Source organism: Alkalibacterium sp. 20 (genome assembly GCF_001885615.1).
In the GTDB taxonomy this organism is placed as follows: Bacteria; Bacillota; Bacilli; order Lactobacillales; family Carnobacteriaceae_A; genus Alkalibacterium.
This window is the reverse complement of record NZ_LSRN01000018.1, coordinates 1-53,581: the sequence shown is the minus strand read 5'-3', so window position 1 is coordinate 53,581 and position 53,581 is coordinate 1. Positions and strand designations below refer to the sequence as shown.

At 40.0% G+C, this 53,581-nt stretch carries 41 protein-coding genes, 1 pseudogene and 1 other annotated feature; of the genes and pseudogenes, 37 read left to right on the top strand and 5 right to left on the bottom strand.

What is annotated here, in order from left to right; genetic code table 11:
- Positions 1-178, top strand: a 178-nt coding sequence (locus AX762_RS03095; protein WP_143139271.1) for an integrase core domain-containing protein, incomplete at its 5' end; no start/stop codon positions are given.
- 358 nt (positions 179-536) lie between these two features.
- Here the strand turns inward: AX762_RS03095 and tyrS are convergent.
- Positions 537-1,802, bottom strand: a complete 1,266-nt coding sequence (gene tyrS / locus AX762_RS03090) for a tyrosine--tRNA ligase (RefSeq protein WP_071847701.1) — start codon at positions 1,800-1,802, stop codon at positions 537-539.
- Between the two features lie 18 nt (positions 1,803-1,820).
- On the bottom strand, positions 1,821-2,312 hold the full coding sequence (locus AX762_RS03085) for an NUDIX hydrolase (RefSeq protein ID WP_083432763.1): 492 nt from the start codon (positions 2,310-2,312) through the stop codon (positions 1,821-1,823).
- Positions 2,313-2,373: 61 nt separating this feature from the next.
- Positions 2,374-2,576: a binding site (T-box leader), on the bottom strand.
- Between the two features lie 188 nt (positions 2,577-2,764).
- On the opposite strand from AX762_RS03085, the gene AX762_RS03080 reads away from it, so the two are divergent.
- The 16 genes from AX762_RS03080 to purR all read left to right on the top strand — a co-directional run bounded on the left by AX762_RS03080 (position 2,765) and on the right by purR (position 23,125).
- Entirely contained in the window at positions 2,765-5,176 is a 2,412-nt protein-coding gene (locus AX762_RS03080) for a glycoside hydrolase family 31 protein (protein WP_071847699.1), read from the top strand.
- 150 nt (positions 5,177-5,326) lie between these two features.
- The gene (locus AX762_RS03075) at positions 5,327-6,151 is read left to right on the top strand and encodes a Cof-type HAD-IIB family hydrolase (RefSeq protein WP_071847698.1); all 825 of its coding nucleotides are present in this window, start codon (positions 5,327-5,329) and stop codon (positions 6,149-6,151) included.
- A 116-nt stretch (positions 6,152-6,267) separates the two neighbouring features.
- Entirely contained in the window at positions 6,268-8,310 is a 2,043-nt protein-coding gene (metG, locus tag AX762_RS03070) for a methionine--tRNA ligase (protein ID WP_071847697.1), read from the top strand.
- Between the two features lie 124 nt (positions 8,311-8,434).
- Positions 8,435-9,205, top strand: coding sequence for a TatD family hydrolase (locus tag AX762_RS03065; RefSeq protein ID WP_071847696.1), 771 nt, complete (start codon positions 8,435-8,437; stop codon positions 9,203-9,205).
- A 12-nt stretch (positions 9,206-9,217) separates the two neighbouring features.
- Positions 9,218-9,793 (top strand): ribonuclease M5, encoded by a 576-nt coding sequence (rnmV, locus tag AX762_RS03060; RefSeq protein ID WP_071847695.1) that lies wholly within the window; start codon positions 9,218-9,220, stop codon positions 9,791-9,793.
- Positions 9,783-10,679, top strand: coding sequence for a 16S rRNA (adenine(1518)-N(6)/adenine(1519)-N(6))-dimethyltransferase RsmA (rsmA, locus tag AX762_RS03055; protein WP_071847694.1), 897 nt, complete (start codon positions 9,783-9,785; stop codon positions 10,677-10,679). The genes rnmV and rsmA overlap by 11 nt, the downstream gene beginning before the upstream one ends.
- A gap of 230 nt (positions 10,680-10,909) precedes the next feature.
- Positions 10,910-11,167 carry a Veg family protein gene (locus AX762_RS03050; protein WP_071847693.1) on the top strand — a complete coding sequence of 86 codons (258 nt, stop codon included), beginning with the start codon at positions 10,910-10,912 and terminating at the stop codon, positions 11,165-11,167.
- A gap of 159 nt (positions 11,168-11,326) precedes the next feature.
- On the top strand, positions 11,327-12,172 hold the full coding sequence (gene ispE, locus AX762_RS03045) for a 4-(cytidine 5'-diphospho)-2-C-methyl-D-erythritol kinase (protein WP_071847692.1): 846 nt from the start codon (positions 11,327-11,329) through the stop codon (positions 12,170-12,172).
- A gap of 90 nt (positions 12,173-12,262) precedes the next feature.
- Positions 12,263-13,279: a metal ABC transporter solute-binding protein, Zn/Mn family gene (locus AX762_RS03040; protein WP_071847691.1), complete on the top strand. Its 1,017-nt coding sequence runs from the start codon at positions 12,263-12,265 to the stop codon at positions 13,277-13,279.
- A 568-nt stretch (positions 13,280-13,847) separates the two neighbouring features.
- A complete protein-coding gene (locus tag AX762_RS03035; RefSeq protein ID WP_071847690.1) occupies positions 13,848-14,378 on the top strand; it encodes a hypothetical protein in 531 nt (176 codons plus the stop codon).
- A gap of 120 nt (positions 14,379-14,498) precedes the next feature.
- Positions 14,499-15,725 (top strand): metal ABC transporter solute-binding protein, Zn/Mn family, encoded by a 1,227-nt coding sequence (locus tag AX762_RS03030; protein ID WP_071847689.1) that lies wholly within the window; start codon positions 14,499-14,501, stop codon positions 15,723-15,725.
- Between the two features lie 157 nt (positions 15,726-15,882).
- The gene (locus AX762_RS03025) at positions 15,883-16,599 is read left to right on the top strand and encodes a metal ABC transporter ATP-binding protein (protein WP_071847705.1); all 717 of its coding nucleotides are present in this window, start codon (positions 15,883-15,885) and stop codon (positions 16,597-16,599) included.
- Positions 16,536-17,336 (top strand): metal ABC transporter permease, encoded by an 801-nt coding sequence (locus AX762_RS03020; RefSeq protein ID WP_071847688.1) that lies wholly within the window; start codon positions 16,536-16,538, stop codon positions 17,334-17,336. The genes AX762_RS03025 and AX762_RS03020 overlap by 64 nt, the downstream gene beginning before the upstream one ends.
- A 213-nt stretch (positions 17,337-17,549) precedes the next feature.
- Positions 17,550-18,539 (top strand): diguanylate cyclase, encoded by a 990-nt coding sequence (locus AX762_RS03015; protein ID WP_071847687.1) that lies wholly within the window; start codon positions 17,550-17,552, stop codon positions 18,537-18,539.
- Positions 18,540-18,712: 173 nt separating this feature from the next.
- Positions 18,713-22,144 (top strand): pyruvate carboxylase, encoded by a 3,432-nt coding sequence (locus AX762_RS03010; RefSeq protein ID WP_071847686.1) that lies wholly within the window; start codon positions 18,713-18,715, stop codon positions 22,142-22,144.
- Positions 22,145-22,297: 153 nt separating this feature from the next.
- Positions 22,298-23,125, top strand: coding sequence for a pur operon repressor (gene purR, locus AX762_RS03005; RefSeq protein WP_071847685.1), 828 nt, complete (start codon positions 22,298-22,300; stop codon positions 23,123-23,125).
- Positions 23,126-23,537: 412 nt separating this feature from the next.
- Here purR and AX762_RS03000 read toward each other — a convergent pair whose 3' ends face one another.
- Positions 23,538-24,158, bottom strand: coding sequence for a general stress protein (locus tag AX762_RS03000; RefSeq protein ID WP_071847684.1), 621 nt, complete (start codon positions 24,156-24,158; stop codon positions 23,538-23,540).
- A gap of 241 nt (positions 24,159-24,399) precedes the next feature.
- Between AX762_RS03000 and glmU the strand changes: the two genes are divergently transcribed.
- The 3 genes from glmU to AX762_RS02985 all read left to right on the top strand — a co-directional run bounded on the left by glmU (position 24,400) and on the right by AX762_RS02985 (position 27,432).
- The gene (gene glmU / locus AX762_RS02995) at positions 24,400-25,773 is read left to right on the top strand and encodes a bifunctional UDP-N-acetylglucosamine diphosphorylase/glucosamine-1-phosphate N-acetyltransferase GlmU (protein ID WP_071847683.1); all 1,374 of its coding nucleotides are present in this window, start codon (positions 24,400-24,402) and stop codon (positions 25,771-25,773) included.
- 109 nt (positions 25,774-25,882) lie between these two features.
- Entirely contained in the window at positions 25,883-26,875 is a 993-nt protein-coding gene (locus AX762_RS02990; protein WP_071847682.1) for a ribose-phosphate diphosphokinase, read from the top strand.
- A gap of 113 nt (positions 26,876-26,988) precedes the next feature.
- Entirely contained in the window at positions 26,989-27,432 is a 444-nt protein-coding gene (locus AX762_RS02985) for a NusG domain II-containing protein (protein ID WP_071847681.1), read from the top strand.
- A gap of 93 nt (positions 27,433-27,525) precedes the next feature.
- Here the strand turns inward: AX762_RS02985 and AX762_RS02980 are convergent, their stop codons facing one another.
- Positions 27,526-28,506 (bottom strand): L-lactate dehydrogenase, encoded by a 981-nt coding sequence (locus AX762_RS02980; RefSeq protein ID WP_143139270.1) that lies wholly within the window; start codon positions 28,504-28,506, stop codon positions 27,526-27,528.
- Between the two features lie 180 nt (positions 28,507-28,686).
- On the opposite strand from AX762_RS02980, the gene AX762_RS02975 reads away from it, so the two are divergent.
- Both AX762_RS02975 and aspD read left to right on the top strand, forming a co-directional pair.
- Positions 28,687-30,657: a S9 family peptidase gene (locus AX762_RS02975; protein ID WP_071847680.1), complete on the top strand. Its 1,971-nt coding sequence runs from the start codon at positions 28,687-28,689 to the stop codon at positions 30,655-30,657.
- Positions 30,658-30,912: 255 nt separating this feature from the next.
- Positions 30,913-32,493 (top strand): aspartate 4-decarboxylase, encoded by a 1,581-nt coding sequence (gene aspD, locus AX762_RS02970; RefSeq protein ID WP_071847679.1) that lies wholly within the window; start codon positions 30,913-30,915, stop codon positions 32,491-32,493.
- A gap of 181 nt (positions 32,494-32,674) precedes the next feature.
- Here aspD and glmS read toward each other — a convergent pair whose 3' ends face one another.
- Positions 32,675-34,483 (bottom strand): glutamine--fructose-6-phosphate transaminase (isomerizing), encoded by a 1,809-nt coding sequence (gene glmS / locus AX762_RS02965; RefSeq protein ID WP_071847678.1) that lies wholly within the window; start codon positions 34,481-34,483, stop codon positions 32,675-32,677.
- Between the two features lie 427 nt (positions 34,484-34,910).
- Between glmS and AX762_RS02960 the strand changes: the two genes are divergently transcribed.
- The 15 genes and pseudogenes from AX762_RS02960 (at position 34,911) to AX762_RS02895 (ending at position 53,012) form a co-directional block, all read left to right on the top strand.
- Entirely contained in the window at positions 34,911-35,471 is a 561-nt protein-coding gene (locus AX762_RS02960; RefSeq protein ID WP_071847677.1) for a hypothetical protein, read from the top strand.
- 135 nt (positions 35,472-35,606) lie between these two features.
- Positions 35,607-36,017: a hypothetical protein gene (locus AX762_RS02955; protein WP_143139269.1), complete on the top strand. Its 411-nt coding sequence runs from the start codon at positions 35,607-35,609 to the stop codon at positions 36,015-36,017.
- 185 nt (positions 36,018-36,202) lie between these two features.
- A complete protein-coding gene (pth, locus tag AX762_RS02950) occupies positions 36,203-36,763 on the top strand; it encodes an aminoacyl-tRNA hydrolase (protein ID WP_071847676.1) in 561 nt (186 codons plus the stop codon).
- Between the two features lie 20 nt (positions 36,764-36,783).
- Positions 36,784-40,341, top strand: a complete 3,558-nt coding sequence (mfd, locus tag AX762_RS02945; protein WP_071847675.1) for a transcription-repair coupling factor — start codon at positions 36,784-36,786, stop codon at positions 40,339-40,341.
- Positions 40,325-41,884 carry a polysaccharide biosynthesis protein gene (locus AX762_RS02940; RefSeq protein WP_177244025.1) on the top strand — a complete coding sequence of 520 codons (1,560 nt, stop codon included), beginning with the start codon at positions 40,325-40,327 and terminating at the stop codon, positions 41,882-41,884. Before mfd ends, AX762_RS02940 begins: the two co-directional genes overlap by 17 nt.
- 19 nt (positions 41,885-41,903) lie before the next feature.
- Complete coding sequence (locus tag AX762_RS02935) at positions 41,904-42,965, top strand: MazG nucleotide pyrophosphohydrolase domain-containing protein (protein WP_071847673.1); 1,062 nt, start codon at positions 41,904-41,906, stop codon at positions 42,963-42,965.
- The gene (locus AX762_RS02930) at positions 42,955-43,221 is read left to right on the top strand and encodes an RNA-binding S4 domain-containing protein (RefSeq protein ID WP_071847672.1); all 267 of its coding nucleotides are present in this window, start codon (positions 42,955-42,957) and stop codon (positions 43,219-43,221) included. The genes AX762_RS02935 and AX762_RS02930 overlap by 11 nt, the downstream gene beginning before the upstream one ends.
- A 220-nt stretch (positions 43,222-43,441) precedes the next feature.
- On the top strand, positions 43,442-43,894 hold the full coding sequence (locus AX762_RS02925) for a septum formation initiator family protein (protein ID WP_071847671.1): 453 nt from the start codon (positions 43,442-43,444) through the stop codon (positions 43,892-43,894).
- A gap of 110 nt (positions 43,895-44,004) precedes the next feature.
- A complete protein-coding gene (locus AX762_RS02920; RefSeq protein ID WP_071847670.1) occupies positions 44,005-44,433 on the top strand; it encodes a S1 domain-containing RNA-binding protein in 429 nt (142 codons plus the stop codon).
- Positions 44,434-44,533: 100 nt separating this feature from the next.
- Positions 44,534-45,853 (top strand): annotated as a pseudogene (tilS, locus tag AX762_RS13070) (tRNA lysidine(34) synthetase TilS); the annotation flags it as partial.
- 126 nt (positions 45,854-45,979) lie between these two features.
- Positions 45,980-46,516, top strand: coding sequence for a hypoxanthine phosphoribosyltransferase (gene hpt / locus AX762_RS13065; protein ID WP_256244365.1), 537 nt, complete (start codon positions 45,980-45,982; stop codon positions 46,514-46,516).
- 165 nt (positions 46,517-46,681) lie between these two features.
- Positions 46,682-48,820, top strand: coding sequence for an ATP-dependent zinc metalloprotease FtsH (gene ftsH, locus AX762_RS02910; RefSeq protein WP_071847668.1), 2,139 nt, complete (start codon positions 46,682-46,684; stop codon positions 48,818-48,820).
- Between the two features lie 93 nt (positions 48,821-48,913).
- Positions 48,914-49,798 (top strand): Hsp33 family molecular chaperone HslO, encoded by an 885-nt coding sequence (gene hslO / locus AX762_RS02905; protein WP_071847702.1) that lies wholly within the window; start codon positions 48,914-48,916, stop codon positions 49,796-49,798.
- Between the two features lie 240 nt (positions 49,799-50,038).
- A complete protein-coding gene (gene lysS / locus AX762_RS02900) occupies positions 50,039-51,547 on the top strand; it encodes a lysine--tRNA ligase (RefSeq protein WP_071847667.1) in 1,509 nt (502 codons plus the stop codon).
- 166 nt (positions 51,548-51,713) lie between these two features.
- Positions 51,714-53,012 (top strand): AI-2E family transporter, encoded by a 1,299-nt coding sequence (locus tag AX762_RS02895; RefSeq protein ID WP_071847666.1) that lies wholly within the window; start codon positions 51,714-51,716, stop codon positions 53,010-53,012.
- The last annotated feature ends 569 nt before the right edge of the window (positions 53,013-53,581 follow it).

Genomic DNA, 53,581 nt, shown 5'->3' with positions numbered 1-53,581 from the left:
TTTCTTTGGCCACTTGAAAGATGAAATCTACTATGAAACTTGCACGTCAGTGCAAGAATTAAGATTAGTTATTGATGATTATATGGACTATTACAACAACGAACGAGGACAATGGAAACTAAAAAAATTGACTCCGGTATCATACCGAAGCCAGCTTCTTTTACAACCCGCAGCATAGGGTGTTTTTTATACTCTCCTTGACATAGGGTCCGGTTTAAAAATGTGGTTCTGTCTTTTTTTTCACATTATTTTGAATCGCACAGAGAAGAAAAGTCTTCTAGTAACCTGAATAATAAAAACTGTTGAGTTAATAAAACAAGACCGTTCTTTTGATGACTCGAGAGACAAAAACGGTTGAGTTCATAAAAAGAAGACGATTCTTCCATTAACTCGAGAGATAAAATCGAGGGAGTTAATAAAACAGGATCATGTTATTACTAACTCATAAGCTGAAGAAATCAGTTAGTAGAAAAAAGACTGTTTTGCCAGAATGCTTATCAGCATAAGGCGAAACAGTCTTTTTTTCATCAATCTTATTAAACCAGGTGAACAAGGAAGTATTTCTTTTTACCTTTTCTAACGATCACGTAGCGACCTTCGAAACTGTCGTCTTCAGTTACGACGTGATCGACGTCTTTGACCTGAACACCTTTGATGCGAATCGCACCGTTTTTGATGTCTTCACGGGCCTGACGGCGGGACGGTTCGATTTTTGTGATATCAACTAAAAACTCGACTAAATTATGTTCACCAGCAGGTGCTTCTGATGAGGGGACATCTTTAAAGGTGGACGCGATTTGGGCAGCAGTCAATTCCTGAATGTCACCGGAAAATAGAGCCTGGGTAATTTTAAGCGCTTCGTTTAGCGCGTCTTGACCATGAACGAAACGAGTCATCTCCTCGGCTAAAGCTTTTTGAGCGGCACGTTTATGTGGTTCTGTTTCCACTTGTTTCGCTAATTCTTCAACCTCATCTTTCGATAAAAAGGTGAAGTACTTCATGTATTTAACGACATCGCGGTCATCCTGGTTGAACCAGAACTGGTAGAATTCGTAAGGTGTTGTCTTTTCAGGATCCAGCCAGATCGCGCCGTCTGCCGATTTGCCGAATTTCGTGCCATCTGCTTTAAGTAACAAGGGAATCGTTAAACCGAATGCCTTAGATTCAGATCCTTCTTTTTTACGGATCAAGTCTAAACCGGCTGTGATGTTGCCCCATTGATCCGAACCGCCAATTTGAAGCTGAACGTCTTCGTTCTGGAACAAGTGCAGAAAATCAACAGACTGAATGATCTGGTAACTGAATTCAGTGAAAGAGATACCGGTATCTAAACGGCTGGACACAACCTCTTTCGCCAGCATGGTGTTGATGTTGAATTCTTTACCAAAGTCACGCAGGAAGTCTAAAAAGGACAGGCCACTTAACCAATCATAGTTGTTCACTAATTTAATACCAGATTGATCCGAACCGGCTTTGAAGAGCTGACGCATTTGTGCGCTTAGCTTTTCTGCGTTTTGTTCGATCTTATCCATCGTTTGCAAGACACGCTCAGAGTTTCTCCCACTGGGATCGCCAATCGAACCTGTTCCGCCGCCTATCAAAATAACCGGTTTATGACCAGCTAATTGGAATCTTTTCAAGATCATAAAAGGGATCAAGTGTCCAACGTGCATGCTGTCTCCCGATGGATCGATACCGCAGTAAAGAGCGATTTCTTTTTCAGTTGTCAACTTGCGTAAACCCTCTTCATCGGTTTGTTGATTGATGGCTCCGCGCCATTCTAGTTCATCTAAGATATTCATTTTTGTCTCCTTAAGTAATTAGTTATTTAATATTTCCCAATCCTCAAACACATTCTTGTCCAATAAATCAGTTTTTTTTGATTCTTCATCGATGACTTTCAAAATAAGAGGTGAGGCATTGGACGGATTTAAATCATCAAGAGCTAACCACAGGACACCATCCGAATCATTTTTTCCATCCACTACTTCATCAGGAATACTATCGGCTTTACCATTCACGGTAATGGAATAGAGTGAAAAAACGTGATGGGTGATCACCTGATAGTTTTTAATTTTCAGAAAAGAATCATAAATCCTTGGATGCTTATAATCAAGAACTGTGAATCCCGTTTCTTCAAAAACTTCTCTCACTAAAGTGTCCGTCAGGCCTTCACCCCGTTCTTGACTCCCGCCGGGAAGGTCATACCGGTTTTTATAAGGGCCGGAATTTTTAGATATGCACAGCAGTTTATCATCCTTAAAGGCTACTCCATAAACACCAAAGTGTAATTTATAGTCCGTATCTTCCAAAAGATTACCTCCTCTTAAAATCGTAGGTATAAAAAAAACCCCACAAAAAGCCTATGCTTTTCGTCGGGACGAACAGTGCCGTGGTACCACCCTGATTAAAATAAGTTGAGAACTTACTTCACTCGTTCCCATAACGCCGGGTTGCGTCTCGTGAGAGAATAGCTCCAAGGTGTACTTCGGTTTGTTTGAACCTGCGAATTTTCACCAACCACTCGCTCTCTAAAATAATTCAAACAATCTACTTCGCCTATTCATAGCTTTAACTATTTATATCCGTCAGTATAAGGGATTATGGTGTTTAAGTCAACCTTTTAACTGACACATTCCAGATTTCAAAAAAGTGATTATAGGAAATTATTTATTTATATTTTGGATATAACAACAAATGGGTGGTGATATATTTGGTGTATGCTAAAATATAATTAAGAGTTAGTGAGAAAGGATGATGACACTTGGTAAAGAACAGAAAAGAAGTGTTTAATTTAAATAGAGAGCCAATTGCTCCAATTGAATCGCAAGTTATCTGGAAGAACTACCGCTTCACAGTTTTAACGACTGCACTCATTCGGATAGAACACGATTCGAACCGTGTATTTGAAGATCATGCGACACAAACCGTATTGAATCGTAATTTCACCACCCCCGAATTTACTAAAAAAGAAAATGATGAGTATTTAGAAATCATTACGTCAAAAGCCCATCTTATTTTTCTTAAAGAAGAGGGAGGCTTTACAAAACATAATTTCCGTATCGAAGCGATCGGTAATTATAGTCTCTACCACAGTACCTGGTATTTTGGAGAAACCCCTGAAACGTTAAAAGGTACAGCACGTACGCTTGATTTTTCAGATGGACCGATTGATTTAGAAGAGGGTTTAATGAACAAAGATGGCTATTCCGTATTCGATGACAGCACGTCCATGAGATTAATGGATGATTCGTGGGTAGAAAAAAGACCTAAAGGAGTAACGGATATTTATTTCTTTGGTTATGGTCGTGATTATTTAGGTACGCTGAAAGATTATCATCATTTGACTGGCAAAACACCAGTACTGCCTCGTTTTGCATTAGGAAACTGGTGGAGTCGATATTACCCGTATTCTCAAGATGGATATAAACGCTTAATTAATGAATTTGAAGCAAGAAACCTACCATTTTCAGTAGCTGTGATGGATATGGACTGGCACATATGCGATGTACCAGCTAAGTTTGGTTCTGGCTGGACAGGCTACACATGGGATAGAGAATTATTTCCAGACCCTGAAGAGTTTTTAAGCTGGTTAGACAACCATGGATTACGCACAACGCTTAATTTACATCCGGCCAATGGTGTACAACCTTTTGAGGAAATGTATGAACCGATGGCGAAGGAATTGGGAGTGGACTTTGAGGATGAAAAACCAATCAACTTCGACATTGCCAACCCGGATTTTTTAGGTGCTTACTTTAGATATTTGCATCATCCACATGAAGAACTGGGTGTTGATTTCTGGTGGATAGACTGGCAACAAGGGAGCGTCACAAAAGTAGAAGGATTGGATCCACTGTGGATGCTCAATCACTATCATTTCATGGATAACGGCAGGGGTGGCAAACGGCCGCTTATATTCTCCAGATATGCCGGTCTCGGATCGCATCGGTACCCTATCGGATTTTCCGGAGATACAGCGGCGACATGGAACACACTCGATTTCCAACCTTACTTCACTGCAACTTCATCCAATGTCGGTTATGGCTGGTGGAGTCACGACATAGGTGGTCATTTTGGCGGAATAAAAGATAATGAACTCTTTGTCCGCTGGGTTCAGTTTGGCGTCTTTTCTCCAATCAACCGACTCCACAGTCAAGATGGTGAATTTAGCGGAAAAGAGCCTTGGCGTTACGGACGAATAGCAGAAAATATCGTTTCAAGATTTATGCGTCTGAGACACCGGATGGTTCCGTATCTTTATACGATGAATGTCCTCAATCACTACGATGACTTTCCGCTCATACGGCCGATGTACTACCATCACCCATGGAAAGACGAAGCGTATGATGTACCCAATCAGTACTATTTTGGAACACAGATGATCGTAGCACCTATAACTAATCCAATGAAAAATGATCTGCGTCTAGGTAAAGTAAAAGTGTGGTTGCCGGAAGGCAGATGGTATGACTTCTTTATTCACCGTTCTTACGAAGGTGACCGAGTCATCGATATGTACAGGTCTTTATCAGCGTATCCCGTATTTGTCAAAGCAGGTGGTATCGTGCCGCTGGATCAAAGTTTTAGTAACCACACCGAGATTCCAAAAAATATGGAAGTGATGATTTACGCGGGAGATAATGGGAGTTTTTCACTGTATGAAGATGATGGAACAGGTAAAAGAATAGAGGAAGTCACTACGAAAATGTCACTCAAATGGAAAGACGAGGGCGAAGATTGGGCGGTTTTCCAAATAAACAAACCTGAGGGAAATCAGGACGTTTTACCAAAAGAGCGTCAGTTCAATTTATCTCTAGTTGGTTTCGTCTGTCAGAAGATGCCGCAAGTGTATGTCAATGATGTGTTAGTTGATATTGAAGTCAAGCGAAAGGGTAAGATTATTGAAGTTTTGATACCCAAACAACCCATTGATTCATCTTACATTGTTTATTTCAAAGAAGTTCAATTAAAGAAAAATGATATGCACGTTGAGCTGTTCCGTTTTCTGGACCGCGCGCAGCTACCAGCCAGCCTGAAAGAAAAAATTCACAGCACAATTATCAGAGGAAAAACAAGTGCACGTGTGATTAGCGCACTGCTGGCATTAGACCTTGGTGAAGAATTGATGGATGCCATAAGTGAAATAGTATGGGCCAATCCAGATGATGTCGATTAAATAAATCGATAATTAGCAGTAATTGAAGAGGAGGAAGGTCAGAAGTTTAAAGACTTGGAAACCTTCCTTCTTTTTTAGCGTTTTTGTGGGCCCACTTTCATATACATGCTACAATAGAAAAGAATTCATTAAAGAAAGTGAGCGTCTCATATGAAAAAAATAGTCTTTTTCGATATTGATGGAACATTAGTATCGAAACACAACAGTATTCCGAAATCTACGAAACGAGCGATCAAAGAATTGAAGGCGAATGGGATTGTTCCTGTCATAGCAACTGGGCGCGCTCCCTTATTAATAGAAGAAGTGCGTCGTGAGCTAGAGATTGATAGTTATATAGCCATGAATGGTCAACTCGTTGTTCACGAGGGGGAGGTCGTTTTCGATAATCCTATCGATAAAACAACCGTTGATCGGTTGATCGACCGAGCCGTTGATAAAAATGATGGCATCATCTTATGCGGAGCAAAGGATATTTTCAGTAATGCCATCGTATCTTTAGCCAAGAGAAGTTCCATACTGACATTGTTAAAAGGTTTAGTGAAACTGATCCCCGGCTCCATTCAAGTTTCATTCTTCAGCCGGTTGATCAAGAAGCCACCCAAACCAAAAGATTATGCTGGCAAACCGATTTATCAAGTGATTATTGAAACCTCCATGGATGAAGAAAAACAATATAAAGAAGATTTTGAAACCCTGCATTTTGCACGGTCGAATCATTATACAGTGGATATTATCAGTGAGGGCATTTCAAAAGCCACAGGTATCGAAAAATACTTGAAGCATGTGGGTATGGATAAAAAAGACACCTATGCTTTTGGCGACAGCCCTAATGACCTGGAGATGCTTGATTTCGTGCATACAAGCGTGGCGATGGGGAATGGATGGGATAACGTTAAAGCTATCTCAGATTACGTGACGGACGATGTCGATAAAGGTGGCATCGAAAAAGCCCTGAAGCATTTCAAACTTATCTGACTCTAAATTATTCCTGTCTTTTTCAGTTGGCATTCCTATGCTATACTAGTTAGGAAACGTTTGTCAGAGCTTTGACCGAGCGATTAAATTCAAGCAAATTAAAGGAGGACATTAAGTTGTCTGATAGAAAGTCATTTTATATAACAACACCCATCTATTACCCAAGCGGGAAATTACACATCGGCAATGCGTATACAACCATTGCCTGTGATGTTTTGGCACGCTATAAACGATTGAAAGGGTTCGATACCTTTTATCTGACGGGAACAGATGAGCATGGTCAAAAAATCGAAACAAAGGCGAAAGAATTAAATCAGACGCCACAGGAATATGTCGATGCAATGGCTGAAAGCATTCAGTCCCTCTGGAAAACACTAGAGATTTCCAATGATGACTTTATCCGCACGACACGACCGCAACATAAAGAAGTGGTCGCGAAAATCTTTGAAAAACTCCTTCAACAGGGAGACATTTATTTAGGCGATTATGCCGGATGGTACTCCGTTTCTGATGAAGAATTTTTCACCGAGACACAATTAGATAAAGTCTATAAAGATGACCAGGGCAACGTTACCGGTGGTGTGGCACCAAGTGGCCATGAAGTCGAATGGGTGAAAGAGGAATCTTATTTCTTCAAAATGAGCAAGTATGCCGATCGTTTACTTCAGCACTATGAGTCGTATCCAGAGTTTATTCAACCGGAATCCCGTAAAAAAGAGATGGTCAATAATTTCATCAAACCCGGACTGGAAGATTTAGCTGTGTCGCGGACGACGTTTGACTGGGGTGTAGAAGTCCCTTCCAATCCCAAACACGTGGTCTACGTCTGGATCGATGCCTTGGCAAATTATATAACGGCTTTGGGTTACGATCCGGATTTGGGCGGGTTCGATGATCAGCCAGAAACCTTTAAAAAATATTGGCCGGCCGACGTCCATATGGTCGGTAAAGAAATTGTCCGTTTTCATACCATTTACTGGCCGATCCTACTTATGGCACTCGACTTACCCTTACCAAAACAAGTTTTCGGACATGGGTGGTTACTCATGAAAGATGGTAAGATGTCTAAATCCAAGGGCAATGTCGTGTATCCTGAAAAACTTGTCGAACGTTACGGCGTCGATGCCGTGCGTTATTACCTGATGCGCGAAGTGACCTTTGGCAGTGACGGTGTCTTTACACCTGAAGATTTCATCTCACGCATAAACTATGATTTAGCCAACGATTTAGGGAATTTAGTGAACCGTACTGTTGCAATGATCAATAAATATTTTGACGGTCAAATGCCTAATTACCAGGGAGACGTGACGTCATTTGATGAGGCCTTGCGTCTGCAGGCTATAGAAACAGTCGATGAGTATGAACTGAATATGTCAGACATGCAGTTCAGTTCGGCCCTTCAATCTGTCTGGAAACTGATCTCTCGTACCAATAAATATATCGATGAAACAGCCCCATGGATGTTAGCGAAAGATGAAACAAAAAGAGAAGCATTGGAAAGTGTCATGGCGCACCTGGCTGAAAGCCTGCGTGTGACCGCAGTATTGCTGCAGCCTATCTTACTGCATACTTCAGAAGCCATTACTGAACAGTTAGGTTTTTCAGACGATGATGTTCGCTTCGATAAGGTCGAGTTCACGTCGCATGAAAAGGAAAAACAGGTCGTTGAAAAAGGCACGCCTATTTTCCCTCGTCTGGATGTGGAAGAAGAAGCTGAAGTTATTCAGAGTTGGATGAATCAAGAGAGTGAATCTGAAGGAGAATCAGAAGACATGGAAGAAGTATTTGATCCAGAAGAAACGACGCTGACATCGGTTAAGGACAAAGAAATCAAGTATGATGTCTTTGACCGTATGGAACTTAAAGTAGCTGAAGTGATCGCCGTTGATAAAGTGGAAGATGCGGATAAACTGCTTAACTTCAGACTCGATGCCGGTGATAAAGGTGGACATCGTCAGATCTTGTCAGGTATTGCTGAATTTTACCCTAACCCGCAAGAATTGATCGGGAAAAAAGTCGTCATCGTTGCTAATTTAAAACCGCGTAAAATGCGTGGAGAAATTAGTCAGGGCATGATCCTTTCGGCCGAAGATACAGAAGGTAATCTGGCAGTGATCGAAGCGCCTGGTCAAATGCCGAATGGCTCGATCGTAGCGTAATATGAAAATATGCTAAACGGAAATTCCAACAAAGAGAGAAGCTGTGTCTTTCAACTTTGTTGGAATTTTTCTGCTTATGGTGTATTCTAAATGAGACAAGTAGGACATTAAAAGGAGAGAAACTATGCTTTTCGACACACATACACATATCAATGTAAAAGAGTTTAAAGGTGAAGAAGCAGAAGCTATACAGCGCGCGCGGGACAATCAAGTCAGTCGCATGGCGGTCGTTGGTTTCGATACGGACACAATTAAAAAATCACTTGAACTGAGTCGCGACTATGAAAGGGTCTATTCGATTATTGGATGGCACCCAACAGAATCAGCAACCTACACGGATGCAATCGAGAATCAGTTGATCGAACAATTAAAAGGAGATAAAATCGTAGCGATGGGCGAAATGGGTCTTGATTACTATTGGGATACTGCACCTAAACTCGTTCAACAGGATGCCTTCAGACGTCAGATTCGTGTGGCAAAAGAATTGAACCTGCCCGTCAGCATCCATAACCGTGAGGCTACTGAAGATGCGTACAAAATACTCAAAGAAGAACACGCTGGCGATACAGGCGGTATCATGCACAGTTTTAACCTGGATACCTACTGGATGGAAAAGTTTTTAGATATTGGCATGCATATCTCATTAAACGGTATTGTGACGTTTAAGAATGCACCTGAAGTAAAAGAAGTGGCACAGAAGGTCCCTTTTGATAAACTGCTGGTTGAAACAGATGCCCCTTATCTGTCACCGATGCCTCATAGAGGAAAGCGCAATGAACCGAGCTATGTTAAATTCGTAGCTGAAGAAGTGGCCAAACAAAGAGGTTTGCCATTTGAAGAAGTTGCCCGTCAGACCACGCAGAATGCTGTACGACTTTTTAGACTGGAAGAGTAAAGGTGAGACATCATGGATAAAATCAAAGAGATCATAGTGGTCGAAGGCAAAGACGATACCAAACGTCTGGCTTTGGCAGTTGAGGCGGATACGATAGAAACAAATGGTTCGGCGATCAATAAAGAAACGCTTGAACGCATCGCATTGGCACAAGAAACAAGAGGCGTGATCGTGTTTACAGATCCAGATGGACCGGGTGAAAAGATCCGCAAAATCATTTCCCAATATATACCCGGTGTGAAGCATGCCTTTATAACCAAGGATCAGGCACGCCGCAAAAGCGAAACCAAAGAAAGCATTGGTATCGAACACGCATCGGTCGCTACAATAAGAGAAGCACTGAACCAGGTCGTTGAAGAACGCATCGATGCGAAAGAAACGGTGAGCAAAGTGTTCCTGATGCAGACCGGTCTGATTGGATCAGATAAAGCACGGGCATTGAGAGAAGCCCTGGGCGAAGAGTTGCGTATTGGTTACACCAACGGTAAACAATTAAAGAAACGCCTGACGATGTTTGGTATAACAGAAGCTGAAGTTACAGAAGCTCTAGAGAAGATACGAAAGGAACAATTAAACGATGAATCTTAAAGATATAGCAACACCTAACCGTACAAAAGAAATTCTACAGAAGTATGGCTTTTCAGTGAAAAAAAGTTTGGGACAAAATTTTATCATTGATACAAACATACTCAAAAAAATTGTAGAAGCTGGCGAAATTTCCAAACGGACCACTGTGATCGAAGTGGGTCCGGGTATCGGTGCGTTAACTGAACAATTGGCCAGGCAAGCAGGTAAAGTGATTGCTGTTGAAATCGATGAGCGGTTACTGCCAGTTTTAGCAGACACACTTTCTCCGTATCCGAATATCGAGATCATTCATGCAGACATACTTGATGTAGACTTAAGCGATTTCTACTCATCGCATTTAGAGGATGCTGAAGAGATCGTTGTTGTCGCCAACTTGCCTTATTACATCACGACACCCATTATTTTGAGGTTTTTAGAGTCTCGTTTACCAATCGACCGGATGGTACTCATGATGCAGAAAGAAGTGGCCAGTCGGCTGTCAGCTCATCCAAGTACCAAGGCATACGGCTCACTATCGATTGCTGTGCAGTATTACATGGATGCCGAAGTGGCATTCACTGTTCCAAAAACAGTCTTTATGCCTCAGCCGAATGTTGATTCTGCTATTATCAAGTTGAGTAAAAAAGAGAAAGGTATAATAGATGTTGAGGACGAGCAGTTGTTTTTCACACTGACTCGCTCTGCCTTTGTTCAACGACGCAAGACGTTATGGAATAACCTGCAGGTCGTTTTTGGGAAAGATAAAGAAGTGAAAGAGCAGATGACAGAAGCGCTGGAAACAGCTCAAATCGATCCAGGCAGACGAGGAGAAACCTTATCGATCGAAGAATTCGCCAAATTGTCCAATGCATTTTCATGCGTTGATTTATCTAAATCGGAAAATTGACCTTGTTCAAAAGTCGAAAAATCAGTGAAACACGAACGATATCAAATAGGTAATTAAGAGTTATAATAAAAAAATCAATCTCAGCTGTCTATATCTTTATTTTATAGGCTTTTAAACGCTCATGGTAATTTAGTCTTCACAAAGAAACCTATCATTATTCACGAATAAGCTTTTAATTTTCGGCTTTTAGTGGTATAATGAAATTACTACTTTGTGAGGTGAGTCGAAATATGCCAACTACATTAGCGAGTATTAAGAAATCTTTGGATAGTCAAATTGGTAAAGAAATCAAATTGATTGCCCAAGCTGGAAGAAAAAAGACGATAGAGCGCAAAGGTATTTTAGCAGAAACATATCCTTCTGTTTTTGTTGTAAAACTTGATCAGGAAGAAAACGCAGTAGAAAGAGTATCCTATAGCTACACAGATGTTTTAACGCACTCTGTCGAAGTTGAATTTTTTGAAGAAGCAGGGCTTATTTTAAATTAAACAGAAGAATATTGGTAAGTAGTATAATTTTTAAAATTATACTACTTTTTTTATGTCTAAAATTATAAAAAGTTGGATTCGTAGTCTTTTCTTTTCCAAAAAAGGACCAACTGATTTACAATAAGAATAAATGAGTCTGCTAGGAGAGGAGGAAGTCAATTGTCTCTATATGAAAAAGCCCCAGCCAAAATTAATTTATGTTTGAATGTATTACGAAAAAGAGAAGACGGGTTTCATGAAATGGAAATGATCATGACCCCGATTGATTTGTCGGATCGACTGACCTTTAATCTGCAACCTAATGAAATCAGTCTTGATTCAAACAGTTCCTTTATGCCACTTGACGAACGTAATATTGTCTATCAGACAGCTCGTCTACTTAAAGATACATATCAAGTGAATCAAGGTGTGGATATTTTTATTGAAAAAAACATTCCTATTGCGGCCGGATTAGGTGGAGGGAGCAGCGATGCAGCGGCAACGCTAAGAGGCTTGAATCGATTGTGGAATTTAAATCTAACAACTGAGCAACTCGCACACTTAGGCTTGAAAATCGGTTCAGACGTACCTTTTTGCGTATATGACCGAACGGCTTTTGTTTCTGGCAGAGGAGATATAGTTGAACCGATCGTAAGATTCCCAAAAGCTTGGGTCATTCTAGTGAAACCGCCAAAAGGTATTTCGAGTTGGACGGTTTTCAAGGACTTGGAGATAAACACTTTGCCCACCTATGATATTCAGTCCATGCGGAAAAAAATAGAAAACAGGTCATTTCAAGAAGCTGTTCGATTTGCCGGTAACGCTTTGGAAGTGCAGGCGACCAAACAAAACCCTCTGATCATCGAGGTGAAAGAAAAAATGCTTCAGTTTGGTGCGGATACCGCTTTGATGAGTGGAACTGGACCGACCGTCTATGGTTTGACTCAGAATATAAATAAGGCAAAGCGCATTGTTAACGGGTTGAAAGGGTTTTGTCGAGAAGTGTATTTAGTGCGAACATTATAATCTATTAAATTATAGCTTGACAGTGGGTAGTGAAAAGTGATATCCTTTAAATCGTAACTATTACGATTTAAGAAATGGAGGGCTTTAACAATGAAGAACATAAACAAAATACTTATTTCACTTCTTTCGCTCTCGACTCTGGCTGCATGTTCAGCTGATACACCCGGAAATGGTGAAGCAGCGGGTACAAAGGAAACGACAGATGTAACAGAAACTGGAGATTTGAATTCTAATGAAGAAGAAAAATTGTCCGTGGTAACGACCTTCTATCCGGTATATGAATTTACGAAGCGCGTAGCCGGAGACAGTGCTGAGGTTGAACTGATGATCTCTGGCGGCACAGATGTGCATCATTATGAGCCAAGCGCTCAGGACATCGCCTTGATCAACGATGCGGATATGTTCGTTTTCAGCAGTCATGAGATGGAAACGTGGGTAGAAAGCATGCTGGCTTCTCTTGATAATGAAGATATCATTGTTGTTGAACAAACAGAGGCTATCGATTTGATGGAATCGTTAGCAGCGGATACTCATGAAGATGAAGAAGATGATCACGGTCACGAAGAAGATGAAACGGATGTTCATAACCTGGATCCTCATGTCTGGCTAGACCCTGTGTTGGTTAAGGACCAAGTGGAAACAATGCGAGAAGCATTCAGCGCAGTTGATCCGGAAGGTTCGGATGACTATACTCAAAGAGCTGAAGAATTTCAGTCTGAATTACAAGAATTAAATGAGAGGTATGAAGCAGCTTTCAGCAATGCGACGCAAAGACGTTTTGTCACTCAGCATGAAGCCTTTGGTTACTTAGCTCGACGCTATGATTTAATTCAAATGGCAGTTGGAGGTATTTCGACCGAGGTAGAAGTCAGTCCTTCACGCATCGCCGAAATCAATCATCTCGTTGAAGATTATGATATTCCTGTGATCTATTATCAGGAAGGTGCGAACTCAGCGATTGCTGAAACTGTCGCAAATGAAACGGGAACTGAAATAGCAGAGTTATATAGCTTGGAATTGCTGCCCGAAGATTTACAGGATAATGAGCAAGGTTATATTGAAGCGATGACAAGGAATCTAGAAGCGTTAGAGAAAAGTATTCAGTAAATAAGAAACATTGATGGCGATGGTCTAAGTAAAGCAAGAGGTACTATGCAATATATATAGTTTATAGATTCAAATTTCCATTATGGATCAATAAAAAAGCTGAATTCATATTCAGTGGATTGAAAAAAATTTATGAAGAAGCATAACATGTAAGATACTCATAAATAAGAAACTTCTGAAAAGTTCTATTCATTTTCAGAAGTTTTTTTATTTTTCATTAATGTAATAGTAGGGAAAATAAAATCTGTTTAAGAGGTTGACAAAGCAAACTGATTCCTTTAAAGTTATAAAACGTAATGATTACGATTTATAAAAAGGATAAGAAGTGAAATGATTTAAATAAATTGATTAAATGGTCAAGTAGGCTTTCAAGACGTTTGTTGCTGTCAGCGTGTCAACAAGTATCAGGTGGAGAAACTGGCCGATATATTATCCTTCCAGCTTGTATGCTGAAGGAGTGGTAAGAGACATGCTGGCTCATTAAGAAAAGGCATTGACAGAAGAAACAGGGAATGGTATTCTCTAAAACGTAACGTTTACGATTTAAATTTATTGGAGGAGAGATATTATGAATAAAAAATGGATCAAGCTTTCAAGCGTGGCTTTGCTGAGTTTGTACTTAGCTGCTTGTGATACAACTGAGGAAGCAGTAGTAGAAGAAGATGTAAGTGAAATAGCAGAAGAAGATACAACTGAAGTAGTTGAAGAAGATACAAGTGAAATAGCAGAAGAAGGCGAAGATGAAACAGAAGAAGATTTAAAAGCAGACGATCACGGTCATGACGATGAGGATCACGCTCATTCAGAAGCAGATTCTGGAGAGTCAATTGAAATTGAAGGGATGGACCATCACTATCATACTGGAGCATTAGTTGAATTGACTGCAGTGATGGCAGAAGACAGCGAATACGAGGACTGGCACTGGTACATGAGAGCTGATGAAGAGTCTGAATGGGAAGTGTTCCCAGGTCAAAATTCTAATGAGTTTTTTATTGAAGCACCCGAAGACAACGTTGAAATTCGCGCGGTACTTTATGATAATGAAAACAACCCGTATGCAGAATCCACACCAATTGAATTAGCAGTAGATAATCATTGATTTTCAAAAGCGGCAAGTTTATTTGCCGCTTTTTTTGTTAACCAAAGCTTGACGTATGACCATGAAATGTGTTGATTTATAGTCCGTAATGATTACGATTTAAAAAATAAGGAGCAACTAATGATTAATAAAAAACGTTTTTTACTGCTGCCGATTTTACTTGTCGGAGGTATAGTAAGTGCCTGTACAGCTGGTAATAGTGGGGAAACATCCGATGCAGAGCTTTCAATCGTTACCTCCTTTTATCCCGTTTACGAATTTACCCAGCAAGTGGCAGGTGATAAAGCAGACATTACATTGATGGTTGGAAGTGGCGCAGATCCGCATAGTTATGAGCCGAGTGCGCAAAATATAGCAGAAATAAATAATGCTGATATGTTTGTATATAGTAGTGAGGAAATGGAATTTTGGATTACGAGTTTACTCAATTCGATCGACAACAAAGAACTGAAAATTGTTCGCACATCAGAAGGATTAGATACTGAAGAACATTTTGATGCTCCGAGTTCAAAAGAAACGTCAAATGAAGATTCAGTTGAATCAGTGAGTACTGCTCCTTATGATGTTACTGTTCTTGGAGTAGCAGGTCATTACCACAGTGGGGATACTTTGACTTTACGTGCCCAATTTGAAGAAACAGCAGAATGGCGATGGTATACCAAAAAGATGAGCGGAGATTGGACTCAAATTGACGGAGTGACCGAGGATCGCTTTGAATACACGACTGATGATGAAGACATCTTTGTGCAGGCTGTTGCTGTCGATGCACAAGGGAATGAAACCGCCCAGTCTGAAGTTGCTCGCATCCATATTGACGATCACAATGAAGAAGATCCGCACATCTGGTTAGATCCCGTATTGGCTCAGGACCAAGTTCGTATGATTGAAGAAGCACTAATAGAAATTGATCCTGATAATGAATCATATTATGCAGAAAATGCGCAGCAATTTATAGAAGAACTGGAAGAATTGCATAAAGAATATGAAGAAGCATTCATGGATGCAAAGAACCGTTCATTTGTTGTACAACATCAAGCATTTGGATATATAGCTAGTCGATATAATCTAACTCAGATTGCCATTGGAGGGTTATCGACAGAGATTGAACCGAGCCCATCACGAATTGCTGAAATTGGAAAGCTCGTAGAAGAGAATAATGTCCCCGTTATTTACTATCAACAAGGTGGAAATTCTGCTGTCGCACAAACAGTCGCGAATGAAACCAACACAGAAACAGCCGTCTTACATGACTTGGAAATTTTATCTGAAGAATTACGAGAAAAAGATTTAGGTTATTTAGACGCCATGCGTGAAAACTTAGAAGCTTTAAAATTAAGTATCAACTAATATGATGTTGCAAAGGAGTGAATTCTTTTTTAAGAAATTTCACTCCTTTCTTTATGTTATCAAACGTTGCTAAAAGGGTCAATATGGCATACAATTGTTTAAGAGAAAATAGATGATATCTAAAAGAAGGAAATCTTTATCGAGAGGCGGTATGAAATTGCAATATATAGAAGTGAACGATCTCTCTTTTCATTATGAAGAGGAACCAGTACTTGAAAATATAAGCTTTAAAGTCAATGCTGGCGATTTTGCGATGCTTACAGGAGAAAATGGCGCAGCGAAAACAACGTTGTTACGAAATATATTGGGTCTGTTGAAACCATCGAAAGGATCTGTCTCTTTAGCTAATGAAAATATACACGGAGAAAAATTAGTGGTTGGTTATATTCCTCAACAAGTTGCTTCGTTTAATGCCGGTTTTCCAAGTACAGTTTTGGAATTAGTACAATCAGGCAGATATCCAAGAGGGAAATGGTTTAAAAAATTGGATAATGAAGATAGAGAACATGTTGAAAAGGCACTACAGTCTGTCGGGATGTGGAACGAGCGGAATAAAAAAATAGGGGAATTGTCGGGCGGGCAAAAACAGCGTATATCGATTGCCCGTGTTTTTGCGATGGATCCGGATTTATTTGTTTTAGATGAACCAACGACGGGTATGGATGTTAATTCGCGAGAAGAATTTTATAAACTTCTTAAGCATAGCAGCGAATTTCATAATAAAGGAATTTTGATGGTTACTCATGATCACGAAGAAATCAAACGGTATGCCAATAAACATATTGAACTCATTCGAAAGGAGAATTCACCATGGAGATGTTTTTCTATGGATTCATGCAAAGAGCTTTCCAAGCATCCATCCTCATTTCATTAATTGCACCTATTTTAGGCTTGTTTTTAATTCTTAGACGACAATCCTTGATGGCTGACACGCTCTCACACGTTTCCTTGGCCGGAGTGGCTTTAGGACTACTTTTAGGAATCGACCCGACATTGACAAATATCTTTGTCGTTGTTATCGTGGCAGGGTTACTGGAATATTTACGAAAGGTCTACCGAACCTATTCCGAAATTTCGATTGCCATCCTTATGTCAGGGGGCATGGCTGTTGCTTTAGTTTTAATGGGATTAAATGATAGTGGGGCAACGCTTAGCATAACGCAATTTCTCTTTGGCTCTATCGTGACCATATCCGTTCAGCAGGTCTGGATGTTGTTAAGTTTAACCATCTTGATCATTGTGTTGTACGGTGTGTTTCGTAAGCAGATGTATACACTGACTTTTGACGAAGAGACAGCTTATACTGCAGGGTTACCAACTCAAGTCATGTCTATTCTGTTCAATGTCTTAACGGGTGTGACCATTGCCTTGATCATGCCGATTGTAGGGGCCTTATTAGTATCCGCTATATTGATATTGCCAGCAGCTATTTCTCTGCGATTGAGCAAAAGTTTTAACGGTGTCATTTTTATAGGTATGGGTGTTGCGATGATAGGGATGATATTGGGCCTCATCGGTTCATATTATTTAGGTACACCACCGGGTGCAACCATTACGTTAATTTACATCGGTATTTTTTCACTGACTGCTTTATTAAAAAAAACAATGTAGGATAACAAAGCCGGGGCATCTGTCTCGACTTTTTTTTATTTAATTTTAAAAAATTTCGCTGTAGAAACGGTCCATTATGACTGTTCTAATATCTTTTTACACTCTCCTTTTGTTTACGACGAAAGAAAGTGATACACTTTTAGGTGAGACGATGTGAAAAACGAAAGACAAGTACTTTAGGAAACAATTTTTTATAGGGAGGTGAAGAAAGGATTGATTACAGATTTATTTGTGAATTTTTCAATAGGTATTTCTCTTATTTTTATCTATATGCAAATGAGGTGGAAAAGTCACGGAAAAGCAGCTGCTCCAAGTCTGTCTGTACTGATAGAGGGATTAAGCGGCGGATTCATGGGATTTCTTTTAATGTATTTTTCTATTTCTGTAACTGCTGAGACGATTTTAGATTTCAGGTATGTTCCAATCATGTTGATGGTTCTTTTCGTCGGGAAATGGCCAGCCATTATAAGCAGTTTAGTTATCATTATGAGTCGGTTTTACATAGGGATAAATCGTTCAGCGATGTATGCCATCTTGATGGTGAGTATTCTTTTGATCGGATATCTGATACTAAATGAGCTATCTAAGAAGGAAGAGCGGATGTTGAAAAAGGGTCTTTACTTAACCTTATATTCCAATATCGTAATGACTTGTTTTCTTGTTTTTTTGGTGGGAGACTTAAACATAGACGTGCTGATACTTGTTTTATGGATCACTTCTACAATGGGGGGGATTTCATCCGTCTATTTAGTGAATTACATAAGGAATTCAGAATATCTGTTTAGGAAATATCAAATCGAGTCATCAACAGATTTTCTGACAGGTTTAAGCAATGCCAGGCGGTTTGAAGACTATTGGGATAGAGTAGCTGCAGAAGCGAAAGCGTATCAAGAATCCTGCGCAATTCTCATGGAAGAAACTATAAGGATGAAAGGAAGTGCCTTTAGAAAAGGCGGAGAAGAATTCGTCATTGTTTTACCTAAGAGTGACAAAGCTGAGGCTCTAGAATTAGCCGAGAACCTAAGAGCCAATGTGGGAAAAAATGATTTCTTAACAAACAATAGGGTTGTAATTCCCATTACCGTTTCAATTGGGGTAACCGTTTATCCAGAAACCATTAATCAGCTAGCTGATATGATTGAAATGGTAGATGCTCTGCTTTATAAATCTAAAAATGAGGGAAGAAACAGGGTCAGCGTATAGACAGCATTTCTAAAAAATGGTGACCAAAAAGAATACGATAAAGTGTTTTTTTGAGTGGACCTCAATTAATTTCATTTTTTTTATCTTTAAAGACGAAACTCTGGTAAAATAGTAAGTAAGCTTAAAAAATGATGATAAAACACTCAGTTAATTAAGGATGAGGTGAGATTTCAGTGAAAAAAGTATTAGTCGCAAACAGGGGTGAAATTGCTATCCGTATCTTCCGGGCATTAGCCGAATTGAATATCAACACTGTTGGTATTTATGCTCAAGAAGATGAAGCAAGTGTCCACCGATTTAAAGCAGATGAAGCTTATTTAGTAGGCAAAGGCAAAAAGCCGATCGAAGCTTATTTAGATAGTGAAAGTATTATTCAGTTGGCAAAAGAGGCCGGTGCAGATGCGATCCATCCAGGCTACGGTTTTCTATCGGAAAATCTGGCTTTTGCAGAACGATGTGAAGAAGAAGGTCTGACGTTTATTGGGCCGGATACCTATCATTTAGATATATTTGGAGATAAGATAAAAGCTAAAATGGTAGCAAAAGAAGCAGGCATACCAATAGTTCCCGGTACAGATGGTCCGGTGGATGACGTTAACGACGTGCTGGCTTTTGGGAAAAGCTACGGCTATCCTATCATAATGAAAGCAGCTATGGGCGGCGGCGGACGAGGCATGCGTGTCGCAAATGATGAAATCGAGGCAACAGAAGGTTTTGCTAGAGCTAAAAGTGAGGCGAAAGCTGCTTTTGGTCAGGATGACATTTATGTTGAAAAATATATCGCTAACCCTAAACATATCGAAGTTCAAATTTTAGGAGACAGTCACGGTAACATTGTTCATTTATTTGAAAGAGACTGTTCCGTGCAGCGCCGCCATCAAAAAGTTATTGAAGTTGCACCGTGTGTGGACTTGGATCCGATACTGAGAGAAGAACTTTGTCAAACGGCCGTCCGCTTAATGGAACACGTTAAATATGTCAACGCAGGTACTGTTGAGTTTTTACTTGAAAATGAGTCGTTTTACTTTATTGAAGTTAATCCGCGTGTTCAAGTTGAACACACGATCACCGAGATGGTTACAGGGATAGATATTGTTCAAAGTCAGATCCTGATTGCGCAAGGAAAAGACTTGCATACAGAAGTAGGCATCCCGGAACAAAAGGGAATAACGTTAAAAGGTGCTGCTATTCAGTGCCGCATAACAACCGAAGATCCGGCGAACGGATTCCTTCCAGATACAGGAAAGATCAATACGTACCGTTCTCCAGGGGGCTTTGGGATACGTTTAGATTCTGGGAATGGCTTCCAGGGTTCTGTCATAACGCCATTTTTTGATTCATTACTCGTTAAACTATCTGCCGAAGCATTAGACTATGAAAAAGCAGTACAAAAAATGACACGGGCACTGATCGAATTCCGCATTCGTGGTGTCGTCACGAACATTCCTTTTCTGATCAATGTCTTGCAACATCAGACATTTAAAAGAGGACAGGTAACCACGCGCTTTATTGATGAAACCCCAGAATTGTTCGAATATCCGAAGATAAAAGATAGAGGAAATAAATCGTTAAAATATATTGGAAATGTTACCGTGAACGGGTTTCCAGGAATCGGTAAGATAGAAAAACGAGCATTCAAGGAACCAAGAATGCCAGAAGATCTTGTTTTACCTTCAAAAGGGTTAGTTTATCCTAAACACATTTTGGATAAAGAAGGACCGGAAAAAGTGGCAGAATGGGTTAAAGCACAAGATTCAGTCTTGATGACAGATACCACTTTCCGGGATGCGCATCAAAGTTTACTTGCAACGCGGATGCGTACGAAGGATATGCTGATTATTGCTGAAGAAACAGAAAAAGCTATTCCTGAGCTTTTTTCTCTGGAAATGTGGGGAGGCGCAACCTTTGATGTTGCCTATCGCTACTTAACAGAAGACCCTTGGGTACGTTTGAAAAAATTACGCAAAAAAATGCCTAATACTCTTTTTCAGATGTTGTTTCGTGGTTCTAACGCAGTAGGCTATGATAATTATCCAGATAACGTTTTAGAAGAGTTCATTCGCGTGGCTGCTAAAAATGGCATCGATGTGTTCCGAATTTTTGATAGTCTGAACTGGATTCCGCAAATGGAAAAAAGCATTCAATATGTGAGAGATAACAATAAAATTGCGGAAGCAGCGATTTGTTATACAGGAGACTTGAATGATTCGTCTCAGACCAAATACACAATGGATTATTATAAGCGAATGGCGAAAGAGCTTGAAGCATCAGGGGCTCATATACTGGCGATCAAAGATATGGCGGGGTTACTTAAACCTCACGCTGCTTACCGATTAATTAGTGAATTGAAAAGTACCGTCTCTTTGCCCGTGCATTTGCATATGCATGACACGAGCGGGAATGGCATCTACACATATGGTGCAGCGATACGCGCCGGCGTCGATATTGTCGACGTGGCTCAGAGTGCCTTAAGTGGAAAAACAAGTCAGCCAAGCATGGCCAGTTTGTATTATGCTTTAGAAGGGACGTCTCATGCACCCAAGTATAATATAAAAAACGTCGAAAAATTGAACCGCTATTGGGAAGATACCCGCAAGTTCTATATTGATTTTGAAGAAGGCATGCCGGCAGCTTCGACAGAAGTCTACACTCACCAAATGCCAGGCGGTCAGTATACAAACTTGAAACAGCAAGCGAAAGGTCTTGGGTTAGAAGACCGTTGGGATGACATCAAAGAGATGTATGCTATTGTTAACCGTATGTTTGGAGACGTAGTCAAAGTCACGCCTTCTTCAAAAGTCGTCGGAGATATGGCTCTCTTTATGATCCAAAACGAACTGACTGAAGAAGCGGTCTATGAGAAAGGTGAAGACCTAGACTTTCCAACATCCGTTGTACGTTTCTTCAAAGGAGAACTGGGACAACCTGAAGGCGGATTCCCTGAAAAACTACAAAAATTAGTTTTAAATGGCGATAAACCTTTAGAAAAAAGACCGGGAGCATACAAAGAACCACTTGATTTCGATAAAGTGAGAAAAGAATTGAGTGAACATTTAGACCGTGAACCAACGGAAGAAGAAATGCTCGGTTATATCATGTATCCTCAAGTATTCCTGGATTACACGTTCTTCTATAATATGTACGGCGAAGTCACAAAATTTGATACGCCAACGTTCTTTTATGGTATGCGTATGGGTGAACAAGTAGAAGTGACGCTTGAAAAAGGTAAAACGTTGATCATTAAATTGAATCAGATCGGCGATCCGGATTTAGAAGGAAATCGCGTCTTGTACTTTGAACTCAACGGTCAGGGAAGACAGATCGAGGTCAAAGACAAGAATGTCACGAGTACTGTGGCTGTCCGTAAAAAAGCAGAACCCTCCAATAGAGGACATATCGGGGCAACGATGCCTGGTTCAGTTCTTCAAGTGCTGGTTCGTCGTGGAGATAAGGTCGAAAAAGGAGCGCCAATCGTTATTACAGAAGCCATGAAAATGGAAACAACGATTCGCTCAGTTATTGCAGGAAGAGTTGAGCGCCTGTTTGTTAAAGAGGGAGATACCATTCAAACGAACGACTTGCTTGTTGAAATAGAAACGAAATAAACTGAAACCTGCGCCTTAAAAAGCGCAGGTTTTTTATCTAAATACGAACAATTTGGAATAAAAGTTGAACTAAAACTATCAATTGACGAATAAAAACGTTAAAATAAGGAATACGGAACGGAAAGTAACGTTACATTAAGAGGTGCAGTGAAAATGAAGACAAAAAGAAGCGAACGATTAATTGATATGACCCATTATTTATTGGAACATCCTCATACCTTGATTCCTTTGACCCTATTTTCGAAGAAGTATGAGTCAGCAAAATCGAGTATAAGCGAAGATTTAACGATTGTTAAAAACACATTTGCACAAAGAGGCATAGGCTTCCTGGAAACAGTTCCTGGAGTTGCCGGTGGAGTGAAATATATCCCTAAAATGAACAAAGAAGATATTGAACAGTTTGTTTCGGATCTGGTTGAAGAACTGAATCATTCCAAACGTTTATTGCCGGGTGGCTATGTCTATCTTTCTGATATGCTCGGAGACCCGAAATGGTTACGACGTATCGGTCGAGCGATTGCCTCACAATACATGGGGACCGAAGTGAACAGTGTGATGACAGTAGCCACAAAAGGTGTACCTATAGCACAGTCTGTTGCTTTTTATCTCAACGTGCCATTTGTCATCGTAAGACGTGATTCAAAAGTTACCGAAGGGTCTACGGTAAGTATCAACTATGTCTCCGGATCTTCGTTTGATCGCGTCGAAAAAATGGAATTATCCAGACGCAGCCTGGATATGGGCTCGAAAGTCGTGATTGTCGATGATTTCCTTAAAGGCGGCGGTACGATCAACGGAATGATCAGCTTGATCGAAGAGTTCAACTCCGAAGTGGTCGGAGCAACAGTCATTGCAGAAAATATTTTCAAAGGCGAACGCTCTGTTAAAGAGTACACATCACTCGTGAGAGTGGAAAACGTCAATGCAGAAGACCGTACCATTGAGGTGTCAGCGGGTAATTTCCTGTCTTCATTATCGTAAAATGATTATAATCACTAAAAATATCAGGAAGGCTGGGACATTGTTCCCAGCCTTTTTCATACGAGTGGTATTGCATTTTATTGATGAAAGGTTAGGATATAGTACGATTATTTGCCATATTCAAACACTTAACTCTTGAAATAGCATTGCTAAAGTAAAAAGTAACGCGAGCACTCCCAATGATGGCTGGAATAATCTTGCTCAAACCAGAATCTCTGTGGGTACTCCCAACAATGCCCAGAATACTACTGCCTAGATGAAAAAAACTCTGAGAAAGCCTAAATAATGGATTCAAAATAACTATTATTCTCTTCTTGACAGATGATAAGTTCAATATAATGAAAAAAACGGGAGGACTCATAGAAATATGAGTCCTCCCGTTATTATTTAAATCAATAGCCTGATGTTTCTCTTATAAATCTTCTTTTCTGGATTGACGCAATCTTTCAGCAGTTGCTTTTCTTTCATCAGCTGTTCCAGCAGTATCCTCTAATTCTGGAGGTGTACCGTCACCGGAACGAGAATCAGTAGGTGGCTGACCGCCGTCTCCCATCCCCTGTACTGAGCCTTCTTCAGGGAACCCCGCGGGTGTGCCAGAAGTTTCTGATTGCTTATCTGGAGTAGGGTCAACCGTTCTATCTGAAGCTGTTTCTGCTGCGACCGTTTCACCATTGGATTCATCGATTACGACCACATAGCGACCGTTTTTAAGGTCTTCTCTGTGTGGATAAAGGAAATCATCGTCAGCTACATAATCCGGGTCCTCAAATTCCTGGTCTTCTCTCACTTTAAAGGCATCACGGATAGATTCCCAGAAATTTTTATCGTCTTCAGTAGTTTCCTTTTTATCGTTGAAGTCCGCTTGAGCAACTTGAACATTTGCTACCTCTGAATGGTGCGTGTGTTTTTCTTCATTGGTATAAATAGTGAGCTGATCTTTTCTAAACCCTTGACTCATTAAATCGCGAATGACACGTTTTGTTTCTCTCTCATCTGGATAACTGCCAACAACTTTTTTATTCTGATCGTTCATAGTTAGCCTCCTATGGTATTTTGAATTTATTTTTGATACGTCTCAAGCAGGAAAAAACATTGCTTAATTACGTCTATTATATGAAAGGTAAACCGATAGCTCAAACAATAAACCTTATACTTCTTGAAAACAGTTGGTTCATACAGTATGATGAAAGAGGAATTTTTTAAATGAAAAAAAGTGAAATATAGTTGAAAAAGTAGTCTATTACAAGAACCGACACTCAGTTAGGAGAAAAATAATGACGAAACGATTTGCAGTCGTCCTTGCTGCCGGGCAAGGCACGCGTATGAAATCAAAATTATATAAGGTGATGCATCCAGTCATGGGTAAGCCGATGGTGGGTCACGTCGTTGATCAAGCTTTAGAGGCACGAATAGATAATATAGTGACTGTTACCGGTGTAGGTGCAGAAGTAGTGCAAGATTACTTAGGTGATAAAAGTAAATATGTACTGCAGGAAGAGCAGTTGGGTACAGCACATGCGGTAGAACAAGCTGCGCCTCTGCTAGAGGGCAAAGAAGGAACGACGGTTGTTATTTGTGGGGACACTCCTTTACTGACCAAAGAAACGCTGGAAGGCTTGATGGCTCATCATGAAAACGTTCAGGCAAAAGCGACAGTCCTAACAGCATATGCAGACGATCCGTTTGGCTATGGTCGTGTGATTCGTTCAGAAGATGGTTCCGTTTCAAAAATCGTTGAACAAAAAGATGCTTCAGAAGCAGAAAAAGCTGTCAAAGAAATAAATACAGGCACGTACTGTTTCGATAATCAGGCATTATTTCAAGCCTTAAAAAAAGTCGACAATAACAATTCTCAAGGAGAATATTACTTGCCAGACTTGATGGAAATATTGAAAAATCAAGATGAATTGATTTCTGCTTATCAGTTAGATAACAAAGAAGAAGCACTGGGCGTAAACGATCGTGTTGCCTTGGCTGAAGCAAACAAACTGATGAAGAAACGAATCAATATGCAACACATGCGTAATGGCGTAACGATGGTAGATCCTGATCAAACGTACATTGAAAGTAATGTAAAGATCGGTCAAGATACATTGATCGAGCCGGGCGTCTATTTAAAAGGCAAAACGGTCATTGGTGAAGATTGTGTGATTGGTGCGCATTCCATCGTTGAGAACAGCACGATTCATTCCAATGTCAAAGTCAGAAGTTCGTTGATCGAAGAATCAGTTATGAAGGATCACAGCAATATTGGTCCGAATAGTCATTTAAGACCGGAGTCAGTGGTTGGCGAATATGCACATATCGGTAACTTTGTCGAAATTAAAAAAGCGACGTTAGGGAAAAATACGAAAGTTGGTCACTTAACTTATGTCGGAGATGCGACATTAGGAGAAAACATCAACTTAGGCTGTGGCACTGTTTTTGTCAACTACGATGGCAAGCAGAAACATCATATCAATGTTGGAGACAATTCTTTCATCGGGTGTAACACGAACTTGATTGCACCAGTTGATATTGAAGCTAATACCTACATTGCTGCCGGGTCGACCATTACCGACAATGTCCCTTCTGAATCCCTGGCTATTGCACGGGCACGACAGGTTAATAAAGAAGGCTATTTCAAAAAAATGCCTCACAAAGATTAGAATTTTCTCTAAAATAGGGCTTTCAATTAGTTCTATGGTTGATTTATTTGTCGTGTAGGCATAAACTGATAATATATAAATGATAAGAATAAAAATAATGGAGGCCCACATGTCCGAACAATATTCTGATCCAAAATTGAAGATTTTTGCGTTGAGTTCTAATATACCTCTTGCTGAAAAGATTGCAGCAGATATAGGTATAGAACTTGGGGATGTTTCTGTAACGAAATTTAGCGATGGCGAAATCCGCATCAATATCGAAGAAAGCATTCGAGGAGACCATGTGTATGTCGTTCAATCAACATCAGCGCCGACCAATGATAATTTAATGGAAGTCTTGATCATGATCGATGCGTTAAAACGTGCGAGCGCGAAAACAATCAACATTGTCATGCCTTACTACGGTTATGCAAGACAAGACAGAAAAGCGCGTTCGAGAGAACCGATTACAGCGAAGTTAGTAGCTAACATGATCACAATGGCTGGTGCAGATCGTATGCTGACATTGGATCTACACGCTTCTCAGATTCAAGGGTTTTTCGATATTCCAGTTGATCATTTATTGGGTGCTTCCTTACTCGCAAACTGGTTCCTTGATAAAGGATTAGGTGGCGAAGACACGGTTGTTGTTTCCCCAGACCACGGTGGAGTGACACGTGCCCGTAAATTGGCTGAATTCCTGAAATCTCCAATTGCAATTATTGATAAACGACGTCCGAAAGCGAATGTTTCGCAAGTGATGAATATTGTGGGTAATGTAGAAGGCAAAACAGCCGTCTTGATCGATGACTTGATCGATACGGCTGGCACGATCACTTTAGCTGCCGATGCTTTGGTGGAAAAAGGTGCAAAAGAAGTGTACGCATGTGGGACACACCCGGTCTTTTCTGGTCCGGCAATTGAACGGATAGAAGCTTCACCGATCAAGAAAATGATTGTGACAGATTCGATCATGTTACCGGAAGAAAAAATGATTGATAAGATCATCCAGGTCAGTGTTGGTGAATTAATGGGACATGCCATTAAACGAATTCATGAAAACCGCTCTGTATCACCATTATTTGAAAAACAATTTAAAGGTTACATCAAAGACGACGAATAAGAGATAATAGACGCCCTCAATCGCGACGCATTCATTGCTCAGTACTTACGAGAATATAAATGAATGTGTTTGAGAACGAAGGCGTCTTTTATTCGTGAAAGGAGAGAAGAAGGATGCTCAAGAAAACGAAATATCATTTAAGGAATATGAAGCCTTTGGATGTTGTGATTATTGTCATCCTTCTTCTCGGCTCGTTCATTCCCCATGTGGTATACGGCATACAACTGAGTCAAGTGGCTGCCGATGCCCGGATCATAGCGACCGTTAAAATTTCTGGCGAGGAAGTTTACCAGGTGGAATTAAACGAAGATACGCCGAATGAAGAATTCACTTTAATACCTGCTGAAGGGCAGTATAATATTATCGAAGTGGATGGGACGCGCATCAGGAACAAAGAAGATAATAGTCCGGATCAGTTAGGCGTTAGAAGAGGTTGGATCAGTAACCCTGGCGAAACGGCAGTCGTATTACCACATAAATTGATTATCGAAATCCGTGCAGAATCGGCTGAAGGTGAAGAGATTTATGAAGAAGATGACGTTATTATTCCAATGTAAATGAAGAACTTAAAAAGCAGCAGACATTGAGAGAAACGCTCATGTCTGCTGCTTTTTAAGTTGAATGATTTGTTCTGACTTGAACAATCATCGTTAGTCTATGGTGAACCCTATATCGGGATTTTTTTCCAGTACTTCTTTTAAATGAGTGCGAAGCGTATTAACAGAGTGAGTCATTTTTGCTTTTTCAGAATCATTAAGTGGGATTTCTACGATTTTTTTAATACCTGAACTAGTGATGATTGCGGGTGAACCTATATAGATATCATTCTGTTTATACTCGCCTTCCAAATATACAGAAAGCGGCAGTACGGCGTGCTCGTTATTTAAAATTGCGCGTGTAATACGTGCAAGTGAAGCACCAATACCATAAAAAGTAGCACCTTTACGCTTGATTATTTCATAAGCGGCATCACGAACAGAAAAGAATATTTCTACAAGTGCCTCCTCGTCTGTATCAGGGTTATTACTTAACCATTCAGTTATTTCCAAACCGGCAACGTTCGCATGCGACCAAACTGGAAATTCAGTATCGCCGTGTTCACCAATAATATAGCCGTGGACATTACGTACATCGACATCTAAAAGGTCAGCTATGGCATGACGGAAACGCGCGCTGTCTAATGTTGTACCTGTACCAATAACCTTGTGTGAAGGAAGACCAGACAGTTTATACACAGCATAGGTTAGAATATCTACAGGGTTTGTAGCGACTAAAAAGATGCCGTCAAAACCGCTTTTCATTACATTCTCAACTACTGATTTAGTGATAAGTAGATTTTTTTCAGTCAAGTCCAAGCGTGTTTCACCTGGTTTTTGGGCAGCGCCTGCTGTATAAACAACCAGATCAGCATCATGGCAGTCTGCATAGTCGGCAACATAGATTTTTTTAGGTGCTGTAAAAGCTAAAGCACTATTTAAATCCATGACATCTCCTTCAGCTTTTTCTTTGTTGATGTCAATAATGCCTAGCTCTTGACCGATATTCTGATTGATCAACGCGAAAGCATAACTCGAACCAACTGCACCATCACCAATTAATATGATCTTTTGTTGTTTACTGTTCAATTCCATGTTTACCATTCCTTTCAATTGATTCTTGCATAAGTATAACATAAAAATGGTCGTTTTCTTTTCAGAAACTTCTTGGAATAGACACTTACTTAGGGATTGTTTATTGACGAGAACCGCTTTAAATGAGAAGATGATAATAGTTTTTTAACGCAATATTAATCAATAATAGGAGATGTTAATTTGGAACCGATAACAAGCGAAAGTTTATTTGATTTAAAGAATATATCACAACCTTTAGCTAATGGAGACCGTTTATTTTATTTGGAAACACGAACGGATAAAGAAAAAAATAAATATTTGACTTCAGCTTGGAGTATACATAAAAAGACGAATGAACGAGTTGAGTGGATCAGTGAAGAACTGAATCCTTCTCAACTGGATATGAGTCCGAATAAAAGATGGTTAAGCTTTTTATCAGCTTCTAAGGATGAAAAAATGCAGGTATACATTATGCCTCTAAGTGGTGGTGGGGCCAAAGCTCTAACCGATGAAAAAGAGGGTGTCAGCAGCTATGAATGGACGAGTAAGGGCGCTTCGTTATACTATCAGACCTCTGTGAAACCTGAAGTAGAAAAAGGAAATGATGAAACCAAAGAAAATAATAAATATACTAAAAAGATCGAATCCAAAAAGATCACCAAACTGCAATATAAAATGGACGGACAGGGGATAACTGACGTTGAGAAAACGCATCAAATAAAAAGGATCGACAGAGCCACTAAAACGGTCTCAGTCATACTGGAAAAAGACCGTCCGTTTAGTCTTCAATATGTATCAAAAGATGAAAGTTTCCTGCTTTATGCAGATAAATTAAATCCCGATGATGAATGGGTTTATGGCGCAAGTGTATTTGAATACGACATAGCAACAAAAGATTCACGATTGGTCACGAAAGATATTCCAAAAGGCAGCTTTTCGTTTGAGGCAGTAAATGAGACGGAAGAATTTTTCTTGTTTACAGGGAATGATTTTTCTCATGCGTTTGTGACACTTAACGAAGTGTATGGATGGAACCGTAGTGAGGGTACATTCAAGTCACTCTCAAAAAAAGATAAACAGGTTGGAGACGTCATCATCGGTGACTTCCAGCAAAAAACAAGTGGTTTTCCGATCATTTGGTTAGCAAACGACTCATATGTTTACCCAGTTACCGAAGAAGGCAAGCTGCAACTTTACAAAGGAGACCTTGAAGGCAATAGCGAATTGATTGTAGACGAACGTATTCATATAACTGATGGAGCATTGATCGAAGATGAAGAATGTGTTATCACCTATTCCGATTTAAATACGCCCAGTGTCCTGGCTTCTTTAGATTTAAATAATGGAAAACTTGATGTTCTTTATGATCCGAACGAGGCATTCTCAAGTGAGCACGAATATGCTGACGTTGAACATTTCTGGTACAAAGGAGCAGATGACTGGGATATTGAAGGCTGGTACGTGGCACCAACGAAAAACAGGAAGAATCATCCAGCTATTTTATATATTCACGGTGGGCCGCAAGTCTGTTATGGAGAAACTTTCTTCCATGAGATGCAGCAGCTGGCAAGTGAAGGATATGGTATTATCCTGTTAAATCCTCGAGGCGGAAATGGCTATGGGCAAGATTTCGTTGCTTCGATTATAGGCGATTATGGCAACAAGGATTACGAAGACTTGATTTTAGGAACAGATCACGTCCTTCTAAAGCATCCAGAAATCGATAATGACCGCATGTTTGTTGCTGGCGGAAGTTACGGCGGGTTCATGACGAACTGGATCGTCGGACATACCGATCGCTTTAAAGCCGGAGTGACCCAGCGCTCTATCTCCAACTGGATCAGTTTCTATGGGACGAGTGACGTCGGAGCTTTCTTTGTTGAATTCCAACTGGAAAAAGAAATCCGCGATGCTCAAGATTTATGGTCGATGTCTCCTTTGGCTTACGCACATAATATCAAGACACCACTTCTTGTGATGCATGGTGAAGAAGATATGCGTTGCCCGCAAGAGCAGGGTGAACAAATGTACATTGCGATGAAAAAACAAGGTGTCGATACCCGGCTGGTTCTTTATCCGAAATCGAGCCACGGATTATCTCGAGCAGGACTCCCGCATTTGCGATTAGATCGAATGAAGGAAATTACAGCATGGTTTAAAAAATACGAATAAAAAAAAGGCAATACAAGGTGTCATCAAAAACATGAATACGTTAACGGGAAGGCTTTCATTGAGAAAGCCTTCTTTTTATTTTTCACAATCATATGATAAACAAATGAGGTTAAACTAAAACTCTACTAAGTACCAGCCTATGACCTTTGATTTGACAAGGTTGTTTGTTATACTCACTAACAATAAACGAAAAAACAATAAACGAAAAAAAATAATTGAAATTATAGTAAACACAAAAATTATAGGAGTGGAACCTTGAAACAAAACTTAGAAAGTTTAAGCCCATTTGAATTGAATTTATATCTTGAAAGCAGAATGGTCCATCAGGACACGAACAAAGAATGGCTAAACGCCGGAAGGGGAAATCCCAACTGGACAGCACCGATCCCAAGAGCAGCGTATTTCCTGTTAGGTGAATTTGCTACAACAGAAACCATGCGCAAAGAAAAAGAATCAATTGGTACGAAGATTAAAGAAAAAGTAGGGCAAACCGCACGCTTTGAAGAATTTATTAACGGAAAAAATTCACCTGGGGCACAACTTTTACAAGATATTTGGAACGACGGGTCACACTTATTAGGTATGCCGAAAGAAACATGGTTAAATCAAATGCTGGATTACAGCATCGGGGATAATTATCCTTATCCTGAACGTGTGCTCACAGCCTGCGAACAACCGATCAAACAGTATTTACATCATGAGCTTTTTGATTCAAATACTGTTCCGTTTGATATTTTTGCGGTCGAAGGTGGGACAGCAGGGATCGTTTACACCTTCAAGTCGCTTGTCTACAACCATTTACTGGAGCAACATGATAAGATAGCGCTGATGGTCCCAACCTTTGCGCCCTATATGGAAATACCAGAACTACCGGAATATGGATTTGACGTCGAATATATCCGTGCTGAATTAATGGAGATAGACGGACAGAGAAGTTACCAGTTTCCAGTATCCGAACTGGATCGTCTGAGAAATAAAGAAATCAAAGCCGTCTTTGTTGTCAACCCGAGTAATCCGACAGCCAATGCGATTTACGGAGATTCCATCGAACAAATGAAAGATATCGTTAAAAACGACAACCCTGATTTAATGATTTTATCAGATGACGTTTACGGGACTTTTCTAAAGGAATTCACATCGTTATTCACAGCGATCCCTTATAACACAGCCTGTATTTATTCTTACTCCAAATACTTCGGCGCAACTGGATGGCGTATAGGAACCATCGCGTTGGCTAAAGAAAACATCTTCGACAAACGCCTTCGGGAATTGCCTGAGGCTAAGAAGGAAGCATTGGATGAGCGATATGGGACATTGACCTCTAGCCCGCGCGAAATATTATTTATAGATCGTTTAGTGGCTGATAGTCGTTCGGTAGCTTTGAATCATGCAGCAGGCTTGTCTGCACCACAACAAGTCATGATGACATTGTTTAGCTTATATGCACTCCTGGATACGGAAGATGAATATAAAAAAGGAGTCATGGGAATTTGTCAGACCAGAGGCAAGCTTCTTTATGATTCATTAGAGATGTCCATCCCTTATAAAAGTCTGAACACAGCGTATTACTGTGAAATCGACTTTGACTGGTGGATGGAAAAACGTTACAGTTTAGCATTTAAATCATTCGTGGAAGAAACCTGGACGATGACTGATATTGTCACAAAATTAGCAGAAGAAGAATGTCTGATGCTGCTCAAGGCAGAAGCGTTTGGCTCGAGCAAGTGGACAGTGCGCGTTTCGTTAGCGAACTTGGAAACAAAAGCTTATAAAGAAATTGGGGAACGCGTCTCGTCCATGATGGACCGCTTGTACAATGATTGGAAAAATAATTAAAACAACCATAAGAAAAGGCACGCTCGATGGGGAGTGTGCCTTTTCTTATGTTTGATTTTCAAAAACAAGCCGTTTTGAGGGTTTGTTATATAAGAGTCTCGAGTTGATTTAACCATATAAAAATAAATTGAAAACGAAAAAAAGCTGCGTACTCATGAGTACGCAGCTTTTTTTCGTTTATTTATTCAACGGTGACTGATTTTGCTAAGTTACGGGGTTTGTCCACGTCGTTACCACGATGCAAACTGCTATAGTAAGAAAGCAGTTGTGTCGGTATGACACTCACTAACGGAGATAGGAGTGGATTTACTTGCGGAATAACGATTTGATCGTCTGCACGGTTTAGACCATCCATGGAAATAACCATGGTGTGGGCACCACGCGCTTTCGTTTCCTGCAAGTTACCTCGTGTATGTCCGGCAACAGCTTTTTCTGTGATGATTGCCAGCACAGGCGTACCCTCTTCAATTAAAGCAATGGTACCATGTTTTAATTCTCCAGCTGCGAAGCCTTCAGTTTGAATGTAAGAAATTTCTTTCAATTTCAGTGCTGCCTCTAAAGCAACATGGTAATCCATACCGCGTCCGATATAAAAGGCGTTACGTGAAATACTCAAGTATTCAGAAGCAAGTTCTTCAATTGTTTCTTTATCATCAACGATGGATTGCATTGCATTAGCAACGATACCAATATCATGTAACATGGTACCTTTGTTGATCAGACCTTTTTCAAGACCGACGATCTCACTTAAAATAGCCAGCACAGCAATCTGTGCAGTGTAAGCTTTAGTCGATGCAACCGCAATTTCGGGTCCGGCATTTAAAAGTAAAGTATAAGTTGATTCACGAGATAATGTAGAACCAGAGACATTGGTTACGGTTAAAGACGGATGTCCAAGCAAGTTTGTTTTAACAAGCACCTGACGACTGTCCGCTGTTTCACCGCTTTGAGAAATAAATATGAAGAATGGTTTTTCAGATAAGATCGGGGTATCATAACCGAACTCGCTCGACACATGAACTTCAGTAGGGATATGTGTCAGGGATTCAATTAATTTCTTGCCAACTAAACCAGCATGATAGCTCGTTCCTGCAGCAATAATGTACACACGATCGGAGTTCAGCATTTTATCTACGATAGCCTGATCGACAGATAGATGCCCTTGTTCATCCTGATATCTTTGTAAAATGCGACGCATAACAGCAGGTTGTTCATCGATTTCTTTCAACATGTAATATGGATATGTTCCTTTTTCCAAATCGTCAGAGTCGATTTCAGCTGTATAAGAATCACGTTCGATGATATCTCCAGCATAATCTTCGATAATCAAAGCTTCACGGGTTACAGTAGCGATTTCTTTATCCATTAACTCGACAAATTGATCAGTTTCTTTGATCATCGCCATGGCATCACTACAAATCACATTGAAACCTTCGCCTTTGCCTAATAAAAGAGGACTTTTATTTTTGGCTGCATATATGACATCAGGATTTTCGCTGTCCATCAAAGCAATCGCGTAAGAGCCTTCTAATGTAACGATCGCTTTTTTAAATGCATCAAGGAGCTTGAGATCTTCGGTTTCTACAAACCAGGAAATGAGTTGAACGATGATTTCTGTATCTGTATCACTTTTTAATTCAACGCCATCTAAGTAAGCATCCTTAACTTCCTGATAGTTGGAGATCACACCATTGTGAACGATCGTGAAACGTTCGCTTATAGATTGATGAGGATGCGCATTACGTACACTTGGGACACCATGAGTAGCCCAGCGTGTATGACCGATGCCGGCAGTTGCTTCAACAGAGGCATCTACCTTTTCTCGTAAAGCAGCGATCCTGCCTTTTTCTTTAAACAAATGACCATCATGAGCTTTGTTTAATAGATAAATACCTGCTGAGTCGTAACCGCGGTATTCTAATTTGTCTAATCCGTGTAATAAAATATCTTTAGCATCTTTTTTTCCGATGTATCCTACAATTCCACACATTAATTTTTCCACCTTCCAGAGAGCTTTCTAATTTTTGAAAATTGGTATATACCCCATGCCATATCTAAATGACGGGTATTGTTGACAAGCATTACTATAATAAGGGTATTTGTTCATAAAGTCAATACATTTAATCGCTAACGAAAAAATGTAGTGGTATAGGTAACAACATGTCTGAAAACACTGAATTTTTTACTCGAAAAAATTAGCATAGTGTACTTATAATATAAGTCAAGGCGACGAGAGTCAAGCTGCAGGATCGGTTTAAAGCAGAAAAATAAAATAACGTTCGCTATGTTATTTTGACCACATATAAATAATTGTGCTGATTTTATTATTATGGTATGATAATTTCTAATAAAAGAATGTTTAAATAATGGCATAATTTTAATGAAACAAACACAAGAACATAGGAGGAATGAAAAAAATGAAGTACATGAAATTAGTGAGTTTATTAGCTGTATCAACGCTCGCCTTAGCAGCCTGCGATACGGACGAAGAGCCGGTATCTGACCCAGAGATGGAAGAGGGTACCGAAGAAACTGACGGAGCTGAAGTTGAAGAAACTGACGAAACAACAGAAGAGTCAGATGAAGAAAATGGCCAAAACGCTCATGATATCATTGATGACATAGAGGGTGATTTGGACTACACCTCATCTGTTGAATTAGAAGTTACCGGCGGAACATGGTCTCAAGACGGCTATATCTTTACTCCTGAAGAGGGCGAAGCGACCATCAGTGGTTCAGCAGCGTCTGCTGAAGAAGATGCTGAAATCTTCGCGTTTGTTATGCAAGATGGAGCAGTCATTGACAAACCAGCAGTTGAAGAAGGTGCTTTCACATATACAGTAAGCGCTACTGACGCTGATCAAGAGTTTCAAGTCGGTGTTTCTGATGAAGATTTATGGGAAGGCGGCGACGAAGCTGACGCTGAAGAGTTAGTAAGATACGAGAACATTATCGTTTCAGCATCTCAAGGAGAATAAATAAATGAAAAAAGCCAAAGGATGCTCTAATAAATTTCTTTGGCTTTTTTTGTTATTCTTCATTGTTTCTTAAAACTTATCCTGTATACTGACTTATGTAAAAGGTATAAAATATAAATGATAGAGAAAAAAGGAATGAATGGTATGCAATGGATCAGCAAGATATTGTTTTATATGAAGGGCCGTTATGGCTATGATGAATTTTCAAAAGCTTTGCTCCTGTTTGGACTGGTGTTAGGTATTTTCAGTAATTTTTCAGAAGGGATCATCCTGACCGCTGTTGGAATGGCTGCTATCGCTTATGCCGGATTACGCATAGTTTCGACAGAGAAAGGGAATCGTCGCAAAGAGTTGCAGCAGTATATCAGAGTGAAACAGTCACTCTTTATAAGCTATAGAAAAACAAGAAACCGATGGATACAAAGGAAAGCATTTAAAATTACAAAATGTCCGAACTGTAAACGAAAAATCAGAGTTCCTCGTGGCAGGAAAAAAATACGGATCACATGCCCGTCTTGTCAGCATAAATTCGTTAAGAAAACCTGAACCTGAACAGGTGGGTTAGGAATAAAAGATATGCTATAATAATAGAATAATATAAAAGACTGGACGTAGCCGTTCAGCTTTTTTGTATGTTCAGGACTATTTTAAATGATACAAAATAAATGGGATGATATGGAAAGATTTTCGAATTTTTCTTTAAAGCCCAATGTAATTATGAGGAGACAGTTATGAAGTTAATTTTTGGACTAGGTAATCCCGGTGGCAAATATGCAAAAACTAAACATAATATTGGATTTATTACGTTAGATGAGATCGCTTATCAAAAAGGTTGGACGTTCAACCGCTCTAAATTTGAATCGGTTTACGCAGAAGGCATGATAGGAACAGAAAAAGTTCTTCTGATAAAACCGCAGACATACATGAATGATTCAGGACGTTCAGTGAGACCATGGCTGGATTACTACGATTTAAACGAAGAAGATATCGTCGTTATATACGACGATATGGATCTGCCAACCGGTAAAATACGCTTAAGACAAAAAGGAAGTGCCGGGGGACATAACGGTATCAAGGATATTATTGATCATATAGGCACGCAAAATTTCAATCGCGTGCGTATGGGAGTGGGGCGTCCTTTCGAAAACCAATCTGTTGTTTCACATGTGCTCAGTCCTTTTCATAAATCTGATCACGAAAACATGTTAATGGCTGTGAAGAAAGCAGCAGACGCTTCGATTTATTGGGCGGAAGGTCATACTTATGTGGATACAATGACTCAGTTTAATTGAGCAAAAAGGAGACAATAAGCGTGTCTAAACTACACACATTTTTAAGCGAAAAACCTTCAATACAAAAGGTTTTTGATACACTGGCTGATGAAAGTAGGCAATTACTCACTGGTATAGCCGGATCAGCACGAACACTTTTCCTGCAAGGGTTACTTGAGGAAAAACAGAAACCTATTGTAGTGGTCACACAAAATTTATATTATGCTAACCAAATGATTGCAGATTTAACTGGACTCGTTTCGGATGAACAACTTCACCTCTTTTCCGTTGATGATATGCTTCATGCTGAAATGGCTATTGCATCCCCTGAAGCACGGGCAGACCGTGTAAAAGCTCTTGATTTTTTACTTAAAGAAGAACCGGGGATCGTTGTCGTTCCGCTTGCTGGAGCTCGAAAGATCCTGCCTGATCCCGACGTCTTTAAACAGGCAGAACTGTCTGTTTCTTTAGGTCATGAAGTTGAACTGGATGAAATCACCTTTAAACTGACGAAGATGGGTTACCACCGGGAACAAAAAGTTTCCGCACCTGGAGAATACAGTATCCGAGGGGGAATCGTCGATGTCTATCCTTTGACAGAGGAGAATCCGGTTCGAATGGAACTGTTTGATGTCGAAGTCGATTCTTTGAGATATTTTGATGCTGATACGCAACGCTCAAGTCGCAACGTTAAACAAGTCACTATCATTCCAGCGTCGGATGCGCTATTACTCGTCGACGAAAAAGATGAAATTTTGAAACGTTTTGATAAAGCTTTGGCTCGGTCATTGAAAAAAATGAAGGAAGAAGAAGTTAGAGAACGATTAACAAGCAGTATTACAGCTGTTATGGATGCAATAAGAGAAGAGGCGTATGTTGAAGAGCTCGCCCGATATACGGATTTTCTATACAAAGATAAGGCGACCGTTTTAGACTATGCCTCAAAAGAAGCGGTCATAGTCATGGATGAATACCCGCGGATCATAGAAAATGAAGCCCGGTTGGACGAAGAAGAAGCGGAATGGATAACCGGTCAGTTCGCTAATGGTAATGTCCTGTACAAGCAGTCTTTTTCTGTTTCATTCAGAGAGTCGCTTAAGCATTCATATCAACCACAATTACATTTCGCCTTGTTTCAAAAAGGAATGCAGGGACTGAAATTGGATGCGATTCATCCTTTCCAGTACCGAACCATGCAAAAATTCTTTGGTCAAATGCCGTTAGTCAAAACAGAAATGGAACGTTGGAAAAAACAGCACTATACAGTCATAGTTATGACTGAAAGTGAAGAACGAGCTGAAAAAGTTCATCAGACCTTACTGGATTTTGAAATACCGAGCACGCTTTCGCTAGACGGAACGATCAGAACGGATATCACGCAAGTCATGACTTCGAGTGTGCAGACCGGTTTTGAGTTGCCGGAGGAGAAAATTGCAGTACTTACCGAAAAAGAACTGTTCAACCGTATACCCAAGAAAAAGCCGAGACGTCAGAATATTACAAATGCTGAACGCCTTAAAAGTTATTCGGAGCTGGAAAAAGGAGACTTTGTGGTCCATGTGAATCACGGGATCGGTCAGTTCACGGGTCTGGAAACGATGGAAATCGATGGGGTTCACCAAGACTATTTATCCATTGTTTATAGTGATAGATCAAAACTCTTTATTCCAGTTACCCAATTGCATCTGCTTCAAAAATATGTATCTTCGGAAGGGAAAACACCAAAGTTAAATAAACTTGGTGGTACCTCATGGGCAAAAACGAAAAAACGTGTCGCTGCCCAAGTAGAAGATATTGCAGATGATCTGATCGAACTTTACGCAGTACGAGAAAGTAAAGTAGGCTATGCGTATACTAGAGATGATGCCTACCAGAATGAATTTGATGATGCCTTTCCTTATACAGAAACGCAAGACCAAATGCGTTCTATCAATGAAGTGAAACGGGATATGGAGAAACCGAAACCGATGGATCGTTTAATTGTGGGTGACGTTGGTTACGGAAAAACGGAAGTAGCCATGCGAGCCGCGTTTAAAGCGGTTCAAGATGGCAAGCAGGTTGCTTTTCTAGTGCCAACGACGGTATTAGCGCAACAGCATTACGAAACGATGCTGGAGCGGTTTGTTGATTTCCCTGTTCAAATTGGGATTTTGAGTCGTTTTCGAACGGGTAAACAGTTAAAAGCAACCATCGATGGTCTTAGAAAAGGACAAATTGATCTCGTCGTCGGCACACATCGGATCTTATCCAAAGACATCGAATTTCAAGACTTAGGCCTGCTTATTGTAGACGAAGAGCAGCGATTTGGGGTCAAACATAAAGAGCGCCTCAAACAATTGAAAAATGAAGTCGATGTTTTGACTTTGACGGCAACACCGATACCAAGAACCTTGCATATGTCTATGCTGGGAGTGCGCGATTTATCGGTCATTGAAACACCTCCGGCTAACCGTTACCCTGTGCAGACATATGTGATGGAAATGAATGGCGCAGTCGTTCAAGAATCGATTCAAAGAGAAATGGCACGTGGAGGACAAGTTTTTTATCTCCATAACCGTGTCAGCACGATACAGCAGCGAGCAGATGAGTTGCAGCAGCTTGTTCCAGAGGCCCGGATCGCCTATGCGCACGGGCAAATGAGCGATAATCAATTGGAGAATGTCCTTTATCAGTTCATTCAAGGAGAATTCGACATGCTGGTCACCACGACCATAATCGAAACGGGCGTGGATATACCTAATGTCAATACATTGATCGTAGAAGATGCTGATCGAATGGGCTTGTCTCAATTATATCAACTTCGAGGACGCGTAGGGCGAAGCAGCCGCATTGCCTATGCTTACTTTATGCACCAGCCGAATAAAGTGCTGACAGAAGTAAGCGAGAAAAGGCTGCAGGCAATCAAAGACTTCACAGAGCTCGGATCAGGTTTCAAAATCGCTATGCGAGATTTGGCTATCCGCGGCGCAGGAAATCTTTTAGGTCAACAGCAGCATGGCTTCATTGACAGTGTCGGCTTCGATCTTTATTCGCAAATGTTATCTGAAGCAGTGGCTAGAAAACGTGGAGACAAGACGCAAGTCAAAACTATCGTTGAAATGGACCTGTCGATTGATGCTTACCTGCCAAGCACATATGTAGAAGATGAAAGACAAAAAATCGAGCTGTATAAACGTATCCGTCAATTTTCATCCGAGGAAGAGTATGTCGAACTGTTGGATGAATTGATTGACCGTTTCGGTGATTACCCTCAAGCAGTCGCAGATTTACTTTCTATCGGTTTGTTGAAAATGTATAGTGAAACGGCGTTGATCGAAACCATTAAGCGCGATCAAAATACAGTTAAAGTGACATTCTCACTCGAAGGTACCCGCAAATATCCATTACCTGAAGTGTTTAAAGCCTTGAAAGATATTCCGCTGAAAACGGATATGCAGGCAGAAGGTAAATTAGCCATCGACTTTATACTGCCCAAACGGATGCATGATGATATCTGGTTGGATGCCCTGGTGAAATTTTCTAAACTTTGTGCGGCCTATCGAATGGAAAGTGAGAAAGAACAAGTAAGCCAGGGGACACATGATGAGCCAGACAAATAAATTTATAAAAGGAGCGGCTCTGTTATCAGGAGCCGCCTTCATAACTAAACTGCTGAGTGCGTTATACAAAATACCTTTACAAAACTTGACAGGTAATGAAGGCTTTTATGTCTATCAACAAGTTTACCCTTTTTATGGAATAGCCTCAGTGTTAGCACTAAACGGCTTTCCTTTGTATATATCAAAGCTGATTGCTGAAAGTAGTGAAGAGCAGCATCGCGAGGTGATCAAACGGACACAAGTATGGGTAACCTTATTTTCCATCGGTGCCTTTGTGTTTCTGTTCCTCCTCTCATCTCAAATAGCTCAGTTAATGGGTGACGGACAACTCGCTCCCGTAATCAGAGCAACCTCAGTGATCTACCTGTTTATCCCTTTTTTATCTATGGGAAGAGGGTATTTCCAGGGATTAATGAACATGAAACCAACAGCACTGTCTCAAGTAGCTGAACAACTTGTTCGTGTGACATTGCTTATTGTTGTCGCTGTATTATTTGCAAAAATGGATCTATCGGTTTACGAAATGGGAACCTGGGCGATGCGGAGCAGCTGGATAGGTGCTTTAGTGGGAACGATTGTCGTCGGTCTCTTTTTTATAAAGTCAGACCGTCATTTAAAGCCGTCGACGTTACCAGTTGGAACGCCTGCTTATCCAGCAATAGGCAAGCGGTTTTTGACCGAAGGGTTAGCGTTGACCTTTATGAGCAGCTTGTTATTGGTGTTTCAATTGATTGATTCTTTTACAGTGTATAATGGACTTATTGATGGTGGGCATCCCTCTGGCCAGGCGATGGTCATGAAAGGGGTTTACGACCGTTCCCAGCCTTTTGTCCAAGTAGGGTTGGTATTAGGCGTAAGTCTAGCAGCCAGTACTTTGCCTTTACTGAGAAACAACCATAAAGCGGGACAAAGAGAGGCATGGGTCAGAAATAGTGTGCGTATCTTGAAATTGACCGCTCTTCTTTCCGGTGCAGCCTCCGTGGGCTTGATCGCAGTCATGCCCTGGTTGAACCAAGCCCTGTTTCAGGATCAGTCAGGAACTCAGGCGCTCCAATTATACAGTTTAAGCGTTCTGATTCTGTCATTGATACATGTGATGTTCGCCATTATCCATAGCACAACTTCATCGCTTTTTGGATGGGGATCGCTCGTGTTTGGTTTGGTCTTTAAAGCAACGTTTAATACGTTTGCCGTCCGAACAGTCGGTATTGCGGGGTCAAGTTTTATAACGGTAGTGTCATTGATGCTCATTTTCCTTTTGCTGGCGAAGCAACTGGATAAAGCGATTCGGGATGAAGTGCTGGACGCTTCCTTTATACTTAAATATAGTATATTGTTAAGCCTTATGGGACTTGGTGTGTATGGCACACTGAATATGAGTCAGTCGGTTTTCGGCACGTCAATGAGATTGACTGCGTCAATAAGCATCTTTATTGGTGTCTTTGTGGGTGTGACGATCATCATCGCTGCTTTACTTAAACTGGATATATTAACAAAAGAAGAATGGCAAAGTTTAGCTTTACTAAAAAAAATGAAAAAATAATGAGAACGAGGAGAAAACGATGAATAGCATAAACGTGGTAGGTCTTGGACCTGGAGATAAAGATCAAATGCCCATAAAAATCGGAAAATTAATCAAAGAAGCAGAGGTCGTCTATTTAAGAACGGAGGATCATCCGGCTGTTAAAGAATTAAAAGCAGAAGGAGTAAAGTTTGAATCTTTTGATTATTTATATGAGGAAAACGATAAAGATTTTGAAAAAGTTTACACAGCTATCGTCAACCATTTAATCACATTAGCTGAAGACAAAGATATTATATACGCTGTACCCGGTCATCCGATGGTTGCTGAAAAAACAGTTAAAGAACTGATAAAGAATTATGCAAAGGTCAACGTCATCGGAGGCAAGAGCTTTTTAGATGATCTCTTTCAGTCCGTTCAGGTTGACCCGGTGGAAGGCTTTCAGTTGCTCGATTCGTTTGATTTGAATCACGATACCCTTAACACCGGCCAGCACGTTATTATTATGCAGGTGTTCAATGCACTGATGGCGGGAGAAGTGAAATTAACTTTGATGGAGAAGTATCCGGATGAGCACAAGGTGGCTGTGATCGATGCGGCTGGCAGCAAAGACGAACACATTGAATGGTTACCTTTATATGAAATAGATCGGTTTGAGGGCGTTTATAATCTGAGATCGCTCTATATCCCGCCACTTGAACTGGATGAACAAGTAACGTCGCTTGCAACATTACAACGTTATATCGATAGAGTCACCGATGCTGATGAAGGGGACGCTTGGATAAATGAACAAACACCTAAGTCATTGATACGGTACCTCAGAGAAGAAACTGACGAATTGATTGCTGCCATTGTGAATAACGACAGTGACAATTGGATGGAAGAGTTGGGAGATGTATTGGTCCAGCTCTTGTATCAGACGAGCAATGCGGAAAAAGAAGGCCTGTTTACATTTGAAGACGTCCTGGAAACCGTGAACCGTAAAATAAGAAGACGGCATCCACATGTTTTTGACGGAGTAAAAGCGACAACAGCAGAAGAAGTGGATGCGTTGTGGCAAAAAATAAAAGCTGAAGAAAAGAGGGACAAAGATGAGACTTGATAAATATTTGAAAATAGCACGTATCATAAAAAGACGCTCAGTCGCTAAAGAGATCGCGGATAAGGATCGTATTCTAATTAATGGTAAAACAGCAAAATCGTCAAGCAAAGTAGCCATAGGCGATGAATTGACCATTCATTTTGGCAACAAAACATTGAAAATCAGTGTGGATGATATTAGAGATACAACAAAAAAAGATGAAGCCAAAGATTTGTATACTGTTATAGAAGAGACCCATGAACCTTCGAGTGAGTAACCGATGCCCTCCACAAGAATATAGTTACAATTGGGTAAATTAAATTATAGAACAAAAACAACAATAGAATTGTGTCTCATCAGCTTATTTCGAACAAAATGAGTCAGATGAGACTATTCTATTTTTTTATTGATTGCTGATTCTTTTCATCAGAGGGGTTTATTGCTATACTTTAAGCAATTAAGATTTAATGAAAAGAATTAATTTAGGGGGTTATGATATGGGTAAGAAAAAATCAAGTGTCACACGCATGGATAATCCATACATAAAACATAAAACGCTTGAAAGTATCAGAGAATTCAAACAAAAAAGAAAGTTGAAAAGAAGGATGCAGCTTATAATAGCAACGGGTGTGCTGCTCATTTTATTGGTTGGAAGTGGCTTAGCGAGAAATTACTATAGACTCCAGCAATTAGAAGAACAAAAGGTTGTCGCTCAAGAAGAGTTAGAATCTCTCGATCTGCGTCAAGAAGAATTGGAATACTATATTGGATTACTTGAAGATGAAGAATATGTAGCTAAACTGGCACGCAGTGAGTATTACTTAACAAAAGATAATGAAATTGTTTTCAGTTTTCCTGATGACAGGAAACCGGATCATACAGAGGTGACAGAAGAAGATTCAATGCTTTTTGAAAATGAAGAAAAGGACAACGAAGAAGACAAGGAATAAGAACACGAACATTATTCAAGATGTATTCACAATCTTTTCAATAAGTCTTTATTCTCATTTTTTATCATGGTATACTTAATTCAAATTATTTAGGGGGATATATAGAAAATATGTCAATTGAAGTTGGAAGCAAAGTAGAAGGAAAAGTTACGGGTATTGCTAATTTTGGTGCATTCATTGATTTAGGCAATAATAAAACAGGTTTAGTACACATTAGTGAAGTGTCAGACAGTTATGTTGAGAACATCAACGAAGAATTAGAAGTAGGTCAAACAATCACCGTGAAAGTCTTAACTATAGCAGATGATGGAAAGATCGGATTATCGATTCGTAAAGCTACAGACAAACCTGCGGTAGAAGCCAAACCGAAAACCACGAGCAGACCGCGTCCAAGTTCTTCTAATAAGCGTCCTGTAGCGAAAAAAGAAGATTTCGATTCATTGATGAGTTCATTTTTAAAAGATAGTGAAGATCGCTTAACTTCCCTTAAACGTCATACTGAAAATAAACGCGGTGGCAGTGGCGGTCGCAAAGGGTAATAAGATAAAATCAATAGATAGAACAAAGGGTTTAGGGGTATCCCTGAATCCTTTTTACTTATAAATAAATAACAAGTCGCATCGGTGGAAGGTTTGAGAAATGGTGAATATGACTGATGATTTTTTGAACCAGGTGAAATCAAATGCCTACTGGCAAGCGGGAGAATGCGTAGTCATTGGTGTTTCCGGAGGGGTGGATTCGATGGTGCTGTTTGACATGATCAATCAGCTGCCCGTTGAATACAAACCAACTATAATTGTCGCTCACATCAACCACCATCTCAGAAATGACTCGGATGAAGAAGAAAAGTTCATAAAAGAGTGGGTCGGTAAGTATGATGTACCTGTGTATGTGTATCAATGGCCAAAATCCGAGCACTCTGATTCAGGTGTCGAACAGGAAGCGAGAAAAATACGGTATCACTTTTTCGAAGATGTCGCTAAAGAAACAAACAGTTCCTTCATCTTGACCGCTCATCACCGTGATGATCAAGTTGAGACGGTACTCATGCGATTCGTAAAAGGAAGTTCGTTAGACGAATTGACGGGCATTTCTACAGAGCGAATACGTGATGGGAAAGTTGTTTTACGGCTGCTTCTTCCGTATACAAAAGAAATGATCCGAAATTATGCTGAAGAAAACAGGATACCCTGGCGAGAAGACGAGAGTAACACCTCATTGGAGTATACGCGTAATCGTTACAGACATCATATTATTCCGGAACTAAAGAAAGAAAACCCCGCAGTTGAAAAACACGTTTATGAATTCTCAAAAGATATTGAAGATCTGCTCAATGTGGTTGAACCGTTGATCAATGAAGAAATCAGACGGTCATTTCAAATCACTCGCAAAAATCTAACAATCAAACTTCCATCATTTATAAAACAAGAATCCGGCTTTCAAAAAATCGTCTTGCGCCGAGCCTTCAAGAAATTCAGTGGTCAGGGTGCATACATAATCAGTCAAACACATATTGATCTGTTAGTTGATTGGTTTGTCTCTGGAGGTCCCAATACCGTTCTTGAATTACCCAATCAATTTGTCGCTCGAAAAGAATACGGTACGTGTGTGATCGAAAAAATCGATGCAATGCAAATGAAGCAGACAGACTTTATGAAGACAGCGATCACTTTGGAATTCAATAAGTGGAAACCCTTAAATGACGATGAAAGGATAGGACTCTTCTCGTATGATGCATTCAAGCAGATGGACAGCCAAAAGTATCGTGTCATCTATTTGAATGAGGAACAAGTTGAGCACCCATTAATCGTAAGACACCGGCAACCTGGAGATAAAATGGAAGTTAAGGGACTCGAGGGTTCAAAAAAAATTAAAGATATCTTTATTGATCAGAAAGTGCCTAGACGACAACGTGATGAAGCTTGGCTTGTTAGGGATAATCAGGGGCAGATCATCTGGCTGATAAACTACAAAGAATCCCCGTTGTCACTCAACCCATTAACTGATACAATTAGCTACGTACTTGTGTACCAGACAGGGACTATGCAGGACTTAATGAATACATTCAAAAAGGAGACCGAAAACATGAAAAAAGATATGGAAAGCATTTTAATCTCTGAGGAAGAAATTCAGGAAAAAGTAAAAGAACTCGCAGCACTTCTTTCAAGAGAGTATGATGGGAAAAATCCTTTACTCGTGGGTGTATTAAAAGGTGGCTTACCGTTTATGGCTGATCTGATCAAACAGATGGATATGTATCTGGAAATCGATTTCATGGATGTATCCAGCTACGGTAATGAAACAGTCTCTTCTGGCGAAGTGAAAATTTTGAAAGATTTAGATACCAACGTTGAAGGACGTCACGTCTTGTTCGTCGAAGATATCATCGATACAGGCGGCACGTTAGCGTATTTGAAAGATATGTTCAAGTACCGAAAAGCGGCTTCTGTAAAAATCGTGACCTTGTTAGATAAGCCTACAGGACGCAAAATAGATATCAAGGCAGATTGGGTCGGTTTTAATGTTCCTCATAAATTCGTCGTAGGATATGGTTTGGATTATGCTGAGAATTACCGCAACCTGCCGTTTATTGGTGTCCTAAAACCTGAAATATATCAGTAAGCAATCAGTCTGAATAGAATGACTGATATCTTCATTCAGATCAGGCAGAATCATCAAACAAAATTCATAGTCAAAAATGGTCAAGTGTGTTAACATATACAAGACTATTATTCTAAGCAACGCTTAGATAATAATAAAAATACAAGTGATAAAACGGAGGATGACATGAAGAAAGGATTTTTCAAAAGTGGCCTCTTCTACGTCATCGTCTTTCTTGCAGTAATTGGTATTGCAAGTTGGGCGACTAGTGGCGGACAGGATCAAGCTTCAGAGAGTGTAAGTTCAACTGAATTTATTAATTTTTTGGAAGACGATCGCATAGAAGAATTTCAAGTGCAGCCAACAGCTGGTGTATATGAAATTATAGGGCAATTTCGTGAAGGACAAGAAATAGAAATAGAAGAAGATGAAAGTGTCAATATATTTGGTGGCCTGGATCAACAGGATGCAACACAATTCACCACGTATATTTTAATGAACGATAATGTTGTAGATGAAATGTACCAGCTTGCTAGAGAAAACGAAGTCAATATTGTTTCTGTCGAAGAACCGACGACAGGCATATGGACAAGTCTCCTTTTCTCATTCTTACCCCTCTTACTCTTTGTTGGATTCATTTATTTCATGATGAGTCAAGCAGGTCAAGGTGGCGGCGCAGGTGGTGGCAAAGGCGTGATGAACTTTGGGAAATCCAAAGCGAAAGAAAGTGACGCTAAAACTAGTAAAGTCCGTTTCTCGGATGTCGCTGGTGCTGATGAAGAAAAAGAAGAATTAGTAGAAATTGTTGAGTTCTTGAAAGATCCAAGACGCTTTGCTAACTTAGGCGCACGTATTCCAGCAGGAGTACTGTTAGAAGGACCTCCCGGAACAGGTAAGACCTTGCTTGCAAAAGCAGTTGCTGGTGAAGCCGGTGTACCTTTCTTCTCGATTTCAGGTTCTGAATTTGTTGAGATGTTCGTAGGTGTTGGGGCAAGTCGTGTAAGAGATTTATTTGAAAATGCGAAGAAAACTGCGCCATCCATCATCTTTATCGATGAGATCGATGCTGTAGGACGTCAGCGTGGTGCTGGTATGGGTGGTGGACACGATGAACGTGAACAAACCTTGAACCAGTTACTCGTTGAAATGGATGGTTTTACAGGTAATGAGGGCGTAATCGTTATTGCGGCGACAAACCGTCAAGACGTATTAGACCCTGCCTTACTCAGACCAGGACGTTTTGATAGACGTATCATGGTTGGAAGACCGGATGTTAAAGGACGAGAAGCGATTCTGAAAGTCCATTCCAGAAACAAACCATTAGCTTCAAATGTCGATTTAAGAATCATTGCCAGACAAACACCCGGATTTTCCGGTGCCGATTTAGAAAACTTACTGAACGAAGCAGCTTTGGTTGCGGCGCGACGTGACAGCAAGCAGATCGAAGCATTAGATCTTGACGAAGCACACGATCGAGTGATTGCTGGACCGGCTAAAAAAGACCGTGTCATTTCTGAAATAGAACGTTCAATGGTCGCTTATCATGAAGCGGGACATACCATTGTCGGATTGGTCTTAAGTGATGCTCGTATTGTTCATAAGGTAACGATTGTTCCTCGTGGACGCGCAGGCGGATACGCGATCATGCTTCCAAGAGAAGATCGTTTCTTGATGACGAAAAAAGAATTGAGTGAACAACTTGTGGGACTCCTAGGTGGTCGTGTAGCTGAAGAAATCATCTTTGATTCTCAGTCAAGCGGAGCATCAAACGACTTCCAGCAAGCAACGCAAATTGCTAGAAGCATGGTAACCGAATATGGAATGAGTGACTTGCTCGGACCCGTTCAATACGAAGGTGGCGGCCAAGTCTTCTTGGGTAGAGATTATTCTCAATCCAAAGCTTATTCTGAACAGTTCGCTTATCAGATCGATCAGGAAGTGCTGCGTCTTTTAAATGAGGCACACGCCGAAGCTAAACGTATCATTGAAGAAAATCAAGACGCTCATCATTTAATTGCTCAGAAATTACTTGAAATTGAAACGTTAGATGAGAAACAAATCAAATCACTATTTGAAAAAGGTGAAATGCCTTCTAACGACGTTAAAGCTGCAACAGAATTCCCTCGCGAGAGTGAAGAAGCTGAAAGAGATCCTGAAAAAGAGGAAATCGGCATGTCCTTTGAAGAAGTCAAAGCGCTGCGTGAGAAAAAAGAACGCGAACGCGAAAAGCAATTTGAAGACAGACAGACAGATGAAACTTCGGATGAATCGGATGATCAAGAAATTGAGAATTCAGATAAAAAAGACGAAGAACCAAAAGCGTAACAAGTAGAGAAGAGGATGGCGGATTATTCGCCTCCTCTTCTTTCCATGTAAACAAGTGGAAGGTTCGATATGAAAATAAAGGTGTGTGAAAAAATGTCAGATAAACTGATTAAAGCATTAGGTTATAATGACCAGATTCGCGTGTATGTCGTCGATGCAACGGATATGGTCAAAACGGCTCAGGAAAAACATGGAACATGGAGTGCGGCTACAGCTGCTCTAGGCCGAGCAATGGTTGGAACAACGTTACTCGGTACGACACTTAAAGGTGACGAAAAACTAACCGTGCGGATCGATGGTAAGGGTCCGGTAGGATATATTCTAGTAGACAGCAATGGTAAGGGAGAAACAAAAGGGTATATCAAAAACCCACAAGTACGTTTACCCTTAAATGAACAAGGGAAAATTGATGTTAAAGGTGCGGTAGGCACAGACGGAATGCTGACAGTAAGCAAGGATTTAAATATGAAACGACCATTTGTAGGACAAGTCCCATTAATAAGTGGCGAGCTTGGAGAAGATTTCACCTATTATATGGCTAACAGTGAGCAAGTGCCTTCCGCCATTGGCCTATCCGTACTAGTTAATCCGGATGAAACGGTCAAAGCGGCTGGAGGATTTATGATGCAGGTGTTACCTGAGGCAGAAGATGAAACAATTGCAAAAGTCGAAGAAGCGATCGGCAACTTACCTTTAATGTCCAAGTTGATGGACGAAGGTGAAACACCGGAACAAATTCTTGACCGATTAGTCACAGATCGTTCTACCCGTATACTAGAGAGCATACCTGTTTCGTTTAAATGCAACTGTTCAAAAGAACGTTTCAAAGATGCTATCATTGCTTTAGGCAAAAAAGAAATACAGGAAATGATGGAGGAAGATCATGGGGCAGAGGCTATGTGTCACTTTTGCCGAACCACGTATCAATTCAACGAAGAAGAACTTAATGAATTGAAAGAAGAAACAGATAAGCCGTAGTCGTTTCTACAACTTTTTCTTTATGCCTTACAAAAAATATGGTACGATAATTTAGAATGAGCAGTAAAAGCTGACTAAGATATCTTGAGAGCATTAAAAAGCCTACAAAAATGATTGAAATAAAACCGGATTTTACTATAGAAGTAGAAAAACTCTTAAAAGAAAAGTCGGGAAAAAAGGTCGACAATGAAAAGATAAAAAGGGAAATAATTGAGAGCATAAAAGAATGGAGTGGCAGTAGTGTCTGATGAAATACAAAATCAAGAAACAGTAACTGATCAAATACTTGTTCGACGTCAAAAAATGAACGAATTAAAAGAACGCGGAATCGATCCGTTTGGAGATCGTTATGAGCGGACACATTATTCTTCTGAACTACACGAAACCTATGATGAAAAAACTAAAGAAGAATTACATGACGCCGAGATAACTGTCAAAGTAGCAGGTCGTTTGATGACAAAACGTGGTAAAGGGAAAGCCGGATTTGCTCATCTGAAAGATAAAAATGGCTTGATTCAATTGTATGTTCGTAAAGATGCTATCGGAGACGAGCAATACGAGAGTTTTAACCAGGCTGATTTAGGTGACTTCTTTGGTATAGAAGGTACGGTCATGAAAACTAATACCGGCGAGGTAACAGTTCGTGCGAGTGAATTAACCTATCTCGCTAAAGCATTACGCCCATTACCTGACAAATATCACGGTCTAACTAATGTCGAGCAGAAATACCGTCAACGCTATTTGGATCTGATTTCTAACGAAGACAGTTTTGAACGCTTCACTAAGCGCAGTCAGATCATTCAGGAAATAAGAAATCATTTGAATGGGTTAGATTATCTGGAAGTGGAAACACCATTACTGCATAATGTTGCAGGTGGGGCAGCGGCTAAACCGTTTACGACTCACCACAATGCATTAGACATGGAGTTGTATTTACGTATTGCGATTGAATTACATCTAAAACGTCTTATCGTTGGTGGCATGGAGAAGGTTTATGAAATTGGACGTGTATTCCGTAATGAAGGAATCGATACCACGCATAATCCGGAATTTACGATGCTGGAACTATATACGGCTTTTCACGATATGGAAGATGTCATGGATCTGACTGAAAAGCTTATTCAGACAGTTTCCCAAAAAGTATTAGGCAAGACAGAATTGCCATACGGAGAAGAAACGATCCAGCTTGGTGGGAAATGGGCGCGTCGTCACATGGTGGATATGATCAAAGAAGAAACTGGGATAGACTTCTTTAAAAAGTACACGAACGAAGAAGCGCGTCAATTAGCTGGAGAGCACAACGTGGAAATAGATGATTACGCTACTTTCGGACATGTGGTCAACGAATTCTTCGAAGTATTTGTTGAAGAAAAATTGATCCAGCCAACCTTTGTTTACGGTCACCCTGTAGAGATCTCTCCTTTAGCTAAGAAAAATAAAGAAGATGAACGCTTTACTGATCGCTTCGAATTGTTTATTGCTAAACATGAATATGCTAACGCGTTCAGTGAATTGAACGATCCGATCGACCAGCGCGAACGTTTCGAAGCGCAAATGAAAGAGAAAGCGCAAGGAAACGACGAAGCGCAAGAGATTGATGAAGAGTTTATCGAGGCCTTGGAATACGGTATGCCGCCTACCGGTGGTTTAGGAATCGGGATCGACCGTCTAGTGATGTTGCTTACTGATGCTCACACCATTCGAGATGTTTTATTATTCCCAACGATGAAAAATATTGAAAATAAATAAAGTTTTAAAGATATGAAATATAACACAAGGTATAGAGAATGATCACCTCTTTCCTTGTGTTTTTTTTATGATTTTATACTTTGAAAATCGTTTTTCTTCGTATTTATGCATGAACTGCTATAATATATTAAGTGAAGATATAATTGAGTGGAAAGAAGGAGAGAGAATGAAAAAAACCAGGTGGATTAATTTTTTAGGTGGTAATGATTTAATTTATACTTTAGTTGTCCTCATATTATCGGGTATTACTTTTTTCATGTTTAATGAAGTGAACTACATTTTCACCCCTTTATTAGTCCTTGTTTCAAATGTTTTAATGCCTTTTGTCATTGCATTATTACTTTACTATCTGTTTAGTCCTTTTGTGGATTTTTTAGAAAAACATAAAGTGAAACGGGTATATGGGGTTGGAATCTTATTTTTATTACTTATCGGCTTTCTGGTGTTAGGGGTAGGTTCGCTATTCCCACTATTACGTGAGCAAGTGACCAATTTTATTGATGAATTTCCTAGTTTTATAGATTCACTTTTAGAATCTGTAACGGGATGGGTCGCTATTCTTCCGTTTGGGGAAGAAATTGAAACGTTCATACAAGAAGGAGAAAGGTTTATTGCGGGCATCCCGGATAATATAGATCAGTACTTATCTGATGGATTTAGTGGCTTGTCTAGTGTCGTGTCCAGTTTAACCAATATCGTTGTAACGATCGTGACATTTCCCATAATTTTATTCTTTTTACTGAAAGATGAACAACGCTTCTTAAATGCTGTCTTGTCAATTTCACCGCCAAAATGGAGAGAAGATCTCGTGCGCGTATCTTCCGAAGTGAATTCACAAGTTGGCGCGTATGTGAAGGGTCAACTGATCATTGCATCCTCGATCGGTGTGATGATGTTCATCGGTTTTTCCATTATAGGCTTGGAATATAATGGTGTATTAGCTATTATTGCCGGATTTACATCGATCATACCTTATATAGGACCGACGCTCGCTTTTATTCCGGCTCTAGTCATTGCATTAATTGATTCGTGGTGGATGGTTGCTCAGCTGTTGCTTGTATGGATGGCTGTACAGTTTATTGATGGGAATTTAATAGAACCGAATGTAATGGGTAAACAACTTAATGTTCACCCGTTAACGATTATTATCGTTTTATTAGTCATGGGTGATATGCTAGGCCTTTTCGGCTTGATCTTTGGTGTGCCGATCTATGCCATTTTAAAAGTTATCGTTGTTCATGCGTTTCAACAGTTTAAGAAACGTTACAATAAATATTATGGCGATGTTGCTGGTGAATATGAAGTGAAATCAATAGAAGAAGCAGTAAGCGGAGAAGACAAAAGCGTTTCACAATTAAAACCGTCGATCCAAATGGCTAAATTAAAAAGAAAAAAAGAAAAAATAAAGCTTGAAGAAAACGAATCGAATGTATCGGAAAACGAATCGGAAAAAGAGAACGACTAAAAATCATTGATAATTAAAAAGAGGACGCTTTAAAACTGGGGTAAGTCACCCTGTTTTAAAGCGTCCTCTTTTTTGGTAAGCGCCATGCTGTCCTTTGATATAAGATGATTTACACAAACTCATGAAATAATATTAAAACTACTTGACGATAGTGTAATAACCTGTTAATATTAAACACGTTGCTACAAAACATATGTAATATATAGCAACAAAGAAATAAATAATTGTTGTTGACATTTTAAACGTAACACGGTATACTCAAATAGTTGTCATAGAGCTAAAGGGAACGCTTACAAAATATAAGTTGTTTCGAAAATAATTTAAAAAGTTCTTGACAAGCAAAACAAAAGGCTGTAATATTATACGAGTTGACACATCACGTCGTCAGCGATTGAACGAAATAGATCTTTGAAAACTGAACAAAGTAAACAATCAAATGTGAAGGTGTCTTCGGTTCAATTTATTGGACCAAGACAACACAAACGAGTTAACATGTTTAACTCGGAATTATGTAACACGAGCTATTTCAAACTTAAAATTGAGAGTTTGATCCTGGCTCAGGACGAACG

Coding starts and splice junctions, on each gene's coding strand:
- tyrS (WP_071847701.1), bottom strand. CDS start 1,802: ATGAATATCTTAGATGAACTAGAATGGCGCGGAGCCATCAATCAACAA.
- AX762_RS03075 (WP_071847698.1), top strand. CDS start 5,327: ATGAAAAAAATAGTCTTTTTCGATATTGATGGAACATTAGTATCGAAA.
- AX762_RS03065 (WP_071847696.1), top strand. CDS start 8,435: ATGCTTTTCGACACACATACACATATCAATGTAAAAGAGTTTAAAGGT.
- rnmV (WP_071847695.1), top strand. CDS start 9,218: ATGGATAAAATCAAAGAGATCATAGTGGTCGAAGGCAAAGACGATACC.
- rsmA (WP_071847694.1), top strand. CDS start 9,783: ATGAATCTTAAAGATATAGCAACACCTAACCGTACAAAAGAAATTCTA.
- AX762_RS03050 (WP_071847693.1), top strand. CDS start 10,910: ATGCCAACTACATTAGCGAGTATTAAGAAATCTTTGGATAGTCAAATT.
- AX762_RS03040 (WP_071847691.1), top strand. CDS start 12,263: ATGAAGAACATAAACAAAATACTTATTTCACTTCTTTCGCTCTCGACT.
- AX762_RS03035 (WP_071847690.1), top strand. CDS start 13,848: ATGAATAAAAAATGGATCAAGCTTTCAAGCGTGGCTTTGCTGAGTTTG.
- AX762_RS03030 (WP_071847689.1), top strand. CDS start 14,499: ATGATTAATAAAAAACGTTTTTTACTGCTGCCGATTTTACTTGTCGGA.
- AX762_RS03020 (WP_071847688.1), top strand. CDS start 16,536: ATGGAGATGTTTTTCTATGGATTCATGCAAAGAGCTTTCCAAGCATCC.
- purR (WP_071847685.1), top strand. CDS start 22,298: ATGAAGACAAAAAGAAGCGAACGATTAATTGATATGACCCATTATTTA.
- AX762_RS03000 (WP_071847684.1), bottom strand. CDS start 24,158: ATGAACGATCAGAATAAAAAAGTTGTTGGCAGTTATCCAGATGAGAGA.
- glmU (WP_071847683.1), top strand. CDS start 24,400: ATGACGAAACGATTTGCAGTCGTCCTTGCTGCCGGGCAAGGCACGCGT.
- AX762_RS02990 (WP_071847682.1), top strand. CDS start 25,883: ATGTCCGAACAATATTCTGATCCAAAATTGAAGATTTTTGCGTTGAGT.
- AX762_RS02985 (WP_071847681.1), top strand. CDS start 26,989: ATGCTCAAGAAAACGAAATATCATTTAAGGAATATGAAGCCTTTGGAT.
- AX762_RS02980 (WP_143139270.1), bottom strand. CDS start 28,506: ATGGAATTGAACAGTAAACAACAAAAGATCATATTAATTGGTGATGGT.
- glmS (WP_071847678.1), bottom strand. CDS start 34,483: ATGTGTGGAATTGTAGGATACATCGGAAAAAAAGATGCTAAAGATATT.
- AX762_RS02960 (WP_071847677.1), top strand. CDS start 34,911: ATGAAGTACATGAAATTAGTGAGTTTATTAGCTGTATCAACGCTCGCC.
- AX762_RS02955 (WP_143139269.1), top strand. CDS start 35,607: ATGAATGGTATGCAATGGATCAGCAAGATATTGTTTTATATGAAGGGC.
- pth (WP_071847676.1), top strand. CDS start 36,203: ATGAAGTTAATTTTTGGACTAGGTAATCCCGGTGGCAAATATGCAAAA.
- AX762_RS02940 (WP_177244025.1), top strand. CDS start 40,325: ATGAGCCAGACAAATAAATTTATAAAAGGAGCGGCTCTGTTATCAGGA.
- AX762_RS02935 (WP_071847673.1), top strand. CDS start 41,904: ATGAATAGCATAAACGTGGTAGGTCTTGGACCTGGAGATAAAGATCAA.
- AX762_RS02930 (WP_071847672.1), top strand. CDS start 42,955: ATGAGACTTGATAAATATTTGAAAATAGCACGTATCATAAAAAGACGC.
- AX762_RS02925 (WP_071847671.1), top strand. CDS start 43,442: ATGGGTAAGAAAAAATCAAGTGTCACACGCATGGATAATCCATACATA.
- AX762_RS02920 (WP_071847670.1), top strand. CDS start 44,005: ATGTCAATTGAAGTTGGAAGCAAAGTAGAAGGAAAAGTTACGGGTATT.
- hpt (WP_256244365.1), top strand. CDS start 45,980: ATGAAAAAAGATATGGAAAGCATTTTAATCTCTGAGGAAGAAATTCAG.
- ftsH (WP_071847668.1), top strand. CDS start 46,682: ATGAAGAAAGGATTTTTCAAAAGTGGCCTCTTCTACGTCATCGTCTTT.
- hslO (WP_071847702.1), top strand. CDS start 48,914: ATGTCAGATAAACTGATTAAAGCATTAGGTTATAATGACCAGATTCGC.
- AX762_RS02895 (WP_071847666.1), top strand. CDS start 51,714: ATGAAAAAAACCAGGTGGATTAATTTTTTAGGTGGTAATGATTTAATT.